The 54900-nt window shown below is 71.0% G+C and carries 57 protein-coding genes and 2 pseudogenes (1 of these 59 only partly in view); 29 read left to right on the forward strand and 30 right to left on the reverse strand.

All coding sequences use genetic code 11. The features are described 5' to 3' along the window. Nucleotides 1–74 carry the 3' portion of a phosphoglyceromutase gene (locus tag ABZ565_RS22930; RefSeq protein WP_361029841.1) on the forward strand. 688 nt of this gene lie to the left of the window's left edge, so only the last 74 of its 762 coding nucleotides appear in the window; its start codon lies beyond the left edge, outside the window; its stop codon occupies nucleotides 72–74. Nucleotides 75–152: 78 nt separating this feature from the next. Here the strand turns inward: ABZ565_RS22930 and ABZ565_RS22935 are convergent. Next, nucleotides 153–1011: pseudogene (locus tag ABZ565_RS22935) on the reverse strand (site-specific integrase); the annotation flags it as partial. A gap of 7 nt (nucleotides 1012–1018) precedes the next feature. Here ABZ565_RS22935 and ABZ565_RS22940 point away from each other — a divergent pair. After that, nucleotides 1019–1495, forward strand: a pseudogene (locus ABZ565_RS22940) (SAM-dependent methyltransferase); the annotation flags it as partial. Between the two features lie 70 nt (nucleotides 1496–1565). On the opposite strand, the gene ABZ565_RS22945 reads toward ABZ565_RS22940, so the two are convergent. From ABZ565_RS22945 to ABZ565_RS22955, 3 genes are all read right to left on the reverse strand, one after another. After that, a complete protein-coding gene (locus tag ABZ565_RS22945) occupies nucleotides 1566–3362 on the reverse strand; it encodes a pentapeptide repeat-containing protein (RefSeq protein ID WP_361029844.1) in 1797 nt (598 codons plus the stop codon). Nucleotides 3363–3501: 139 nt separating this feature from the next. After that, nucleotides 3502–4313, reverse strand: a protein-coding gene (locus tag ABZ565_RS22950) for an IS5 family transposase (protein ID WP_361029847.1) whose coding sequence is annotated in 2 segments (ribosomal slippage) — nucleotides 3502–3987 and nucleotides 3990–4313 — 810 coding nt in all. Because the reading frame shifts where the segments join, the coding sequence is not laid out codon by codon here. Nucleotides 4314–4461: 148 nt separating this feature from the next. Next, nucleotides 4462–5268, reverse strand: a complete 807-nt coding sequence (locus ABZ565_RS22955) for a hypothetical protein (RefSeq protein ID WP_361029850.1) — start codon at nucleotides 5266–5268, stop codon at nucleotides 4462–4464. 1037 nt (nucleotides 5269–6305) lie between these two features. On the opposite strand from ABZ565_RS22955, the gene ABZ565_RS22960 reads away from it, so the two are divergent. Both ABZ565_RS22960 and ABZ565_RS22965 read left to right on the forward strand, forming a co-directional pair. After that, nucleotides 6306–6554 (forward strand): hypothetical protein, encoded by a 249-nt coding sequence (locus ABZ565_RS22960; protein WP_073964763.1) that lies wholly within the window; start codon nucleotides 6306–6308, stop codon nucleotides 6552–6554. Further along, on the forward strand, nucleotides 6551–6793 hold the full coding sequence (locus ABZ565_RS22965) for a hypothetical protein (protein ID WP_361029854.1): 243 nt from the start codon (nucleotides 6551–6553) through the stop codon (nucleotides 6791–6793). Before ABZ565_RS22960 ends, ABZ565_RS22965 begins: the two co-directional genes overlap by 4 nt. Before the next feature lie 7 nt (nucleotides 6794–6800). On the opposite strand, the gene ABZ565_RS22970 is transcribed toward ABZ565_RS22965, so the two are convergent. After that, nucleotides 6801–7601, reverse strand: coding sequence for a hypothetical protein (locus tag ABZ565_RS22970; protein WP_361029857.1), 801 nt, complete (start codon nucleotides 7599–7601; stop codon nucleotides 6801–6803). Nucleotides 7602–7797: 196 nt separating this feature from the next. Between ABZ565_RS22970 and ABZ565_RS22975 the strand changes: the two genes are divergently transcribed. After that, nucleotides 7798–8805 (forward strand): aminoglycoside phosphotransferase family protein, encoded by a 1008-nt coding sequence (locus tag ABZ565_RS22975; protein ID WP_361029860.1) that lies wholly within the window; start codon nucleotides 7798–7800, stop codon nucleotides 8803–8805. 7 nt (nucleotides 8806–8812) lie between these two features. Here the strand turns inward: ABZ565_RS22975 and ABZ565_RS22980 are convergent, their stop codons facing one another. Next, nucleotides 8813–9337: a YbjN domain-containing protein gene (locus ABZ565_RS22980; RefSeq protein WP_361029863.1), complete on the reverse strand. Its 525-nt coding sequence runs from the start codon at nucleotides 9335–9337 to the stop codon at nucleotides 8813–8815. A gap of 89 nt (nucleotides 9338–9426) precedes the next feature. Further along, a complete protein-coding gene (mshA, locus tag ABZ565_RS22985) occupies nucleotides 9427–10791 on the reverse strand; it encodes a D-inositol-3-phosphate glycosyltransferase (protein WP_361029866.1) in 1365 nt (454 codons plus the stop codon). 205 nt (nucleotides 10792–10996) lie between these two features. On the opposite strand from mshA, the gene ABZ565_RS22990 reads away from it, so the two are divergent. The 3 genes from ABZ565_RS22990 (at nucleotide 10997) to ABZ565_RS23000 (ending at nucleotide 15123) form a co-directional block, all read left to right on the forward strand. Continuing rightward, the gene (locus ABZ565_RS22990; protein ID WP_361029869.1) at nucleotides 10997–11776 is read left to right on the forward strand and encodes a class I SAM-dependent methyltransferase; all 780 of its coding nucleotides are present in this window, start codon (nucleotides 10997–10999) and stop codon (nucleotides 11774–11776) included. A gap of 286 nt (nucleotides 11777–12062) precedes the next feature. After that, nucleotides 12063–13115: an NlpC/P60 family protein gene (locus tag ABZ565_RS22995; RefSeq protein WP_361029872.1), complete on the forward strand. Its 1053-nt coding sequence runs from the start codon at nucleotides 12063–12065 to the stop codon at nucleotides 13113–13115. A 670-nt stretch (nucleotides 13116–13785) separates the two neighbouring features. Next, nucleotides 13786–15123, forward strand: a complete 1338-nt coding sequence (locus tag ABZ565_RS23000; RefSeq protein WP_361029875.1) for a SpoIIE family protein phosphatase — start codon at nucleotides 13786–13788, stop codon at nucleotides 15121–15123. Here the strand turns inward: ABZ565_RS23000 and ABZ565_RS23005 are convergent. From ABZ565_RS23005 to ABZ565_RS23015, 3 genes are all read right to left on the reverse strand, one after another. Next, nucleotides 15105–15440: a DUF2516 family protein gene (locus tag ABZ565_RS23005; RefSeq protein ID WP_361029878.1), complete on the reverse strand. Its 336-nt coding sequence runs from the start codon at nucleotides 15438–15440 to the stop codon at nucleotides 15105–15107. The two genes, ABZ565_RS23000 and ABZ565_RS23005, sit on opposite strands and share 19 nt — an antisense overlap. Before the next feature lie 115 nt (nucleotides 15441–15555). Beyond that, nucleotides 15556–16221 carry a hypothetical protein gene (locus ABZ565_RS23010; protein WP_361029880.1) on the reverse strand — a complete coding sequence of 222 codons (666 nt, stop codon included), beginning with the start codon at nucleotides 16219–16221 and terminating at the stop codon, nucleotides 15556–15558. A gap of 50 nt (nucleotides 16222–16271) precedes the next feature. Then, nucleotides 16272–16679, reverse strand: coding sequence for a helix-turn-helix domain-containing protein (locus ABZ565_RS23015; protein WP_361029883.1), 408 nt, complete (start codon nucleotides 16677–16679; stop codon nucleotides 16272–16274). Nucleotides 16680–17062: 383 nt separating this feature from the next. Between ABZ565_RS23015 and ABZ565_RS23020 the strand changes: the two genes are divergently transcribed. Together ABZ565_RS23020 and ABZ565_RS23025 are read left to right on the forward strand one after the other, a co-directional pair. Continuing rightward, the gene (locus tag ABZ565_RS23020) at nucleotides 17063–17764 is read left to right on the forward strand and encodes an N-acyl homoserine lactonase family protein (protein WP_361029886.1); all 702 of its coding nucleotides are present in this window, start codon (nucleotides 17063–17065) and stop codon (nucleotides 17762–17764) included. 20 nt (nucleotides 17765–17784) lie between these two features. Beyond that, a complete protein-coding gene (locus tag ABZ565_RS23025; protein WP_361029889.1) occupies nucleotides 17785–18666 on the forward strand; it encodes an aminoglycoside phosphotransferase family protein in 882 nt (293 codons plus the stop codon). Here ABZ565_RS23025 and ABZ565_RS23030 read toward each other — a convergent pair. After that, entirely contained in the window at nucleotides 18650–19498 is an 849-nt protein-coding gene (locus ABZ565_RS23030) for an alpha/beta hydrolase (RefSeq protein ID WP_361029892.1), read from the reverse strand. The two genes, ABZ565_RS23025 and ABZ565_RS23030, sit on opposite strands and share 17 nt — an antisense overlap. A gap of 68 nt (nucleotides 19499–19566) precedes the next feature. Between ABZ565_RS23030 and ABZ565_RS23035 the strand changes: the two genes are divergently transcribed. Together ABZ565_RS23035 and ABZ565_RS23040 are read left to right on the forward strand one after the other, a co-directional pair. Further along, a complete protein-coding gene (locus ABZ565_RS23035; RefSeq protein ID WP_361029895.1) occupies nucleotides 19567–20172 on the forward strand; it encodes a sigma-70 family RNA polymerase sigma factor in 606 nt (201 codons plus the stop codon). A gap of 40 nt (nucleotides 20173–20212) precedes the next feature. Beyond that, on the forward strand, nucleotides 20213–20533 hold the full coding sequence (locus ABZ565_RS23040; protein ID WP_361029898.1) for a hypothetical protein: 321 nt from the start codon (nucleotides 20213–20215) through the stop codon (nucleotides 20531–20533). A gap of 53 nt (nucleotides 20534–20586) precedes the next feature. On the opposite strand, the gene ABZ565_RS23045 is transcribed toward ABZ565_RS23040, so the two are convergent. The 3 genes from ABZ565_RS23045 to ABZ565_RS23055 form a co-directional block, all read right to left on the reverse strand. Continuing rightward, complete coding sequence (locus ABZ565_RS23045) at nucleotides 20587–21840, reverse strand: GNAT family N-acetyltransferase (protein WP_361029901.1); 1254 nt, start codon at nucleotides 21838–21840, stop codon at nucleotides 20587–20589. Nucleotides 21841–21913: 73 nt separating this feature from the next. Further along, nucleotides 21914–22900 carry an asparaginase gene (locus ABZ565_RS23050; RefSeq protein WP_361029903.1) on the reverse strand — a complete coding sequence of 329 codons (987 nt, stop codon included), beginning with the start codon at nucleotides 22898–22900 and terminating at the stop codon, nucleotides 21914–21916. 46 nt (nucleotides 22901–22946) lie between these two features. Then, nucleotides 22947–23579 carry an ABC transporter substrate-binding protein gene (locus ABZ565_RS23055; protein ID WP_361029906.1) on the reverse strand — a complete coding sequence of 211 codons (633 nt, stop codon included), beginning with the start codon at nucleotides 23577–23579 and terminating at the stop codon, nucleotides 22947–22949. 118 nt (nucleotides 23580–23697) lie between these two features. Between ABZ565_RS23055 and dtd the strand changes: the two genes are divergently transcribed. Beyond that, nucleotides 23698–24147: a D-aminoacyl-tRNA deacylase gene (gene dtd, locus ABZ565_RS23060; RefSeq protein ID WP_361029909.1), complete on the forward strand. Its 450-nt coding sequence runs from the start codon at nucleotides 23698–23700 to the stop codon at nucleotides 24145–24147. A 19-nt stretch (nucleotides 24148–24166) separates the two neighbouring features. Here dtd and ABZ565_RS23065 read toward each other — a convergent pair whose 3' ends face one another. From ABZ565_RS23065 to ABZ565_RS23090, 6 genes are all read right to left on the reverse strand, one after another. Next, entirely contained in the window at nucleotides 24167–25132 is a 966-nt protein-coding gene (locus tag ABZ565_RS23065) for a folate-binding protein (protein ID WP_361029912.1), read from the reverse strand. Between the two features lie 45 nt (nucleotides 25133–25177). Then, on the reverse strand, nucleotides 25178–25648 hold the full coding sequence (locus ABZ565_RS23070) for a transcriptional repressor (RefSeq protein ID WP_361029915.1): 471 nt from the start codon (nucleotides 25646–25648) through the stop codon (nucleotides 25178–25180). 48 nt (nucleotides 25649–25696) lie between these two features. Beyond that, nucleotides 25697–26269: an FABP family protein gene (locus ABZ565_RS23075; protein ID WP_361029918.1), complete on the reverse strand. Its 573-nt coding sequence runs from the start codon at nucleotides 26267–26269 to the stop codon at nucleotides 25697–25699. 267 nt (nucleotides 26270–26536) lie between these two features. Beyond that, a complete protein-coding gene (locus ABZ565_RS23080) occupies nucleotides 26537–27418 on the reverse strand; it encodes a hypothetical protein (RefSeq protein ID WP_361029921.1) in 882 nt (293 codons plus the stop codon). Beyond that, nucleotides 27415–28200: a hypothetical protein gene (locus ABZ565_RS23085; protein WP_361029924.1), complete on the reverse strand. Its 786-nt coding sequence runs from the start codon at nucleotides 28198–28200 to the stop codon at nucleotides 27415–27417. The genes ABZ565_RS23080 and ABZ565_RS23085 overlap by 4 nt, the downstream gene beginning before the upstream one ends. Further along, nucleotides 28197–29039, reverse strand: a complete 843-nt coding sequence (locus tag ABZ565_RS23090) for a hypothetical protein (RefSeq protein WP_361029927.1) — start codon at nucleotides 29037–29039, stop codon at nucleotides 28197–28199. Before ABZ565_RS23090 ends, ABZ565_RS23085 begins: the two co-directional genes overlap by 4 nt. A 106-nt stretch (nucleotides 29040–29145) precedes the next feature. Between ABZ565_RS23090 and ABZ565_RS23095 the strand changes: the two genes are divergently transcribed. Further along, complete coding sequence (locus tag ABZ565_RS23095) at nucleotides 29146–29508, forward strand: DsrE family protein (RefSeq protein WP_361029930.1); 363 nt, start codon at nucleotides 29146–29148, stop codon at nucleotides 29506–29508. A 30-nt stretch (nucleotides 29509–29538) separates the two neighbouring features. Here the strand turns inward: ABZ565_RS23095 and ABZ565_RS23100 are convergent, their stop codons facing one another. The 8 genes from ABZ565_RS23100 to ABZ565_RS23135 all read right to left on the reverse strand — a co-directional run bounded on the left by ABZ565_RS23100 (nucleotide 29539) and on the right by ABZ565_RS23135 (nucleotide 35034). After that, on the reverse strand, nucleotides 29539–29862 hold the full coding sequence (locus tag ABZ565_RS23100) for a DUF3099 domain-containing protein (protein ID WP_361029932.1): 324 nt from the start codon (nucleotides 29860–29862) through the stop codon (nucleotides 29539–29541). Between the two features lie 158 nt (nucleotides 29863–30020). Then, nucleotides 30021–30308, reverse strand: a complete 288-nt coding sequence (locus ABZ565_RS23105; protein ID WP_018101653.1) for a DUF1416 domain-containing protein — start codon at nucleotides 30306–30308, stop codon at nucleotides 30021–30023. Between the two features lie 47 nt (nucleotides 30309–30355). Then, nucleotides 30356–31201, reverse strand: a complete 846-nt coding sequence (locus ABZ565_RS23110; protein ID WP_361029935.1) for a sulfurtransferase — start codon at nucleotides 31199–31201, stop codon at nucleotides 30356–30358. A gap of 160 nt (nucleotides 31202–31361) precedes the next feature. Next, nucleotides 31362–31469: a putative leader peptide gene (locus tag ABZ565_RS23115; RefSeq protein WP_361029938.1), complete on the reverse strand. Its 108-nt coding sequence runs from the start codon at nucleotides 31467–31469 to the stop codon at nucleotides 31362–31364. A gap of 207 nt (nucleotides 31470–31676) precedes the next feature. Continuing rightward, nucleotides 31677–32372: a DUF2993 domain-containing protein gene (locus tag ABZ565_RS23120; protein WP_361029942.1), complete on the reverse strand. Its 696-nt coding sequence runs from the start codon at nucleotides 32370–32372 to the stop codon at nucleotides 31677–31679. A 121-nt stretch (nucleotides 32373–32493) separates the two neighbouring features. Next, on the reverse strand, nucleotides 32494–33810 hold the full coding sequence (locus ABZ565_RS23125; protein ID WP_361029945.1) for a hypothetical protein: 1317 nt from the start codon (nucleotides 33808–33810) through the stop codon (nucleotides 32494–32496). 10 nt (nucleotides 33811–33820) lie between these two features. Next, complete coding sequence (locus ABZ565_RS23130; protein WP_143621062.1) at nucleotides 33821–34075, reverse strand: MoaD/ThiS family protein; 255 nt, start codon at nucleotides 34073–34075, stop codon at nucleotides 33821–33823. 65 nt (nucleotides 34076–34140) lie between these two features. Then, on the reverse strand, nucleotides 34141–35034 hold the full coding sequence (locus ABZ565_RS23135) for an alpha/beta fold hydrolase (RefSeq protein ID WP_361029948.1): 894 nt from the start codon (nucleotides 35032–35034) through the stop codon (nucleotides 34141–34143). 240 nt (nucleotides 35035–35274) lie between these two features. Here ABZ565_RS23135 and ABZ565_RS23140 point away from each other — a divergent pair, with 240 nt between their 5' ends. The 7 genes from ABZ565_RS23140 to ABZ565_RS23170 all read left to right on the forward strand — a co-directional run bounded on the left by ABZ565_RS23140 (nucleotide 35275) and on the right by ABZ565_RS23170 (nucleotide 42917). Continuing rightward, complete coding sequence (locus tag ABZ565_RS23140) at nucleotides 35275–36060, forward strand: response regulator transcription factor (RefSeq protein ID WP_361029951.1); 786 nt, start codon at nucleotides 35275–35277, stop codon at nucleotides 36058–36060. Between the two features lie 24 nt (nucleotides 36061–36084). Further along, the gene (locus ABZ565_RS23145) at nucleotides 36085–37131 is read left to right on the forward strand and encodes a LacI family DNA-binding transcriptional regulator (protein ID WP_361029954.1); all 1047 of its coding nucleotides are present in this window, start codon (nucleotides 36085–36087) and stop codon (nucleotides 37129–37131) included. An 87-nt stretch (nucleotides 37132–37218) separates the two neighbouring features. Continuing rightward, nucleotides 37219–38286, forward strand: a complete 1068-nt coding sequence (locus tag ABZ565_RS23150) for a trypsin-like peptidase domain-containing protein (protein ID WP_361029957.1) — start codon at nucleotides 37219–37221, stop codon at nucleotides 38284–38286. 70 nt (nucleotides 38287–38356) lie between these two features. Further along, entirely contained in the window at nucleotides 38357–39088 is a 732-nt protein-coding gene (locus tag ABZ565_RS23155; RefSeq protein WP_361029960.1) for a response regulator transcription factor, read from the forward strand. Beyond that, nucleotides 39085–40518 carry a HAMP domain-containing sensor histidine kinase gene (locus tag ABZ565_RS23160; protein WP_361029963.1) on the forward strand — a complete coding sequence of 478 codons (1434 nt, stop codon included), beginning with the start codon at nucleotides 39085–39087 and terminating at the stop codon, nucleotides 40516–40518. Before ABZ565_RS23155 ends, ABZ565_RS23160 begins: the two co-directional genes overlap by 4 nt. A 198-nt stretch (nucleotides 40519–40716) precedes the next feature. Then, entirely contained in the window at nucleotides 40717–41652 is a 936-nt protein-coding gene (locus ABZ565_RS23165; RefSeq protein ID WP_361029966.1) for a 5-dehydro-4-deoxyglucarate dehydratase, read from the forward strand. Further along, nucleotides 41649–42917: a glucarate dehydratase family protein gene (locus ABZ565_RS23170; RefSeq protein WP_361029971.1), complete on the forward strand. Its 1269-nt coding sequence runs from the start codon at nucleotides 41649–41651 to the stop codon at nucleotides 42915–42917. The genes ABZ565_RS23165 and ABZ565_RS23170 overlap by 4 nt, the downstream gene beginning before the upstream one ends. Nucleotides 42918–43020: 103 nt before the next feature. Here the strand turns inward: ABZ565_RS23170 and ABZ565_RS23175 are convergent, their stop codons facing one another. Further along, the gene (locus ABZ565_RS23175; protein ID WP_361029973.1) at nucleotides 43021–43833 is read right to left on the reverse strand and encodes an IclR family transcriptional regulator; all 813 of its coding nucleotides are present in this window, start codon (nucleotides 43831–43833) and stop codon (nucleotides 43021–43023) included. Nucleotides 43834–44013: 180 nt separating this feature from the next. Here ABZ565_RS23175 and ABZ565_RS23180 point away from each other — a divergent pair, with 180 nt between their 5' ends. Then, complete coding sequence (locus tag ABZ565_RS23180; protein ID WP_361029976.1) at nucleotides 44014–45567, forward strand: sodium:solute symporter family protein; 1554 nt, start codon at nucleotides 44014–44016, stop codon at nucleotides 45565–45567. A gap of 92 nt (nucleotides 45568–45659) precedes the next feature. On the opposite strand, the gene ABZ565_RS23185 is transcribed toward ABZ565_RS23180, so the two are convergent. Then, nucleotides 45660–47531: a 5'-nucleotidase C-terminal domain-containing protein gene (locus tag ABZ565_RS23185; protein WP_361029979.1), complete on the reverse strand. Its 1872-nt coding sequence runs from the start codon at nucleotides 47529–47531 to the stop codon at nucleotides 45660–45662. Nucleotides 47532–47662: 131 nt separating this feature from the next. Here ABZ565_RS23185 and mshD point away from each other — a divergent pair, with 131 nt between their 5' ends. From mshD to ABZ565_RS23220, 7 genes are all read left to right on the forward strand, one after another. Then, entirely contained in the window at nucleotides 47663–48601 is a 939-nt protein-coding gene (mshD, locus tag ABZ565_RS23190) for a mycothiol synthase (RefSeq protein WP_361029982.1), read from the forward strand. Nucleotides 48602–48690: 89 nt separating this feature from the next. Beyond that, a complete protein-coding gene (locus ABZ565_RS23195; RefSeq protein ID WP_361029985.1) occupies nucleotides 48691–49101 on the forward strand; it encodes a GntR family transcriptional regulator in 411 nt (136 codons plus the stop codon). Then, nucleotides 49098–49988 carry an ABC transporter ATP-binding protein gene (locus tag ABZ565_RS23200; protein WP_361029988.1) on the forward strand — a complete coding sequence of 297 codons (891 nt, stop codon included), beginning with the start codon at nucleotides 49098–49100 and terminating at the stop codon, nucleotides 49986–49988. The genes ABZ565_RS23195 and ABZ565_RS23200 overlap by 4 nt, the downstream gene beginning before the upstream one ends. Further along, on the forward strand, nucleotides 49985–50938 hold the full coding sequence (locus ABZ565_RS23205) for an ABC transporter permease (RefSeq protein WP_361029991.1): 954 nt from the start codon (nucleotides 49985–49987) through the stop codon (nucleotides 50936–50938). Before ABZ565_RS23200 ends, ABZ565_RS23205 begins: the two co-directional genes overlap by 4 nt. Before the next feature lie 251 nt (nucleotides 50939–51189). Beyond that, the gene (locus tag ABZ565_RS23210; protein WP_361029994.1) at nucleotides 51190–53442 is read left to right on the forward strand and encodes an RNA degradosome polyphosphate kinase; all 2253 of its coding nucleotides are present in this window, start codon (nucleotides 51190–51192) and stop codon (nucleotides 53440–53442) included. Then, complete coding sequence (locus tag ABZ565_RS23215; RefSeq protein ID WP_361029997.1) at nucleotides 53429–54445, forward strand: CHAD domain-containing protein; 1017 nt, start codon at nucleotides 53429–53431, stop codon at nucleotides 54443–54445. Before ABZ565_RS23210 ends, ABZ565_RS23215 begins: the two co-directional genes overlap by 14 nt. After that, the gene (locus ABZ565_RS23220) at nucleotides 54442–54855 is read left to right on the forward strand and encodes an NUDIX hydrolase (RefSeq protein WP_361030000.1); all 414 of its coding nucleotides are present in this window, start codon (nucleotides 54442–54444) and stop codon (nucleotides 54853–54855) included. Before ABZ565_RS23215 ends, ABZ565_RS23220 begins: the two co-directional genes overlap by 4 nt. Nucleotides 54856–54900 lie beyond the last annotated feature (45 nt).

Genomic DNA, 54900 nt, shown 5'->3' on the forward strand with positions numbered 1-54900 from the left:
GCGGCACCTACCTCGACCCGGACGCCGCGAAGGCAGCCATCGAGGCCGTGAAGAACCAGGGCAAGAAGAAGTAGCTTTCGCGATCACGCCCCCGACCTGCGCATACGGCGCGGGGCGGGGGCGTTTTCACGGCCTGGGCCCTCGTTGGGCCCTCAGGCCCTCGGGTCCTGCGGCCGGAGCGCTTGCCCGAGAGCCTTGCGGGCCCGGTCGCGGCTGCTCGGCATGAGGTGCGCGTACACCTTGAGCGTCAGCCCGGGGGCGGAGTGCCCGAGGTACTCAGCGAGGGCCTCGATGCTCTCCCCCGCGTCCAGCAGGACGGACGCGTAGAAGTGGCGCAAAGCGTGCATGCCGTGCTCGCGGGCGGCGACGTGCTCGCGTTTTGGCGTTGGGGATGACGCCCACCTTCGCAGGCGCGGGCTTCCAGTGGTCCTCATTCAGCGACGTACGCCAGATGTGCCCACCGTTGGGGCCCGTGAAGATGAGCCGCCGGGTCACCGCCTGGCCATTCGCTCGCATCCACGGGAGTTTGATCTCCACTGGCGGGAACCGCTTCATGTGCTCCTGTAGCGCCTCTGCCACTGGATCGGGCAGGGGTATGTCACGGAGCTTGCCACCCTTGGGGGGCGCGAACACGGCCTTGCTCAGGCTCAGCTTGAGTTGTTGCACCACGTGCAGAGTGCCGCTGTCGAAGTCGATGTCATCGACGGACAGACCAAAGATTTCGCCTTGCCGCAGACCACATCCGGCGCCCACGTCGAGCATGGGCCGGAAGCGCTCGCCCAGGGCGGCGCGCACGGCGAAGACTCGCTCAGGCTCCCAGGGGACGACGCGCCGCGCACCCACGGCCGGCGGGGCCACCGTGCACGAGTTGCAGGGGTTCCGGCGCAGACACCCGTCCTCCACGGCAGCCGAGAGCGCAGCGCGGACGTTGGAGAAGATGACACGTGCGTACGCGCCGGACATGCCCGACGCTTCGAGCTGCGTCACGAACTCCCGGATGTGGCCCGGCTTAGTGCACTTGCTTGGGCCGCTCTACCACCTCCCCGACTCGGACGACCGGCGTAAGGCGCTGGCGGAAGCACGCCGTGTAGTGAAGCCGGGCGGGTTGATCGCTGCTGCCGCGATCAACCGCTACGCGTCGCTCTTCGAGCACGTCACGTACGCACACCTGCACACCGAACGGATTCACGACTCCGTCTCCAAGATTCTTGAGACGGCCGTCTACGACGGTGCACGAGGGTTCACCCTGTCCTACTTCCACCGCGCCGAAGAGCTTGTGGCGGAGCTGACCGCCTCCGGCCTGACAGACGTTCAGATCTTCGGCATCGAGGGGCCCGCGTGGTCCCTCGTGAAAGCGGTCGAGCAACAGCCGGGCGAGGGGCCCACGGACGATCTGATCGCGTCTGGGTTGACGGCGGCCCGGCTGGCGGAGCCCCACCAGGAGCTCCTCGCTGCCAGTTCCCACCTGCTGGCTGTCGGAAGAGCTCCACGCTGAAGTCGGCTGGCAACGACTTCGTCATACAGTCTGGCGTCGATCCGAACAGCTGATGGGCGCCACTGGGAGGTTAGCGTTTAACGCGCCCTCTTACGGCGAGTACTGATAGGCCAAGCAGCACGGGTTCGGAAAGGCGCGAAAACATTTCAATATAGATTCCTTGCGGTGTCAAATCCTGACCCGAGGAGCGAAAAATGACAGAGTTCAGAGTTACCTGCAAGGCCTTCTCGAAGCGTTCGGTAGTAACTCTTTCGGAATAAGGGACCTTGAGTGCCGCCGGATCTGGCTTTTCTGAGGTGAGAGTCAGTCGACTTCCCGCAATACGGCCAGTTGACGCCAGATCCTTGGTATCGTTGGGAATCCCCCACAAGACGAGGCTTACCATGGTCGCGATCACGGCAAGCAAAAGCCACCCCAGAGCTCTTGAGGCCCGTAGCCCATAGCCGGAAGTGATCCAGTATATCCACAGCAAGGTTCGCTCGCCGTGCGGGCGGCTTTTGTCATGTCGACGCATTTCCATTTCGCCGTAATAGAAATCTGCAGCGTCGGGCTCGTTCTTTCCGTCTTCGAGGGACTTGCGCAACTGCCTGTAAGTGGCACTTAGGACAGAAGGAGTAGAGGGCTGCACACTTAGCCCCGGTGTAGTCCAGCCGCGCCATGCAGAAATCCCGCTCGCGTGATTCCTAGCTCGCCAAAAATGCTCCTCGGCGATGGTGCGGCGTGGAGTCCAGCGTGTCGGGCGCAGGCCCTGGCGCCGAACTCCGTGAGGGGTTCTTGAGTATGTGCATTCCCCCTCCATGCGAATTTGGTCTAGGTGAAATGCCCCGCTGAATATGCATGAGGATAGGTCGAGATCGGTCAGCACCAAGTGTGCAGCATCAACGCCGCGCACGGACGTCAAGCGGACACTTGGTGTCAGACTCGGATGGAATGCCTCGCGCATAACGTTCCCGCTATCCTTCTGGAAGCGATCCGCCTTCATCGTTACGGCTACGGGGTATTCGAAGAATGCTTCACTCAAGTCTACTTTTGCATACCTCAGCCGCACAGTCGCTTTCGACTTCCACCTAGTCCTGCGGAATGTCACCTCAGTGGATGCTACTTCTATCTCAATCGGCGCCTCGAAGGTGGCCAAAGAGAAATCGACGGGCCCTGAAGCTATCAGCGGGCCCAATTTTGGCGTACTATGGAAGGCGGCATTAGAGAAGTCTACGACATCTTTAGCCGTGCAACCTGTGAACTCAAGCGGCCCAAGGAAGGTGGCGTTTGCGAAATACCCATCTTCCTGGAATGAGAGGTCGAAGAAGTATGTATGGCCGCGAAAAATTGCGTTTCCGAATCCCGCCGTTGATTTAAATTCCAAGTTTCCGAAATAGGATTCGCTCATGAACTCGGCGCGACCGAAAAAGGACCCGTTCAGAAAGGTTGCAGCCTCGAACGAAATGTATTTTTGGAATTTCGTATCGTTGAATTTTGCGGAGCCCAGGAAACGGGTCAGGTAGAAGGTGGCTTCACCATCAAACTGACTTTGGCTAAAGTTTGCGTCGCCCTCGATCGTCGTTTCGGTGAAGTCTACTTCGCCGAATCTCTTGCGCCTCAGTGTTGGATCGTAGAATTCAGACAGAACCTCATCAAGTAAGCTCTCCGACAGGTCGGTAGCACGGAGGTCGAGGTCATCGCCCGGGGATAGCGTCGATAGGTATGTATTTTTTTCGTCAGTGTCGAGGTGAGACAAGCAGCGGCCGTAGGAGGCAACAACTACGCCGCGACAACCAACAGGGTCGGAACTATTCGCACCCGACGCACAGTGGTGCCAGTCTGGTGGCTCGACCTGCGGTGGTGTATGAGGGGTCATCACATCGATCACTGACGCCGGGCAAGCAGCGATGGTTGCACACCGGGATGGGTTTCATGACATCAGTCTCTGACATCAACAGTGGCGTACAGCCGCGGACGGCGGCGGATTCTCAAATCGACCCAGCAGGTCGCAGACCGGCTTACAACGGCTAACACAATGAGTTGGTCTGTCGGCGGGTGATCAGGCAGCAAGCGAGCTTGAGGAAGGCTTCGTGGATGTCGGCTCGGCGTTCCCAGCGGATGCGGAGGCGTTTGAAGCCGTGGAGCCAGGCAAAGGTGCGCTCCACGACCCAGCGGTAGGCGCCCAGTCCGGTGCCGTGGAGGGTGCCGCGTCGGGCGATGGCCGGCACGATCCGGCGCTGGCGGACCTGGTCGCGGTAGATGTCGTGGTCGTACCCGCGGTCGGCGAAGAGGGAGTCGGGCTTGCGTCGTGGGTGACCGACCCCGCCTCTGACCGGCGGGATGGCGTCGATCAGAGGTAGCAGCTGGGTGACGTCGTTGCGGTTGCCGCCGGTGAGGATCACGGCGAGCGGGGTGCCGTGTCCGTCCGTGAGCAGGTGGTGTTTCGATGCGAATCGGGCACGGTCGACCGGACTCGGTCCGGTGTGGTCCCCCCTTTTACGGCCCGCACGTGACTGGAGTCGACAAGGGCCCGCGACCAGTCGAGACGGGCGGCCGCGTTCAGCTCGGCCAGCAGCACTTCATGCAGGCGCTGCCAGACGCCGGCCTCGTTCCAGTCCCGTAGCCGTCGCCAGCACGTCATGCCCAAACCGAAGCCCAACTCCTGCGGCAGGAACTCCCATTGAATGCCCGTGTGGAGCACGAAGAGGATGCCGCACAGCACCTTCCGGTCGGGCAGCGGCTTCCGGCCCGGGTGCCGGAACCGACGCTCTTTGCGCGGCAGGAGCGGCTCGATCCGCTCCCACAAGTCATCCGACACGATCCACGGCGAAGTCCCCATGTAACGCCAACGCCCAACTCCTGAGGCGGGCACGGGCACCAAGGCCCAGCCACCTCATTGTGTTAGCCGTTGTTAGCCGTTGTTAGTGGCCTTAAAAACGTTGCTGGGCCACGAGAAAGGGCCCGAGCGCATCCAGAGATACAGACGTCTATACATCACAGATGAGCGAAATTCGCCCCGACTTAACCGCCTTCTGGAAATTCCGCACACGATGCTCCTTACCTCGCTCCTGACGGCGCCGCAATAGAGCATCCCACTCCTTTGACCTGTCCATCTCAATTCTCACCTGGGCCGCCCTCAGGTTTGCCCAATGCTTATCAAAGTCGCGCTCAAACGCATATCGGGTCGCCATGAGATCAAAAATTAGCCGCGCAAGGTGGTCCAGCAAGTTCTTTTGCAGTTGAATATGCCACAAGGTCATTGCCTTTATTATCTTTGTGCGGTCATGGTTCGCGGCGCTTCGCTCCTCATTGAATGCCACGATCCATTGCCCGTGGGCTAGCGAGTTCCTCACCGTAACGAGGGGCTTGACCCAATCATCCAGAACGGAATTCATGCCCTGAAAATATGCAGCAGCTGTATACGAGAGTCCCGCCGGAACCTTAGCTCTCTCGGTTCCATATCGGGCCGCAAAGGCTTCAATTAGGACTTGCTTCCATCTGTCAAGAATGCTCGACTCGCGCATCACCCGACGTTCCGCATCTTCCGAGAAGTACGTTGAGGAAATGATGACCATCAGGCGATCCTCAAGCGTTGCACCAAGAAGGAGGGCGCAAGTTCTCGTAAGCGCGGCCACCTCATGCTCTGCGCCGCGGCGAATTGAATCTTTACATGAACGACTGACCACATTAAAGGAAGTTTCAAGCGCTTCCAGATTTTTGGTATGCGCCCGGTTTCGCTTTAACCGCTCCAACGTTATCCCGTCCAAATTTCCGGGGTCAGCGGAATGTGCCATCCGTGACACACTCTGCTGACCCCGGAATCGAACCGAGGAATTCCCACTTGGTGAGCGTGTTCCTGCACAAACTAGCCGACCGCTATTTCATGCACCATTACACCAATCAGCCCGAAGCCGAAGACTTCGGAGGGCCGGAAAGCTCCGGCTTCAGGTCGGATCTTACCCCACAGATAGCCATGCCGGACATGGCGCCCGTGTACGGCCCGGCACCTTAACCCGGCCACCAAAGGACACCGATTCGCCGCAGGTCAGCGTATACAGGCCGACTGGATCACCTAAAGACCCGAGCTGAGGGCTTAGGCACTGCCATCCCGTGCCAACCGTCGTCAAGTGCTCTGATCGACGGCATCAATAGCATGTTTGGGGCCGTGGGGGTGCAGCGATGCACACGCGCGCCCGGTCAGTCGTCGCATCCGCCGTTGTGACTGACTGTCGTCGGCTGAGGTTCGTGCCACAACCGTTGAGCAGTGAGTGTCTAGCTGCGTGACAACGCCGACTAACAGCGGCGGACGAGCACGGGCATCTGCGGACCATCCGTGCAGGTAGAAGACACAGCGGCCCAAGGTCAGGTATCCGCACAAGTTGCTTCCGGACGAAGACGTATATGTGGGGCCAGGTCCGCATCCTTGCCTGCCGAGGGCGCCTGGACGCAGTCTGAATTGAGGCTTGGGGGGCCTGCCGGCCGAACGGGTCCCGTCGGTGGATCGGCGGCGGCTGCTCCTCTTCGCGACTTGGCAGCCGGGGCCACACCGCCGGGCCCTCTCTGGGCCCTCCGAGGGTGACAAGCAACGCCCAACGACGACCAACGACGACAGCCCGACCGCAGGTCAGATACGGCGAGCACCTTAATGAACAGGGCAGGAAAACGGGCCCGCCAGACCCAGGGCAAGAAGTAGCACCAGCCCCGCGGAGGCCCCCGACCCGGCACCACCGGGCGGGGGCCTTCGCGCGCTCCGCAACCCGTAACCGGAAGTGACGCGCGTCACCCCGGCCCGTACGCTGTGCCCCATGCGGGGAAGAGCGGGAGGGCGGTTATGGGTGAGCCTTTGAAGACCTTTGTCGGGGGTGCCGAGGTCGAGGTGCCCAACAGCATTCCGGCGATCCGGGACGCGTTGCCGGAGGGGCGGCGGGCGGAGTTCGAGCGGGCCATCAATGAGGCCGGGGTGCATGAGATCCAGGCCGTGATGCGCCACTGGATGCTGGAGGCCGTGCCCGATCCGGAGGCCGAGCGGATTCTGGACCGGCTGGCGCGGGACGAGGCCGAGAGGCGGAGCGTCGCTTGAGCTTCCGGATCTCCTACGCGCCGCCCGCCGACGACACCCTTGCCAAGATGGGGGACGGTGAAACCTTCCGGGACGAGATGGCGGCGACCCTGGGGCGTGAGCCGTACGGACACGGGTCGACCGCCGTCAAGGGGGAGCACGATCGCCGGGAGGCGACGGTCGCCGGGGCGATCGTGCTCTATTACGTCTCCGGGTCGGTCCTGACCGTCACCGTCGTACGGCTCGTTCCGCTTCCTTGACGGAACGTCAGGCGAGCTTCTTCGCCTGGGCGTCGATCACCGCGGTCGGCAGGCCGAAGTCCTCGCCGGAGCCCGCGGCCGCGAGGTTCATCGAGCTGAGCGTGGCGAGCGTCGCGCCCTGACGCAGCGCGGTGAGCTTGAACGAGTTCTTCTCGCCGTCCGACTCCACCGTGACCGTCCAGGCCGCCGCCTCCTCGCCGCCCGTGACCTGCTCCACCGCGATCTTGGCGACCTTCTGCTTGTCCCCGCCGACGGTGAACGTGAAGCCGCCCGCGCAGTCCGTCGCAGCGGTGCGCAGCGCGGCGAGCGTCTCCTCGGCGCCCTTGCCGTCGTACGACGCGAGCGTGGTCATCGTGGTCGTGATGTCGAAGGCGGCCTTGAACGCCTCCTCCGGGTCGGCGATGTCCTTGTCCGCGTCCTTCTTCGGCACGCTGGCCACCTTGCGCTGCGTGGAGGCGACGGGCGAACCGGCCTTGGCCCCCATCAGCGCGTCACCGAAGACGTCGCAGGACTTCTTGTCCGCCGTCACGTCCTTGGCGTCGATCAGGTCGGCCGGACCGGCCTTGGTGATCTTGTGGTCCTTGACGTCACCCTGTGCCAGCGAGACCTGCTCCAGCTCGGCGGCGGACAGCGCCTTCGCGGGCGCCTCCGCGCCCTTGCCGGCACCCTTCTCCGACGGCTGGGCCGAGGAGCCGGCCGCCTTGCCGCCGTCCTTGTCGTCACTGTCCGAACCGCAGGCGGCGGTGAACAGGGCCAGGGACATCACGGTGGCGGCAACGGCGGTACGGCGTATGACAGTGGGTCGCATGGCCCGTCCTTCTGCTCAAAGTGTTTCGCCCGCACGCGAGCAGCCCCGCCGGGTTCGGCGCGGCTGAAATGGGGGTACGTGGGGGTGAGCCAACTCTATGAGCCCGCTGTGGTTTGGCAATCCTTTACCGTGGGCATCGCGGCTGATCGTGACGACGTCGTGATCACTTCGCGCACACCGTTCAGGGGAGCCCGCCGTGCCGATCGATTCCGTTCTCTCCGACGTCCTCGGCGCGTTGGACATACCACCCGGCCTCGTCGACTCCTGCGAACCGCTCACCGGGGGCACGTACAACGCCGTCAGCCGCGTCCGGCTGACGGACGGGCGGGACTGGGTGGTGAAGGTGCCGCCGCCGGCCGCCGGGGACTGCCTGTCGTACGAACACGACCTGCTGGCCAACGAGGTGACGTTCTACCAGGTCGCCGACGATGAGCCCGCCGTGCCCCTCGTCGTACGCGCCGAACTCGATCCGGCCGCCCCCGCCGGCCCGTACGTGGTCATGTCCGACCGTCCCGGACGGCCCTGGCACGAGCTGACCGGCGCCATGGCCGACGGTGAGGAGGCGCGGCTGCGCACCGAGCTCGGGCGGATCGTCGGCCGGCTGCACGGCGCGCCCGCGCCGGGCGGCTTCGGCTACCCCTCGCAGGCGCTCGGCCCGCTCGCGCCCACCTGGCGACAGGCGTTCACGACGATGACGGACGCGGTCCTGGCCGACGCGCGGACGTACGCGGCACGACTCCCCCGTACGGCCGCGGAGATCGGCGACACGCTCGCCGCCGCCTCGTACGTGCTGGACGAAGTGACCCGGCCGGCCCTGGTCCACTTCGACCTGTGGCAGGGGAACATCCTGGTCACGGGCGATCCGGGCGCGCGGCGGGTGGGCGGGGTCATCGACGGGGAGCGGATGTTCTGGGGCGACCCGGTCGCCGACTTCGTGTCGCTCGCTCTGCTGGGTGACATCGCGGACGACAAGGATTTCCTCGCCGGTTACGGGGAAGAGGCGCCGGGCGGGCCCGTGGAGTTCACCGGTTCGCTGCGGCTGCGGCTCGCGCTCTACCGGGCGTACCTGTATCTGATCATGCTGGTGGAGACCGTGCCGCGCGGCACGTCCGGGGAACAGCTGGAGTGGACCTGGAACGAGGTCGCACCCCGGCTGGAGGCCACGCTCAAGGAGATCGACTCGGCGACGCGCGTTCCCGGGTGACGCGGGATCAGTCCGCGGGACCCCGGGTGAGGTGCGCGAAGGCGTCGAGATTACGGGTGGACTCGCCGCGCGAGACCCGCCAGGCGTACTCCTTGCGGATCGCCGTCGCGAAACCGATCTCCAGCAGGGAGTTGAAGGCGCCGTCCGCCGCCTCCAGCACGGAGCCGAGCAGCCGGTCCACCTCGTCGGGCGTCACCACGGACAGCGGCAGCTTGCCGGTGAGGTAGATGTCCCCGAGCTGATCGATCGCGTAACTCACGCCGAACAGCCGCAGGTTCCGTTCCAGCAGCCAGCGGTGCACCGCCGCGTCGTTCTCGTCGGGGTGGCGGATGACGAAGGCGTTGAGGGAGAGGCTGTGCGCACCGACGATCAGTGAGCACGTCGTGGCCAGCTTGCGGGTGCCGGGGAGCTGGACGACGTAGCTGCCCGGTGCGGGGCTCTCCCAGTCGAGCCCGGCGTCGGCGAAGCTCGCTTCGAGGACCTGGGCGGCCCGGGTGGCCTCGTTCTTCGCCGGTACGGGTGCGTCAGCCATGTTTCGAGCGTACGTCAGGTGGCAAAGGCGCGCGGTCGGGGCGGGTGCCGAGGGCGTTTGCGCGATGGTGCCCGGCGGGTACGGCCCGGTCACGCGTGGCGGGTGCGGGCCCGCCTGCGGTGTTCCTGGATCGCCGCCGTGTACACCTCGGCGGTGGCGGCCGCCGCCGTGTCCCAGCCGAACCGCTGGGCGTGCTCCGCCGCCGCGCCGCCCATGCGGGCGACCAGCTCCGGCGCCTGCGCGAACCGCTCCAGTGCCTGGGCGTACGCCGCCGGATCGTGCCCGGGTATCAGGAAGCCGCTGACCCCGTCGCGTACGGCCACCGGGAGACCGCCCACGGCCGCCGCGACGACCGGTGTCCCGGCCGCCTGGGCCTCGACCGCGACGAGCCCGAAGGACTCGCTGTACGAGGGCATGACCAGCACGGACGCGGCCCGGAACCAGTCGGCGAGCTGGTCCTGTCCGACCGGCGGATGGAACCGTACGACGTCCGCGATGCCCAGCCTGGCCGCGAGCTTCTGCAGGCCCTCCGGCTTGGCGAGGCCGCTGCCGCTGGGGCCGCCGACGACGGGCACCATGATCCGGGACCGCAGCGAGGGATCCCGGTCGAGCAGCACGGCGACCGCCCGAAGCAGCACGTCGGGCGCCTTCAGCGGCTGTATGCGGCCCGCGAAGAGGGGGATCAGGGCGTCCTGCGGGAGCCCCAGACGGGCGCGGGCGGCGGCCCGGCCGTCGCCGGGGCGGAAGCGGTCGAGGTTGACGCCGGGGTGGACGACGGCCACGGCCTGCGGGTCGGCGTCGTAGAACCGGAGGAGTTCCCCGGCCTCCTCGGCGGTGTTGGCGATCAGCCGGTCGGCGGCGTCCACGATCTGCGTCTCGCCGATGACGCGGGCGGCGGGCTCGGGGGTGTCGCCCTCGGCGAGCGCGGCGTTCTTCACCTTGGCCATGGTGTGCATGGCGTGCACGAGGGGAACGCCCCAGCGCTGCGCGGCCAGCCAGCCGACGTGTCCGGAGAGCCAGTAGTGGGAATGGACGAGGTCGTAGTAGCCGGGGCGCTGACCGGCCCACGCCTGCATCACACCGTGCGTGAAGGCGCAGAGCTGCGCGGGCAGCTCTTCCTTGGCCAGGCCCTCGTACGGCCCCGCGTCGATATGCCGCACGAGGACACCGGGCGCCAGGTCCACGGCGGAGGGCAGCCCTCCGGAGGTGGAGCGAGTGAAGATCTCGACCTCGATATTGATCGCGGCGAGCCGCTTGGCCAGCTCCACGATGTACACGTTCATCCCGCCGGCGTCGCCCGTCCCCGGCTGGTGCAGCGGGGAGGTGTGCACGGAGAGCATCGCGATACGGCGGGGCCTGCGGTGACCGGGGGTGAAGGAGCCGGTGAGACCTGCGGGGAACCTGCGACGCGGTGCGCCACGGCTGCTGCCGAGCCGAGAGACGTACTGGGTCACGTCGTCCGTCCTCCTCGCTGGGCCCGGTGCCCGCACGGTTCACGGCATGGCACCGAAGGGGCGCACGGTCCCTTCGAAGGTGGGGAACAGCGGAATCCCTCCTTTCATTTCCGCTTTGCCAAATCATTACGGTGCGAATACGGGGGGCGCCCCGGTGGTCTCCCGGCAGGCGCCCGCGTCCGCGCGGATCGTTACGCTCTGTGTCATGCGCCCGATCGGCACCGCGACCCGCGGGACCACCCATCCGAACCGGCTGCGCCGCATGGACCGCTGGATCGCCGCCACGCACGGCCCCGCCCTGCGCCGCGCCGGCACCCCCGTCGCCGTCGACCTCGGTTACGGGGCCTCACCCTGGACCGCCGTCGAGCTGCTGGAACGTCTGCGCACCGCCGAACCGCGCACCGCGGTGGTCGGCATCGAGATCTCCCCGGAGCGGGTCGCCGCCGCGCAGCCCTACGCCCGTGAGGGCCTCACCTTCCGGCACGGCGGCTTCGAGATCCCGTTGCCGGAGCGGCCCGTGCTGATCCGGGCGGCCAATGTGCTGCGCCAGTACGACGAGGGCGAGGTGGCCGCCGTCTGGCAGCGGCTGTGCGAGCGGCTGGCCCCGGGCGGGCTGCTGGTGGAGGGCACCTGCGACGAGATCGGGCGCCGGCACGTGTGGGTGGCGCTGGGGCCGGAGGGGCCGCGCACGGTGACCTTCGCGACCCGGCTCGGCTCGCTGGACCGGCCGTCCGATCTCGCCGAACGGCTGCCGAAGGCGCTGATCCACCGCAATGTCCCGGGTGAGCGGGTGCACGCGTTCCTGCGCGACTTCGACCGGGCGTGGGCGGCCGCGGCGCCCTACGCCTCGCTGGGGGCCCGGCAGCGCTGGATCACGGCGGTGCGGGCGCTCTCGGGTGACTGGCCGCTGACGGACGGGGTGCGCCGGTGGCGCCAGGGGGAGGTCACGGTGGCGTGGGAGGCGCTGGAGCCCCGGGGGTGGTGAGGGGTCGCACCTCGGTGGCGCGGGCGCGCGCCATGGTTGCGCTGGGATTCACCCCTGCGGTGGGAACGGCGGGCGGGCATCGTTCGTCGGAGTGAGTGGGACATGGGGGGCGCGGGGTGGCGGGGAGTGACGGAAGAGCGAAGTGCCGCCCGACGGCCGGAGTCTGTCTGCCTCTGTTGCTTTTCAGTACGGCATGGCACGATCTGGTCGTCGCCACATGTTACTGACGGTTAATCAGTTAGTTGGGACTGCTCGAACAGTTGGGAACTGCTCGGAGGGGGAGCTCGTGTACCGACGCCACTGTGCCGCCGCCGCGATGACTCTGGTCTGCGCGCTGGCGGTCCTCGCCTCGCCGGTCCAGGCATTCGCCGCACCGACACCGCCAGGCCCCGCCGGTCCCGGCGGGAAGAGCCTGGAAGAGGTGCGCGCGGAGATCGATGAGCTGTACCTCAAGGCGGGCGCCGCCACGGACGCGTACAACCTCGCCGAGGAGAAGGCGAAGAAGCAGTCGGGCGAGCTGGTCGAACTGGCGCAGACGATAGTCGAGGGCCAGGCGAAGATCGCCGCCCTCAAGAACCGGGCCGGCGCCCAGGCCCGCGAGGAGTACCGCAACGCCGGGCTCCCGCCGGGCGCGCGGCTCATGCTCAGCGGCGACCCCCAGCTCTTCCTCGACGGCATCAGCCGTACGCGCCAGGGTCAGCAGGCCTCCAAGGGGCTCCTGGAGCAACTGAGCAGGACCCAGCAGGACTTGGAGACGTACACCAAGGACGCCAGCACCAACTGGACCAAGCTGGAAGCCGACCGGGTCAAGCAGGCCAAGGCCAAGAAGAAGATCAACGCGCAGATAGCGGCGGCGAAGAAGCTGGAGTCGCAGCTGGAGAAGGAGGAGCGGGCCCGGCTCCTCGAACTGGAGCGGGAGGCGGCGCGCCAGGCCCAGAGCGCGTGGCTCGACTCCGGCGCGCTGAAGGAGATCAACCGGGACGCGAGCCCGCTCGGCAAGAAAGCGGTGGCCTTCGCGACCGCGCAGATCGGCAAGCCGTACGTGTGGGGCGCGGAGGGCCCCAAGTCGTACGACTGCTCCGGGCTGACGTCCCAGGCGTGGGCGGCGGCGGGCCGCCCGATCCCGCGCACCTCGCAGGAGCAGTGGCGGTTGCTGCCGCACATCCCGATCAAGGACATGCGCCCCGGCGACCTGATCATCTACCACGCCGACGCCACCCACGTCGGCATGTACGTGGGCAACGGCCAGATCATTCACGCCCCCCGCCCCGGCCGCGACGTCACCCTGGCGGGCGCGGGCTCCATGCAGATACTCGGCGTGGTCCGCCCCGACGCGTAGTCCTCGGGCGGACGGCGGGGCGGAACGCGCCTGCGGGGCCCGGTCCGTGGTCCTCGGGCGGACGGCAGGGAGGGACGCGCCTGCGGGGCCCGGGCGGACGGTGAGCGAACCCCCGTGCGGGTGCTGTGGTCCGTCGTCGGGCTGTACGCGGTTGCCACGGCAAGGCGCCTGGGCGGGCGAGCGGAGCGCTCACGAACGAGCGCGCGACCGGGCGCGGCGGAGCCGCCATCGGGTCTCGGCGGGCCGCGCGCCGCGCCGATGCCGGACCGGCCCCTCGGCGGTCACCCGCGCTCCGGCGCAGCCGGCATCCGCACGCCGCGCCGAGGCCGGGCCGGCGGCGTCACCTCGCCCCGGCGGGCGTGCCCCGGTGGGCAGGGTCCGGACCGGCGCCTCGGCCGGCACCCGCGCGTCGACCCAGCCGGCAACCGTGAGGCGGGCCACTGCGCGTGGCCCGGACGGCGTGACCTTTGTCATGTCGGCATCGGCCGCCCCGGCGCGGCCCACCGTGCCTGATCCGTGGTGGGACGCGGCTTATGGCGGTGCGTATGCCGGGCACGGTGGGCGGGTCGGCATTCCGTTCCCCTGGTCCGTACCGCTATGGTCCCCGTCTGGCGGGTCGTCGATCGTCGCTCCGCCGCGCCCTCGGGGGGAGGGAAGGAAACCCGAACCGATGCCCGTACCCGTACCGCAGCCGTGTTCCGCGCCCGCTGCGGAGAACAGCTCAGGCGCCGGCCTCACCCTCCTCGTGATCGAGGACGACCCGGCAGGCACCTTCACCGCCCCGGAGCTCTCCGCCGCGGCCGGTGCCCGGGTCCGTATCCGTGCCGCCCGGAACCTCACCGAGGCGGGCCGGCTCCTCACCGACGACGTGGACTGCATCCTGCTGGACCTGGCCCTGCCGGCCGGTGCCGAGGCGCGGGGCGACGGGGAGGGCGAGGAGGACGGGCTCGCCACGCTCAAGCACGTCCTGCGGATCGCGCCCCGGCACGCCGTGCTCGCCCTCACCGCGGAGGACGACGCCGAGCTTGCCGCCGAGGCGGTCCGGGTGGGCGCACAGGACTATCTCTTCCGGGGCGAGCTGGACAGCAGGCTGCTGAGCCGGGCCGTCCGGTACGCCGTCGAGCGCAAACGGGCCGACGTCGCACAGCACCAGCTCACCGAGTCCCGGCTGCGCGCGCAGGAGAACGCCCGGCTGGAACGCGGGCTGCTCCCCACCCCGCTCCTCGACGGCTCCGACCTGCGCTTCGCGGCGCGCTACCGGCCTGGCCGCAGCCGCGCGCTGCTCGGCGGGGACTTCTACGACACGGTCCGCACCCCGGACGGCACGGTGCACGCGATGATCGGCGACGTCTGCGGCCACGGCCCGGACGAGGCGGCGCTCGGCGTGGAACTGCGCATAGCATGGCGCGCGTTGACGCTGGCGGGGCTGTGCGGCGACGAGTTGCTGTCCACCCTCCAGGAGGTCCTGGAGCACGAGCGGGAGAGCGAGGAGATCTTCGCGACGCTCTGCACGGTGGACATCGCTCCGGACGGCCGCCGCGCGGGCCTGTGCCTGGCCGGGCACCCCGCGCCGCTGATCGCCCGCCATGGACGGGCGGCGCAGCTGCTCCCGTACGAGGAGGGCGGACCGGCCCTGGGCCTGCTGCCGCGTGCGCGGTGGCCGCGCCGCCAGGTGGAGCTGGGCGGCTCGTGGAGCCTGATGATGTACACGGACGGCCTGATCGAGGGCCGCGTCGGTGACGGCACGCAGCGCCTCGGCCAGGACGGCATGGTGGCGATGGTCAACCGGCAGCTCGCCGAGGGCCTGACCGGCGAGGAGCTGCTGGAAGCGGCGGTCACCCAGGCGCGGGAGCTGAACGGCGGCGAGCTGACGGACGACGTCGCGGTCCTGCTGCTCGACCGCGACGAGGACACCGCCCGGCGCCGAATCCCGGACGGCGCACGGAGCGTGAACATCCCGCGCCCGCGCCCGGCCTCACCGGTGAGGGCTCAGCGCCCGCCGTTGTAGGGGCCGTACGGGCCGTCGCTGCTGGAGCCGCCGCGTCGGCGGCCACCGCCGCCGACGGCCTTGAGCGCGGGCCGTACATCCACGAAGAAGACGATGGTGGCGATCAGCCCGGCGAGCTGGAGGAAGAGCCACGGAACCCACAGGTTCACCGCCACCGCGACGCCGAGGATGATCAGCCAGAAGGACTTCTTCTGCTTGTCCGCAGCACGGTAGGCGTCCTCGCGGACCATCAGAGCCATGACCAGAGCGACCACGGCGAGAACGAGCATGGCCGTGTAGAGCAGCCCGAGGAACGAGGTGAAGCCTTCGAGCAACATGATGTGCACCGCCTAGTCAGTGGAGAGCGCCTCGCGGTCAAGGTACCGGGACAACGACCGGGCCACCGGGAATGTGCCCGCCCGCCGCCCCGGCACACCTGCCGGGGCACCGGTGCTACTTGCCGGAGGGCGGAGTGGCCTTCTTCGCTGCGGGCTTCCGTGCCGGCGCCTTCTTGGCGGCGGCCGGCTTGGCGGCGGTGGGCTTCGGCTTCTCGGTGGCGGCCGGCTTGGCCGTGGTGGCGGGCTTGACGGCGGCCGGCTTCGCGGCGGGAGCGGCCTTCGTGGTGGGGGCCGGCTTCGGCGCGGCGGCCGGCTCGGACTCCTTGCGCGGCTCCACGACGACCGCGATCTCCACGATCTCGTCGGCGGTCTCGCCCCGCCACGTCCGCACGGTGCGCTCGCCGCGCTCGGCGACCTTCTCGTACGTCTCCCGGGCCCGTACGGCGTACTCGGCGGCCACGCCCACCCCGCGCAGCGCCAGGTCCTGGGCGTTCTCGCCGAGCTTCTTCAGGTCGGTGTCGCCGAAGGCGCCGATCACCTCGGTGACCTTGGCCTGCAGGACGGCCTGCGCCTCCCGGGCCTGCTCGGTGACCTTCTCCTGCACGGCCTTGGGGTCGGTGTTCCGTACGGCCTCGATCCGCTCCGGGGCCTCGGCCCGCAGCTGTTCGAGCAGCGCGGGAACCTTGCGGGCCTGGCGGACGGCGAGGTCGGCGGTGCCGGCGGCGAAGTAGAGGGGGGTCGGGTCGGTGAGGGTCTTGCGCAGGTCATCGGTGATGGCCATGACTGTGGTCCTCCCGGATCATCAGACTGTGTGTGAGGGTGATGGGGCTCTCAAGCTGTATCGGCAGCACTGCCGTCGGCATTGAAGGGAGCGCCTGCCCCGGGCTCGTCGTCCACACCGTTCTCCTTGCGGAAGGAGGCGTAGATCTGGAGCAGCACGCTCTTCTGGCGCTCGTTGATCGACGGATCGGCGAGGATCACCGCCCGCGTCTCCAGCTCGTCCTGCTGCCGCTCGTCCAGAATCCCGGCCCGTACGTACAGGGTCTCGGCGGAGATGCGCAGCGCCTTGGCGACCTGCTGCAACACCTCGGCGCTCGGCTTGCGCAGCCCGCGCTCGATCTGGCTGAGGTAGGGGTTGGACACCCCGGCGGCGTCGGCGAGCTGCCGCAGGGAGAGCTGCGCACTGCGGCGCTGCTCCCGCAGGTACTCGCCGAGGTTGCCGACGTTGAGTGAGGCCATGTGTCGATGCTGCCTCCGTTTGCTAACTTTTGCAAGCAGCCGCTTGCAAAAGTGTTCAACAGCACCGCTTCCAGCAGGTGGATGCAGTCGCTGCGGCCGGAGGTCGTCCGGAGCTGCCGGTTCACTGCCGCCGAGAGGCTTTCGTCCGCTCCGTGCGGCTGCTCGGCACCCGCCGTGATCGCCCCTGCCAGGGCCAGGGCGTTGGTCGCTTGTTCCCGGTCGTCACCGCTGGCTACGCCGGCCGGCCAGGGCAGCGCCGCGAAGCCGGTCGGTATACGGCGCCCTGGTGGTACAGCGCCCACCACAGGTCGCTCCGGGGCGAGTTGCGGCCAATCCGTCATGCGGGGGTCCGACCGGGCGGGTCGGACTGCCAGGATGGGCGGATGGGAAGCATGTCGGTACGTCGGCTCGACCTCGGATACTTCGTCCGTCCCGCCTCGGAGACGGGTGGGCCGGAACCTCGCGTCGAGCCCGTCCTCGCCTATCTGGTCCGGCACGACAACGGGCTGCTTCTCTTCGATACCGGTATCGGTGACGCGGGTCCGGAGACCGAGGCGCACTACCGGCCCCGGCGGCGCGCGTTGCAGGAGGCACTGTCGGGGGCCGGCGTCGGCCTGGACGATGTCTCCGTGGTCGTCAACTGCCATCTGCACTTCGACCACTGCGGCGGAAATCCCCTCCTGGGCGGCCGTCCCATTCTGGTGCAGGACGTCGAACTGGCCGCCGCCCGCGCGGGCGACTACACCGTCGGCGCGCTGATCGACTTCCCCGGCGCGGCTTACGAAAAAGTCACCGGCGAAGTCGAAGTCTGGCCGGGAGTCCGGATCGTTCCGACGCCCGGGCACACCGACGGGCACCAGTCGCTGGTGCTCCGGCAGAGCGACGGCACGGTGGTCCTCGCCGGTCAGGCGCACGACCTCGCCTCCCACTTCGCGTCCGGGCAGCTGGCGCGCCACGCGGCCGTGGAAGGTGTGGAGCCGCCGCTTCCCCCGTATCGGCCCTGGCTGGACCGGCTGGCCGATTTCGATCCGCGTCGCGTGCTCTTCGCGCACGACTGCTCGGTCTGGGAGCCGGCGCGGTCCTGAGCGAACCGGAGACCTGATACATGTCCGAACGAGACGACACCCGCGCCGCCCGGGCCGTCCTGGACGAGGTCAACCTCGCTCACGGCACGCGGTTCCGGCTGCTGCGGCGGTTCGATGACGGGGTCCAGTCGGGTGCCTGGCTCCTGGACGGTGAGGACGGCCGGCGGGCGGTCCTCAAGTGGAGCCCGTCCCGCTCCTGGGCCGGGCAGATCGAGCGCGCGGCCGGTGCGGTGGCGAAGGTCCGGGACGCCGGGTACCCGACGCCGGAATGGCTTGCCGTCGGTACGGGTACGGGCGGGTTCGGGTACCAGGTACAGGCGTCCGTGCCGGGGCGCAGCCCCGACCGGGTCGGCGCCGAGGAAGCCCGGCTGCTCGTCGGGCTCCTGGAGACGCACACCGGCCTCGACCCCGACCCGCGGCGGGACTGGTCGCGGTTCGTGGCGGAGCAGATGTCCGGCCACCCGGACGGCCTCCGCCGGCAGGCGGCCGCGACCGGGACGGCCGGGCGGGAGCTCGTGGGCGTCTGCGCACAACTGCTCGCCGCGTACGGACCCGTGGCGCTGCCCACCGGGGACCTGGTGCACGGCGACTTCCGCCCCGGCAACATCCTCCTGGACGCCGGCCGGGTCAGCGGCGTGGTCGACATCGAGGCGCTCGGCAGCGGGACCCGGGCCTTCGACTACGCGACCCTGCTGAGCGCCGAGGACCTCACCCCGGAGGCCGTACGGACGCTCAGCGACGCCGGGACGCGGGTCGCCGGGCCCGGGGTGCCGGCGTACTGCTTCGTCCAGGTCGCCCTGGACCTCACCGTCTTCGTCCACCGGCACCGGCTCGAACGCGGCATCCGGAACCTGAGCACCCTGGCGGAGCGGGCGGCGCTCCTCCTCAGCCGCGCACCCTGAGGAACCCCGCCACCACCGCCCCGAACGCCTCCGCGTCGTCCGCCCACGGGTAGTGCCCCGCCCCCGGCTGCACGACGAGCGCGGCGTCCCGGAACAGCTCGCCGAACGCGGTCACCGCACTCGGCGGGCTGTTCAGGTCGTACGCGCCGGCCAGCAGCAGGACGGGCGCGGCGAGGGAGGCGAGGGCCTCACGGGTGGCCGGCGGATCGAACGCGCCCTCGGCGCCGAAGAGGGCCACGGACTCCGGGTTGCCGGGGCGGCCGAGCACCTGCAAGCGGCGGGCCGCGTCGTCCCAGCGGCCGTGGAAGAACGGTTCGGCGGCCGCCCAGTCGGTGCCGTTCCCGCGTGTGATCGCCTCCAGCGCGGGGAAGGCCGCCGGGAACCACGGTTCGCCGTTCCTCAGCCGCGCGAGCGCCCGCCGCTCGTCCCCGGTGATGTCGATGCCGACGGCCCGCGTGCTGGGGGTGATCAGGACGAGCCGGCCGATCCGGTCCGGGTGGCGGGCCGCGTACTGGACGACGATGTTCGCCCCGGCCGAGTGGCCGAGCAGGTCGAGGCGGGCGAGCCCGAAGTGGCGGCGCAGCGCCTCCACGTCCTCGGCCAGGCGGTCGCAGCGGTACGTGGATACGTCCCGCGGGATCGCCGAGCCGCCGTTGCCCCGCAGGTCGGGGACGATCAGGCGGCGGTGGACCGACAGTCCGCCGAGGTCGCCCAGGTAACGGGAGTCGGCCGGGCCGCCCGGCACGCAGACGACCGGGTCGCCGGGAGCGTCCCCGTACACGCGATAGGCGAGCAGGGTGCCGTCGGGCGCGGTGAAGGTGTGCGTAGCCATGGGGGCATGATGACAGTCATAACCAGGTTGTACAACCAGGTTATGACCGCCCGCGATATAACTGGGTTGTGGCAGGCGACCAGAGGCAGAAACACGGCAGCACCCCCGCACTCACCGAGGCGCAGGCCGCCCGCATGCTCGCCGGGATGAACGAGGTCATCCGCGCGGGCGAGGAGATGCGCCGGCTGCGCACCGAGATGATCAAGGTGCTCGCCGACCTCGGCTGGACCCAGGAGCGCATCGCCCGCCTCACCGACATGAGCCAGCCCGCCGTCTCCAAGCAGGTGCTCAGACACCGCGAAGCCGGACCGCCCCGGCCCGTCGGTCTCGCGCTCGGCCAGGACGACCCGCCGTGGCTGGAGGGGCGGCTGTGGGGCGTGGCCGAGGACATCGCGGAGACGTACGGCAGCGATGCCCGGTGCCGCCCCGCCGTCGACGCCCTCGCGCGCGGCCGCCGGCGCCTCACGCCCGAGAACGTCGACGCGCTGCGCCGGCTCGTGGAGGAGGACCTGCGGCGGTACGGGGACGAGCTCGCCGCGCACCGGGCCGCGTACGACGAGATCAGCCGCGCGCTCGACGTGCCCGCACGGGCCGCCGGCACCCCGCCGGGCTCCGCGTCCGTACGCCGTACGCTCGCCCACCGCCTGCAACTCGACCGGCTGCGGGGCGAATAGGCCGGGACGAGGACGCGCGCCGCGCCGTAGGCTCGTCGGCATGGCCCCGTTCCTGCCGCTCCTCGTCTCCGTCGGCGCCCTCGCGGCGGTCATGGGCTCGCTCAGTTGGCCGGCCGTACGCGTCAGGGGGCGCGGGCTCGCCGGATCGGCGATGCGGGGCGCGCTGGCGTCCTACGACGAGGCGTTCCGGGTGACCGCCCATGAGTCGTACTACGAGATCCGGGCGCAGGCGAACCGCCGGGCACCGATGGCCTCGCCCGACGACGCGTGGCGCCCCGTGCCCGCCCTGCGGCCGGCGCCCCGTGCCCGAGGGCCCCGAAGCCCCGGGAAGGCGTTCCTCCGCTGGTGGCACCGGGGCTGACGCGCCCTACCCCGCCGGCCCCGACCGCAACCGCGCGGCCGTAGCCCGCCCCCTCAGAACACGTCCGGGCACCACGCCCGCCGCGCCGCCCGGAACACCGCGTCCGCCGTCGCCGCCGCGCCCGGGGTCAGCTCCTCCACCCGGCCCAGCGCCTCAAGCCGCAGGACCGATTCGTCACCGAGCCAGAGCGTCCCCAGCTCCCGGACGTCCATCGCCAGGTCCGCCGAACGCGTCGTCGGCGCGCAGGTGGCGCCGTCCGGTGTGGCGTCCAGGTGGAAGCGGCCGGCCGCGTAGCCCGCCGCATCCCGGATCTCCAGGACCAGCGCCCCGGGCACCGCGTACGTGCGGGCCTCAAGGGCGCGTACGACGTCCAGGACGCGCACCCACAGGAAGTCCGCCTGGGTCACCACGCGGGCGGCGCGCGGGTCCGGCAGCAGCAGCGGGAGCAGGTCGTCGGCCGGGCGGATGCCGGTACGGATGGTGGAGATCCAGTCCACCGAGCACAGGAAGTGCCACAGCGCCCGCTCCGCCGCCGGGGTCACCGCGATCATGTCGCGCACCTTCGCCCCGTTCAGCGGCTGCTTCGCGTCGCCCCAGTTGTCGTCGGCGCGGTAGATCAGCATGCCGTCGACCGTGCCGTCCGCGCCCCGGTACACGGCGTAGAAAGGTTCGGTCCAGTCGTCGTGCGGGAAGAGCTGCTGTCCCGTGACCAGATTCCACCAGCGGGCGCCACGGCTCACCGCACCGTGCTGCCGGGCCCGGAGCCGGTCGTGCAGCGCGGGGCCCAGCTTCCGGGCCTCCGCGCCGTCCACCAGGTCGATCCGGCCGCCGTCCTCGGGTGACGGCACCGGGCGGTGCGGGTCGAGGCCCGTGCGGTGGACGTCGATCTCCCACACGGTGGTCCCGGCCGCCGGACCAAAGCCGTACCTACCGTAGATCGGGTACTCGGCGGCGATCAGCGTCGCCGCCACGTCCCCGCGCGCCTTCGCCTCCGCCAGGTCGTCGGCCATCAGCCGCGTGAGGAGGCCGCGCCGCCGGTGGGTCGGCGAGACGGTGACGTTGGTGACCGCGTCGGTCGGCACGGCGGCGCCGCCGACCACCGTCAGCTCCTGCGCGAACGAGCGGAACGTCGCCACGCACCGCCCCGCGTCGAACGCCCCCCGGGTGCGCGAGAGGTCCATGTACGCCAGGCGCCCCGACACCTCCTCGTCCGTCGGCGTGGGCGGCCTCAGGAAGCCGGTGTTCAGGGCGCGGAGCCAGTCGGAGAACTCGGACGGGGTGACGGGGCGTATGTCGAGGGCGCTCATGCGCCCACGCTAGGCAGCGCGCTACGGGATGTCGCCCGGTTTTGGCGCCCCCGCGCGCGGGAAGCGCCAGGGGTCAGAACGCCGCCCGGATCTCCCCCACCTCCGCCCCGCCGCCCAGCAGCGGCGCCCGGCCGATCCGGCCGACCACCGGCGCGTCGATCCCCAGCAGCCCCAGCGCGCGGGCCAGGACCGGGCCCAGTGCCCGGGTCGAGCCGTCGTCGATCTTGAAGGCCAGCGCCCTGCCGTCCGCCAGGGCCACCGCCTGCACGGCCTCCGCGCCCATCTTCGACAGGGTGCCGGGCACCTCGCGCATCAACCAGGTGTCGGGGCGCCGGGTACCCGCCACGTACTCCGGGTGCGCCCGCATCGCGTCCGCCACCCGGCGCTCCGCCGTACCCGGCTCCGCCAGGACGAAACCGCGGAACGCGCGCGCCAGGCCCACCAGCGAGATCGCCATCAGCGGCGCCCCGCAGCCGTCCGTGCCGACGGCGGTGACCTCTTCGCCCGCGGCCTCCTCCACGACCTGGTGCACCAGCCGCTGGAGGGGGTGCGCGGGGTCCAGGTAGCCGGCCATGTCCCAGCCGTTGTGCGCGCAGGCGGCAAGCATCGCCGCGTGCTTGCCGGAGCAGTTCATCGTGAGGCGCTCACGGACGTGGCCGGCGGCGAGGTACGTCTCGGCCTCCACCGCGTCCAGCGGCAGATCGGGCGGGGTCTGGAGGTCCTCGGGCGACAGTCCGTGCTCGGTGAGCATCTTGCGTACGAGATCGAGGTGGAAGCCCTCGCCGGAATGGCTCGCGGCGGCCAGCGCCAGCCGCTCCCCCGACAGGTCGAGCCCGGCCCGCAGCACCGCCGCCGCCTGCATCGGCTTGTTCGAGGAGCGCGGGAAGACCGGTGCCCCCGGGTCGCCCAGGGACAGCTCCACGCTGCCGTCGGCGGCCAGCACGACCAGTGAGCCCCGGTGGTGGCCCTCGGTGAAGCCGGACCGTACGACCTCCGCCAGTACGGGCAGGCCGGGGGCCGGATCGGATGGGGCGGGGGTGCGGGCTGCGCTGGAGGTCATGGTGGCCTTCCGGGGACGGGCGGGACCCGCCCCCGGAGGGATCGCCTCAGGCGAGCAGGTCGTCTACTTGTGCTTCCCCGTCACGGTACCTGCGGGCGATCTCCGCGCCGCAACCGTCCGCCGTGCGCTGGAGCCGGTGCCGGCGGCGGGAGACCTGCTGTTCGTAGCGGACCAGCCGCCCCATCGCGGTGTGCAGCTCTTCGTCCGTCCGGGCGTCCAGGTCGGACAGCTCGACCTCGGCCAGCGTCTCGGCGGCGAGCTTGCGGTACTCGTCGCTGCGCGGCGTGGAGAGCGTGACGTGCCGGGCGGACGAGCGCTGCGGGGACGGGGCGTCGGCGAGGATCTCCGACAGCCGGTCCACCACCGGCGATTCCGGGCCCCGGCGCCGGGCCAGCTCGGCCTTCAGGATGTCGATCCGGCCCTGCACGAGCCGCCGCACATAGCTGAGGTCGGCCTCGTCGCGCTGGGCGTCGCGGCGTAGCGCGCGCAGCTCCGGCAGGCGCAGGGCGGTCAGTTCGGCCGCCCGGGCCGTGCCGTCGCCGGTGTCGTCGCCCTGCCCGGTCCGCTGTACGGGTGGGCGCATGGTGCTGATGCTCGTACCGTTGCCCGTGCTGCTGCTGACACCGGGGCGCGCGACCGGCACTGCGCCCGGGGACTGCCCGGTTCCATGGGTGCTCATGCTTGTGTCCATCCCCTCGACCCGGTGCGTCGGCGCACCGCCTCCCGAGCATCGTGCCACCCCGAGGGGCCTTCCGAGGTTGCTCTGTACCCGTTCGGCCCAAGATAGGTTGGTCTGTATGCGTGCAGTGGTACAGAGGGTGGATGGTGCGAGCGTCACGGTGGCGGACGTCGCGGACGGCGACGGCGGTTCCCGCGTCGTCGGGGAGATAACCGGCGAAGGTCTGTGTGTGCTGGTGGGGGTGACCCACGAGGACACCCCGGAGAAGGCGGCGCAGCTCGCCCGCAAGCTCTGGTCGGTCCGCATCCTGGAGGGCGAGAAGTCCTGCTCCGACGTGAATGCGCCGCTTCTGGTGATTTCGCAGTTCACTCTCTACGGGGACGCCCGGAAGGGCCGCCGCCCCACCTGGAACGCCGCCGCGCCCGGCGAGGTCGCCGAGCCCCTGGTGGACGAGGTGGTGGCGCGGTTGCGGGCGCTCGGAGCGACGGTGGAGACGGGCCGGTTCGGGGCGGACATGCGCGTCTCGCTCACCAACCACGGCCCGTTCACCGTCATCATCGAGGTCTGAGCCCTCTGCTCGGGGGCCCTTACGGCTCGACCACCGTCTCCTGCGCCGCCGCCGTGTCCCCGGCCAGCAGCTGCGCGTCGACCGCCACGTTCCGCTTCACCAGGGCCAGGGCGATCGGGCCCAGCTCGTGGTGGCGGGCGGACGTGGTGACGAAGCCCAGCTGGCGGCCCTCCGGCCCGTCCGACGCGAGCCGGAGCGGGGTGCCGGGGCCCGGCAGGTGGACCTCGCTGCCGTCCAGGTGCAGGAAGACCAGGCGGCGCGGCGGCTTGCCCAGGTTGTGCACCCGGGCGACGGTCTCCTGACCCCGGTAGCAGCCCTTCTGGAGGTGGACGGCGACGCCGATCAGGCCCAGTTCGTGCGGGATGGTGCGGTGGTCGGTCTCGAAGCCGAGCCGCGGCCGGTGCGCCTCCACGCGCAGCGCCTCGTACGCGAGCACCCCGGCGAGCGGGCCGTGCTCCGCCGCGTACGTCTCCAGCTCGGCGCGCGGCAGGAACAGGTCGCGGCCGTGCGGTGTCTCGCGTACGACTGCCCCGTCCGGGACCTCGGCGATCGAGCCGGCCGGGAGGTACACGACCGCGAAGTCGTCCGTGCGGTCGACGACGTCCACCCGGTAGAAGAACTTCATCGACTCCAGGTACGCGATGAGGTCGCCCTGCGTACCCGGCTCGACGTGCATCCACACCGTCTCGCCGTCGTCCACGAGATACAGGGCGTGTTCGATGTGGCCGTTCGCGCTGAGGATGAGCGCTTCGGTGGCCTGGCCCGGGGCCAGCTCGGTGACGTGCTGCGTGATCAGGAGGTGCAGCCAGGCCAGCCGGTCGCTGCCGGTGACGGTGACGACGCCGCGGTGCGAGAGGTCGACCAGGCCCGAACCGTCGGCGAGGGCGCGCTGCTCGCGGAACAGGTCACCGTAGTGCGCGGCGACGCCTTCGTCGCGGCCCTCGGCGGGGACGGCGCCGGGCAGGGACAGCAGGGGGCTCTTCATGCGACCAGCGTACGACTGGTTTTCGGACCCCGGCCGCCCGGCGCCTCAGGCCCCGGGCGCCGGTGCCGGACCTGCGGCCTCCGGGCCGTCCTTCGCCGCTTTCGCCGCGCAGTCGGCGCAGCGGCCGAAGATCGCGAAGTGCTTCATGTCCGTCTCGAACCCGAAGGCGCCGCGCAGCTTCTCGGTGAACTCCGCGACGACGCTCACATCGGCCTCGATCATGTCCGCGCAGTCCCGGCACACCAGGTGGATGTGGTGGTGGCGGTCGGCCAGGTGGTACGTCGGGGCGCCGTGCCCCAGATGGGCGTGGCTGACCAGCTCCAGCTCCTCCAGGAGCTCCAGCGTCCGGTAGACCGTAGAGATGTTCACGCCCGAGGCGGTCCGGCGCACCTCGGAGAGGATGTCGTCGGGCGTCGCGTGTTCGAGCGCGTCGACGGCCTCCAGGACCAGCTGGCGCTGCGGGGTCAGCCGGTAACCGCGCTTGCGGAGATCGGTCTTCCAGTCGGTGCTCACCACAGCCCCCAGTGTAGGTCCGGGCGGACGGCTACTCGGCGGAAACGGCGGCTACTTGAAGAAGGCGATCCCGTCGTCCGGCAGGTCACCGAGGCTCTTGGCCATCGCCTCGACCTCCTCGGGCGTGACGGTCTTCTTCAGGTGCGCCGACATGTACGGCCGCAGCTCGACCTCGGGCGTCGCCTTCTCGCCGACCCACATCAGGTCGCTGTTCACATAGCCGTAGAGCCGCTTGCCACCGCTGTACGGGCCGGAGGCCGCGGTGCGGGCCACCGCGTCGGTGACCAGGTCGATCTGCGGCTTCTTGTCGGCCAGCTCGCCGTACCAGATCTCGATGACGCCCTGGTCGCGGGCCATGACGACCTCGACCTTGCGGTCCTTGTCGATGCGCCAGTACCCGGTCTCGGTCTCCAGCGGGCGGGCCTTGTTGCCGTCGGCGTCGAGGACCCAGGAGTGCGAGGTGTACTCCAGGAAGTCACGGCCGTCGTGGCGGAAGGTGACCTCCTGCCCGAAGTTGCACTTCTCGGCGCCCGGGAAGTCGGAGACTCCCGCGCCCACCCAGTTGCCCAGGAGGAAGGCCAGCGGGACGAGGTCCGGGTGGAGGTCGGACGGGATCTCGATCATGAGCGGCTCAGTCGATCTGTGAGACGGGAGGCGGGAAGGCCGGGAACGGGGAGGTGGTCAGCGCTGACCCTGGTACAGCTTCTTCACGGTCACAGCGGCGAAGGCGAGCACGCCGACGCAGACCAGGACCAGCAGGGCGGAGAAGAATGCCTCAAGCACGGGGGCTCCTCGAACGAGCGGTTTGGCGGCAGTACAGAGCAGTACAGGACCGGGCCCCAGCCTAATGGGTGGGGCCCGGCCCTGCCGTTCCGGGGCGTCCGGGGCGGGTCAGCCCAGGAGCTGGTTCTGGAGGATCAGCGTCTGACGGAAGGGGATCACGGGAGCGTTCTTCTTGCCCGGCTGCTTCTGGACCAGAAGGGCGACGGTGTCCCCTGCGCGGATGTACGCCTGGTGGATCCGCCCTTCTCCGGACCTCGACTCCCCGTACGCGTAGGTCCTCGTCCCGGGGACCTTCCCGCCGTCCTCCCAGGACTGGTCCAGCTGGAGATCCTCCGGCCAGCGGAGCCCTGGGCCGGGTGAACTGCTGATGTAGGTGTCGTCGAAGAACGCCTGGGCGTACGCCGCCGAGTTGAACTGGAGCAGATAGATACGGGACTCCGTGCCGTCCGCGACGGTCCAGCCACGCGCCGCGATATGGCGCAGGGCCGAGTCCTTCAGCATCTGGGTGAGGTCGGCGCGCTCGTGCTCCCGGTACTCGGAGGCGAACTGCGCGGTGCTCACCCAGCCCCCCTTCAGCTTCTTGTCCGCAGTCGCCCCGGCCGGGGCGGGTAGCAGCAGGTCGCGCACGTCGGCGTAGTGGACCTCGGCCGTGTTGCCCTTGCTGAACGGGCGGGGCGCGTCCGCCGGCAGTGCGGGCAGGCTCAGCGCCGGGTAGTCCCAGCGGCCGTCGCTCTCGGTGGCCAGCCCCGGCACATCGGTGCGCTCCATCGAGGTGATGCCGTACGCCGTTCCCGCACCGACGACGCCGCACACCAGCACGGCCGTGGTCCACCGCGCCACGGCCCGCAGCAGCCGGCGCGGCGGCCTGCGCGACGGGGCGGCGGGCGGCACCGGCGGCATGGGCGGCATGGGCGGCATCACCGGGGCCGGGGACGGGGCCGCCGCCTCGGGCTCCGGTTCGGTCGCGGGTACGGCTGTCTGCTCGCTCATACGTACTCCCCCGGGGACGTGATGTGGTTCAGCTGGTCCTTCACCAGTTCGGCGATGGCCGACGTGTCGGCGGGCGCGGGGGCCCAGGCGGAGAAGGTGAACATCAGCTCGTCCTCGTATGCCACGCAGTACACGCCGTCCAGCCGCTGCTCCTCGTCCTTGGGGGTCCGGAAGCACCTGGCCTTGTTCCGGTGGCCGCTGATCTTCGGTCCGTCCCTGAAGACGCCCATGTCCTCGAAGAGCCCGGCCTGCAAGGCGTAGAGGTCGCGGATCCCCTTCTTGTCCTTCATGCGCACCAGCTGCGTGTCGATCACAAGGTCGTTCCGGTTCGACGCGTACGAGCGGACGGCGACGCCCTGGATCTTCAGCTTGTCGATCCGCCGCTCCAGTTCGCGCCGCTCCTTGCCCGCGAGCCCGCGGCCCATGTCCTTCATCTCGGCGGTGGCGGCCCGACCGCTGAGCTCGCCGTCGTTGCCGTGTTCATCGACGTCCGGGCCGAGCCGGTACCCCGCGGGGACCGGCAGGAGCAGCTTGCTGAGCGCGGTGGAGGCGCGGCCCCGGGACACGTCACCGGCCGGGTCCTTGCCAGGCTTGTGCGCGGGCTTCTGCCAGACGGCGGCCTCGGACGTCCGGTCGGCGCCGTCGACGGTCACCTTGGTGTACGCGGCCGCCCCGCCGACGGCCGCGAGCAGCAGCACCGCGACGGCCACCCGGGCCGCCACGCGCTTCCGGCCGGAAGCGGGAGCGGCCTCGGGAGCGGGTGTGGTGGGGTCGTCGTTCACAGGAGCTCCAGCTGCTTCTCGGCCAGCGTCCGGATGTCCTTCTTGCTGATCGGCGCGGTGTCGAAGATGTTGATCTCGGCCATGACGTCTCCGCGCTGGAAGACGGCCCTGGCCCGGTAGAGCGGCAGGTAGCCGGGCATGCGATCGGGCTCGTACAGGTAGTAGCGGCCGTTGCCGCTGCCCTTGAGGGGATCGCCCGGGTTGCCGGCGGCCTTGGGCATGTAGAACAGCTGCCCCCTCGCGTGGTCGACGGCTCCCGTCTCCACGCCCGAGCGGAACTGGACGAGCCACACGTTGGCCTCGCGGTGCTCCCCCTTCGTCCAGGAGGCCGACGCGATGCGGCGGATGTCCGACTCCAGGAGGTCGCCCAGCATGTAGTCCGCGCTGTCGAAGTCGAGCGCGTACTCCTCCAGCCTCATCCACCCGTCACGGCCCAGCAGCGCGTTCTTGCTGTCGCTCCAGCCCTTCGGCCGGGGCACGATCAGCTTGCGCAGGTCGCCGTCGGTGCGGACCTGGCGGTCCTGCGAGGCCGGCAGCGGGGCGGGCGCCTTGCCGGCGGGCAGGGCCTTCGCCGGGTACGCCAGCTCCGGCTGCGAGAGCGCGGCCAGGGGCGTCGGGGCCCGGTCGGCCTGGACTCCGTAACCGGTCGCGATGCCGCCGGCGATGCCGAGGACGGCCGCGGCGGCGATGATCAGGGCCGTCCGCCCGCGCGGGCGGCGCCGCACGGCGACGGCGGGCTCCGCCGCGGCTTCCGGACGCTCCCCCGCCTCGGCCACCCCGGCCGCGTCGTCGACGGGCGGCTCGGGCTGCCCATCGGAAATGCTGTCTTTCGGATGCAAAATGGGTCCCCCCACGAGACCTTGAAGCACGGATTCCGTATCCGCGCACACAACTGACCCACAGGTTCGCGGTGGGGTTGTGCGGCCGAGGATTACAGTTCCGTATATGCCGAAGAAGCTCGTGATCAAGGTGACCGCAGGTGCCGACTCCGCCGAGCGCTGCTCGCAGGCGTTCACGGTGGCGGCGGTGGCCGTCGCCAGCGGGGTGGAGGTTTCGCTCTGGCTGACCGGGGAATCGGCGTGGTTCGCCCTGCCGGGCCGCGCCGCCGAGTTCGAACTGCCGCACGCCGCACCGCTGCCGGACCTGATCGAGTCGATCCAGGCGGGCGGCCGGATCACGCTGTGCACGCAGTGCGCGGCCCGCCGCGACATCACCGAGGAGGACGTCCTGGAGGGCGTGCGGATCGCCGGGGCGCAGGTCTTCGTCAGCGAGGTCATGGCCGACGGGGTACAGGCGCTCGTCTACTGAGCAGAGAAGCCGGTTCGGCGGAGAGCCCTCTCAGCCGCGCCGCTTCCTGCCGTCCAGCTCGTCCCACCACGCGTCCGACTCCGGATCGCCGGTGGCGCCGCCGCCGTCCTTGCGCGGCCGGGCGTCACCGGGCGGGGGCTGCTGCCGCTGCCCGCCGGGCTCGTCCCACCAGCGGTCCTCCGGCCCCCTGCGATTGCCGACCATCGCCGCGACGGGCGGGATCACCATCGCGACCACACACATCGCGATGGCGGCGGGCATCGACCAGAGCCTCACGAAGGCCCAGGCCGAGACGAAGAGGACGAGGCATACGCCCATCAGTGCGAAGTAGGCGCGCCGGCGTCGGCGGTACATGAGTCCAGCGTAGGCCCGATCGGCCCGCTCGGCCGGTCCGGAGGAAACCCGCACTTCGGGCGGGCAGCACGAAGGGCCGTACCCGTGCCAGGCAAGCGTCCAAACCCCCTGGGGTACGGCCCTTCGGCCGGTCATCGGCTGCGCCGACGGTCGTCGTCCTAGACGGCGATGGCCACCTCGGCCAGGCCACCGGTCTGCGCGACGACCGTGCGGTCGGCGGTGCCGCCGGGGACGAGGGCGCGGACGGTCCAGGTGCCCTCGGCCGCGTAGAAGCGGAACTGGCCGGTCGCCGAGGTCGGGACCTCGGCGGTGAACTCGCCGGTCGAGTCCAGCAGGCGGACGTAGCCGGTGACGGGCTCGCCGTCGCGGGTCACGCTGCCCTGGATGGTGGTCTCACCGGGCTTGATGGTCGACGCGTCGGGGCCGCCGGCCTTTGCTCCACACATGGTTCAGTCCTTCTGGTCGGGGAACGTGCTGGTCCAGGTCGTACGGGTTACTTGTTGGCGCCGAGCTCGATCGGCACGCCGACGAGGGAGCCGTACTCGGTCCACGAACCGTCGTAGTTCTTGACGTTCTCCTGGCCGAGCAGCTGGTGCAGCACGAACCAGGTGAGCGCGGAGCGCTCGCCGATCCGGCAGTAGGCGATGGTGTCCTTCGACAGGTCGACCTGCTCGGCCTCGTAGAGGGCGCGCAGCTCGTCGTCCGACTTGAAGGTGCCGTCGTCGTTGGCGTTCTTCGACCACGGGATGTTGCGGGCGCTCGGCACGTGGCCGGGGCGCTGCGACTGCTCCTGCGGGAGGTGGGCCGGGGCGAGCAGCTTGCCGCTGAACTCGTCGGGCGACCGCACGTCGACCAGGTTCTGGGTGCCGATCGCCTTCACGACGTCGTCGCGGTAGGCGCGGATCGACTCGTCCTGCGGCTGGGCCTTGTACTGCGTGGCCGGGCGGGACGGGACCTGGTCGCCGTCCACGAGGTCGCGGGAGTCGAGCTCCCACTTCTTGCGGCCGCCGTCGAGCAGGCGGACGTCCTGGTGGCCGTAGAGCTTGAAGTACCAGAACGCGTAGGACGCGAACCAGTTGTTGTTGCCGCCGTAGAGGACGACCGTGGTGTCGTTGGCGATGCCCTTCGCGGACAGCAGCGCCTCGAACCCTGCCTGGTCGATGAAGTCGCGGCGGACCGGGTCCTGCAGGTCCTTCGTCCAGTCGATCCGGATCGCGTTCTTGATGTGGTTCTTCTCGTACGCGGAGGTGTCCTCGTCGACCTCGACGATGGCGACCTTCGGGTCGTCGATGTGGGCCTCGACCCAGTCGGCGTCTACCAGGACGTCACTGCGGCTCATTGTGTTTCTCCTCCGGGGCAGTCTGCGGCGAGATGGTGCACGGGGCGTGCGTGATGCGGATGTGCGGGGCGCGGGCCGGGCCCGTGTCCACGGGCGGCATGCGCGATGGCCCCGACGTGCGGTCGAAGGGCCTGGGAATGCGGGAATCCGGGCGTCCCGCTCAGACAGTGCGACAGAGCATGGCGGCGACGCGGCACAGGTCCACTGCCCGCCGCTTCGTGAGATCCGCCTGGCCACCCTGAAAGAGGCCGCCCATAGAGCACTGCATGGGACCGATCGTAGGGACGTACGGGCGGACATGTCACCGCCGTGTCGCATCCTGAGACAGGATCGTCCGCAATACGGAACGCTCACCCTCGCAGCACGAGTGCGGCACCCTTGCGCGCGGCGCCGGATCGGTCGGCCATCTGCGGACCGGACCCGTCCGTCTCACTATGTGACCGGCTTCCCCCTCCCTGCCCGCCCACCGGCCCGGTCATCCCGCCAAGCGCACATCCGTGCCGGTCACCGATATCTCCAGGCCGTCGGCGGTCGGCTGGATCTTCTCCAGCTTCAGGCCGTTCGGCAGCCCGCCGACCTCGCGCTCGAAGTCGGTCTTCTCGCGGATCAGCTTCTCCAGGCCGGGGATGCCCTCGCCCGGCACCTTGTCCGCGTGGACGCGGACGGTGTGGCCGTCGACCAGGGTGACGGTGGACAGGACGCTGCGCGAGATCGGGCGCCCCAGGAGGGGGACGGTGACCGTCCCGGTGACCTTCACCTTGCTCTTGCCGCCGTACTCGACCTTGACGCCGTCGCTGGCGGCCTCGGTCAGGTCCTCGTACGAGATGACGGCCGTCCCGGTGGCGTGGGCGGCGGTGGCGCCGGAGAAGCCGTCGGTCAGCCGCACGTCGTGCAGTTCGGCGTTCATGGTGGAGATCCGCAGCGCGCGCCCCGCGGCATGGGTCTCGATGCCGGTGATCTTCACGTCGACCTCGTCCAGCTCCGAGCCGGCGACCTGGGTGAGGAACGGGAAGCCCTTGATGGAGATGTCGGTGGAGCCGATCTGCGCGCCCGGGACCTTCACCCGGTCCTCGGCCTGCGACTCGGCGACGTACACCGCCACCCGGTCCACGGCCACGAACAACGCCGCCAGGATCACCAGGGCGATGGCCCATATTCGCAGTGCACGCATGCCTGTCCTTCCCCCACCCTGCCGTCCGTACGGCGTGATCGACGTGCGAAAGCCCCCCAACGGTTCCCCGTGGAGGGCTTCGCCATGCGGGTGGAGCGGTACGGATCCGAGCGGTACGGGACTACGTCAGTACGCGGCCCAGCACATAGACGGCCGGTGCGGCCGCGGTCAGCGGCAGGGCCACACCCGCCGTCATGTGCACGAAGCGTGACGGGTAGTCATAGCTCGCGACCCGCAGCCCGACCAGCGCGCAGACCCCGGCGGCGAGGCCCAGCAGCGCGCCCTTCGCACCCAGGTCCGTGGCGGCCCCCGCCACCGCTCCCGCCCCCGCCGCGACGGCCAGCGCGGCCACGACGGAGACCGGCGCGGGCAGCGGCAGCGCCCGTACGAGCACGGCGGCGGCGACCGCGACCGCGCCCACCGTCACGGCGTCCGGGACGGCCGCGAGGTGGCCGGCCGCCAGCACCGCGAGCGCGGCCGACGCGACGGTGGCCATGAGGCCCTGCATCCGTTCGTCCGCGCCGGCCCGGCTGCGCAGCTGGAGGACGACCGTGAGCAGCACCCAGACGCCCAGCGTGCCGATGATCGCGGCCGGACCGTGCTCCCGGCCCGCCGCGAGGAGCGCCACATCGGCGACGAGGCCGCCGGCGAACGCCAGCGCGATGCCCTGCCGGGCCGGCCACATGCCGTTGAGCCGGAACCAGCCCGCCGCCGTGACCGCCTGGAGCAGCACCAGCGGGACGAGCAGGGCGTACGAGCCGACGGCCGCGCCGAGCGCCAGCAGCAGCCCGAGCACCGCGGTGATCGCGGCCGGCTGGATTCCCGGCGCGATGATCGGGGAACGCCCCTCGGCCCGGGCGCGCTGCGCGTCGGTGATCCGGGCGTTGCCGAGGGTGGTGGGCGCGCTGTACCCGTCAGCGGCGGGAGCGGCGGGAGCCGGGGCGGGCGCGGGCGGCGCGGGCTCGGCGTGGACTTCGGGCGGCAGCGGGTGGGAGCCGGTGGCGGGGACGGCGTGCTCCCCCTGCGGCGCGGGCCCGTCCGGACGCCGGACCGTCGGCTGGTACTGGGTGTCCCAGGTCTGCCCCTGCCAGGTCTGGGCGGCGCCCTGGTCCGGCTGCCCGGCCGAGGCGTCCGGGTACCCCTGACCGCCGTACGCGGGCTCGCCGTACGCCTGCTGCGGCTGCGGCGGCTGGGGGTGCGCCTGCTGCGGGTACGCCTGCTGCGGCGGGTAGCCGTACCCCGACGGGTCCTGCCCGTAACCCGACGGGTCCTGCCCGCAACCCGGCTGGTCCTGCCCGCAACCCGGCTGGTCCTGCCCGTAACCCGGCTGGTCCGCCCCGTACGGGTACTGCTGCGGGTCCTGCCCGTACCCGTACGGCGGCTGCTGTTCCGGGCCCTGGCCGCCCGGGTGGTACGGGTGCTGCTGATCGTTGCTCATGTGCTGGGGTTCACCCTCCTGCGAACGGCGGGAGCACCTCGACCGTGCCGCCCTCGGCAAGGCGTACGGTCTCATGGCTCCGGGTCCCGACGGGGTCGCCGTCGATGAGGAACGAGCACCTTCGCAGTACGCGGCTCAGCTCGCCGGGGTGCCGCTCGCGCACCGCGTCGAGCGCCTCCTTGAGGGTCGCGGCGGCGTACGGCTCCTCCGCGGTCCCGGCCGCGGCCTTGGCGGCTGCCCAGTAACGGATCGTTCCCGCAGGCATGGCGGCGCTCCTTTCGTTCCGTTCCTCCGGTGCCGGTTCGGTGGACACCGGCCCCCCATCATGGTTCACCGTCGCGCCACCCAGTCGGCGATGCGGGTGAGCAAGGTCTCGTCGGCCGCGTTCTCCGCGTGCCCCATGCCGCGCTCCAGCCACAGTTCGGCCGCGTCGCCCGCGGCGGCGGCGAGCATGCGGGGGTGGTCGAGCGGGAAGTACGGGTCCCGGTCGCCGTGCACGATCAGCAGGGGGGCCGGGGCGATCAGGGCGGCGGCCCCGACCGGGGAGAGCGGGACCGGGTCCCACGCCTCGCGGTGGATGCGGGTACGGAAGCCGTAGCGCCCGACGAGCCGTCCGGCGGGCCGGGTCACCATCCAGTGCAGGCGGCGCATCGGAGCCGTACCCCGGTAGTACCAGCGCGCGGGGGCGCTCACGGACACCACCGCGTCCGCATGTGCTCCCGTACGCGCCCCCGCGCGCCCCCCGTGCTCCGCAACGCCTCCGTCCGCGCCGGCGTCCGCTCCGTCCCCGCCGTCCGCCGCCGGGGGGGCGTACAGCGCCCCGTGCCGCAGCACCACCGAGCCGCCCATCGAAAAGCCGACGGTCACCACGCGCCGGTGTCCGAGCGAGCGCGCCCAGGCGACCGCCGCCGCCAGGTCCAGCACCTCGCGGTCGCCGACCGTGGAGAACCCGCCGGACCTGCCGTGCCCCCGGAAGGAGAAGGTCACCACCGCCGCGTAACGGGCGAACGTGCGCACCGCCCGCCGCACCGCCGGGCGGTCCACCGAACCGGTGAATCCGTGCGCGACGACGATCGCGGTGTCCCCGTCGTCATCCCCCGTACACGGGTCGTACACCGCCTCGATCCAGGTCCCGTCATCCGCCCGCAACGCGGCCCGCAGCGGTACGCACGTGACCGGACGAACAGCGGAATCCGGAATTCTCCCCTCGGACACAGAACTCATGTGGGTTATTCTCCTGTGAAGAGGATCCGGGCAAAGCAGCCCCCGGGTCCTTTTGTGCTTCCCGGACGTTGTTACGGCGACGTTTCGACAAGCTCAGCGGGACCGTACGAAGCAGAGCCGCATACTCCCCCGGACCCCCGTCCGGGAGTGCCCCTCTCGCAGGGAACGAGGAGGACCGATCTTCATGGGCGAGCCGACCGTGCACCATCAACGACCGACGAACCGGGCAGGTGGGCGGCGATGAGTTCTCTGCTCCTCCTGACGAATGCCCTCCAGCCGTCGACGGAGGTGCTTCCCGCCCTCGGCCTCCTGCTGCACAGCGTGCGCGTCGCACCCGCCGAGGGCCCCGCACTCGTGGACACCCCGGGGGCCGACGTCATCCTCGTGGACGGGCGCCGCGACCTGCCCCAGGTCCGCTCGCTCTGCCAGCTGCTGCGGTCCACCGGGCCCGGCTGTCCGCTGATCCTCGTCGTCACGGAGGGCGGTCTCGCGGCCGTCACCGCCGACTGGGGCATCGACGACGTGCTGCTGGACACCGCGGGCCCCGCCGAGGTCGAGGCGCGGCTCCGGCTGGCGACCGGCCGGCAGCAGATCACCGCCGACGACTCCCCGATGGAGATCCGCAACGGTGATCTCTCGGTGGACGAGGCGACGTACAGCGCGAAGCTCAAGGGCCGGGTCCTCGACCTCACCTTCAAGGAATTCGAACTGCTGAAATATCTGGCGCAGCACCCGGGCCGGGTCTTCACCCGCGCCCAGCTGCTCCAGGAGGTCTGGGGTTACGACTACTTCGGCGGTACGCGCACGGTGGACGTGCACGTACGGCGGCTGCGCGCCAAGCTCGGCCCCGAGCACGAGTCGCTGATCGGGACCGTACGGAACGTGGGGTACCGCTTCGTCGCCCCCGAGAAGGTCGAGCGGGCGGCCGAGGAGGCCAAGGCGGCCAAGCGGGGCGTCACCCGATCGGAGCAGTCACCCGTTGCCGAGGTCACGGAAGAAGCCCCGGTCCGGCCTGCCAAGAGGTAGTTCCATCCGCGTAGACTGCCGCGCGTGGCCAAGGTGACGCGGGACGATGTGGCGAGACTGGCGGGGACGTCGACCGCAGTGGTCAGTTACGTCATCAACAACGGACCCCGGCCGGTCGCCCCGGCCACGCGCGAGCGGGTGCTCGCCGCCATCAAGGAGCTGGGTTACCGGCCCGACCGGGTGGCCCAGGCGATGGCTTCGCGGCGGACCGATCTCATAGGGATGATCGTGCCCGACGCCCGGCAGCCGTTCTTCGCGGAGATGGCGCACGCGGTCGAACAGGCCGCCGCCGAGCGCGGGAAAATGGTCCTCGTCGGCAACTCCGACTACCGCGACGAGCGCGAGGTCCACTATCTGCGGGCCTTCCTCGGCATGCGGGTCTCCGGTCTCATCCTGGTCAGCCAGGGCCCCAGCGAGCGCGCCGCGGCGGAGATAGAGGCGTGGGACGCCCGGGTGGTGCTGCTGCACGAGCGGCCCGAGGCCATCGACGACGTCGCGGTCGTCACGGACGACATCGGCGGCGCCCAGCTCGCCACCCGCCACCTCCTGGAACACGGCAACGCGTACGTGGCCTGCCTCGGCGGTACGGAGGAGACCCCGGCGGTCGGCGACCCGGTCGCCGACCACGTCGAGGGGTGGCGGCGCGCGATGCACGAGTCCGGCCGCTCGACGGAGGGCCGGCTCTTCCAGGCGCCGTACAACCGCTACGACGCCTATCAGGTGGCCCTGGAGCTGCTCTCGGGCCCGGACAGGCCGCCGGCCATCTTCTGCGCGACGGACGACCAGGCGATCGGCGTGCTGCGGGCCGCCCGCGAGCTGCGCATCGACGTCCCGGGCGAGCTGGCCGTCGCCGGGTTCGACGACGTCAAGGAAGCCGGTCTGACCGATCCGCCGCTCACCACGGTCTCCTCGGACCGCCCGGCCATGGCGCGGGCGGCGGTGGACCTGGTCCTCGACGACTCGCTGCGGGTGTCGGGGTCGCGGCGGGAGCGGCTGAAGCAGTTCCCCTCGGCGCTGGTGGTCCGCCGCTCCTGCGGCTGCGGCGAGCCCGCGGGGCGGACGCTCCCGTAGGGCCTTTATATCGGGCATACGCGGTTCTGCCGGGCTTCTCAGGGCTCCCTCACGCTCCTCTCATCTTCGCCGGACAGGCTCATCGACATGACAGAGAGCCAGCGCCCGAGCGGCGAGTACCCGATGTACCCCTCGTACGGCAACGGCGAAGCGGCCTACCCGCCACCGCCGTCATACCAGCCGGCCCCCCCGGCCTTCCCGGCCCCGACGGGCCCCGGGCCCGCCGCCGAGCCGCCCGCCGCCCGGCGCCGGCTCCGCAAGCCGGTCGCGCTCGTCGCCGCCGTGGCCATCGCGGCGGCGATCGTCGGCGGCGGCACGGCCACGGTGATCGGCAGGCTCGTCGACGACCCCGCCACCACCACGGCCGCCGGGGGCGGTGTCGTCCCGGGCACCACCGTCTCGCAGAGCGACAAGGGCACGGTGGCCGGTGTGGCCAAGGCGCTTTCGCCGGCCATCGTGGAGATCGGCGCGACCTCGACGGCCGGCCAGTCCACCGGTTCGGGCGTGGTCATCACCTCGGACGGCGAGATCGTCACCAACAACCACGTCATCGCGGACGCCTCGCAGATCAAGGTCACCCTCAGCACCGGCAAGACGTACACCGCCGACGTCGTCGGCACCGACCCGGACAAGGACCTCGCGCTGATCAAGCTCCAGGGCGCGAGCGGCCTGAAGACGGCCACGCTCGGCGACTCCTCCCAGGTCGCCGTCGGCGACGAGGTCGTCGCGATCGGCTCGCCCGAGGGCCTGACCGGCACGGTCACCAGCGGCATCGTCTCCGCCCTCGACCGCGACGTCACGGTCGCCAAGGAGGGCGACAACGGTCAGAGCCAGGGTCAGGGCCAGGAGCAGCAGGGCGGAGGGCGCCAGTGGCCCTTCGAGTTCGGCGGACAGCAGTTCAACGGCGACACCGGCGAGTCCACCACCACGTACAAGGCCATCCAGACCGACGCCTCGCTCAACCCCGGCAACTCCGGCGGTGCGCTGATCAACATGAGCGGCGAGATCATCGGCATCAACTCCGCGATGTACTCGGCGAGCTCGGCCGCCGGCCAGGGCAGTTCCGGCGCGGGCAGCGTGGGACTCGGCTTCGCGATCCCGGTGAACACCCTGAAGGCCGACCTCGACACCCTGCGGGCCGGGAACGGCTCCTGACCGTACGGGGCTGAGAAACTGGGGCCGCCCGCGCCCCGGCCCGTACGACCGAGAAGAGGACAAGACAGCGATGAGCCCCGCCGAAGACGATCCGCAGCGCATCCTGATCGTCGACGACGAGCCCGCCGTGCGCGAGGCCCTGCACCGCAGCCTCGCCTTCGAGGGATACGACACCGAGGTCGCCGTCGACGGCCTCGACGCCCTCGCCAAGGCGGAGTCGTACGCCCCCGACCTCATCGTCCTGGACATTCAGATGCCGCGCATGGACGGCCTGACCGCCGCACGCCGTATCCGCTCCACAGGCGCCACCACGCCCATCCTGATGCTCACGGCCCGGGACACCGTCGGCGACCGCGTCACCGGACTCGACGCGGGCGCCGACGACTACCTGGTCAAGCCGTTCGAGCTGGACGAGCTGTTCGCCCGCATCCGCGCCCTGCTGCGCCGCAGCTCGTACGCGACGTCCTCGGGCGGTCCCGTCCCCGACGACAACGTGCTCTCCTTCGCCGACCTGCGCATGGACCTGTCGACCCGCGAGGTCATGCGCGGCACCCGGCGCGTGGAGCTGACCCGTACCGAATTCACCCTCCTGGAGATGTTCCTCGCGCACCCGCGCCAGGTGCTGACCCGCGAGCAGATCCTGAAGGCGGTGTGGGGCTTCGACTTCGAGCCGAGCTCCAACTCCCTGGACGTCTACGTGATGTACCTCCGCCGCAAGACGGAGGCCGGCGGCGAACCGCGTCTCGTCCACACCGTGCGCGGTGTGGGGTACGCGCTCCGCTCGGGCGGGGGCGACGGATGACGGGCCCCCTGCGACGCGTCCGCGCGCTGCCGCTCCGTTCCCGGCTGGCCCTGCTGGTCGCGACGGCGGTCGCGGTGGCGGTGGCGGCGGTGGCGGTGGCCTGCTGGTTCGTGACGCGGGAGCAGTTGGAGGACCGGCAGGACGAGGCGTTGCGCGGGTCCACGGTCGCCCAGGACTACCTGGTCAACCTCTATCAGTACTGCAAGCGCACCACCGAGCTGCAGCCCGCGCCGTACACCGGCCTCACCGTCCAGCTCATCGACGGCCAGGGCAACGCCTGCGTCGCCCCCGGCTCGCCCAAGCTTCCGGTGACCGCCGACGACCTCGCCGTGGTCGGCGCCGACCGGCCGGGACCGCTGCACACGGAGACCGCGTCCGACGGTGCGAGGATGCGCGCCTTCACCTACCCGGTGACGGCTACCCGTGGGCCGGGACCGGACCAGCCCCGCGTCGATCTCGGGGTCACCATCGCCCGCCCCCTCAGCGAGATCGACAGCCCGCTCTCCACCCTCGCCTGGGTCCTCGCCCTCGTCGGCGGCATCGGCGTCATCGGCGCCGGCGCCGCCGGTCTCTGGGTCGCCCGCTCCGGGCTGCGCCCCGTGGACGAGCTCACCGAGGCCGTCGAGCACGTGGCCAGGACCGAGGACCTGACCGTCCGCATCCCGGTCGAGGGGGAGGACGAGATCGCACGGCTGTCCCGGTCGTTCAACTCGATGACCGCGTCCCTCGCCACCTCCCGCGACCGGCAGGCCCAGCTCATCGCGGACGCGGGCCACGAGCTGCGTACGCCGCTCACCTCGCTGCGCACCAACGTGGAGCTCCTGGCCCGCAGCGACGAGACCGGCCGGGCCATCCCGCCGGACGACCGCAGGGCCCTGATGTCCTCGGTCAAGGCGCAGATGACGGAGCTGGCCGCGCTCATCGGCGACCTCCAGGAGCTGGCCCGCCCGGACGCCGCCCAGCCGGGCCCGCTCCAGGTGGTGGCCCTGCACGACATCACACGCGCCGCCCTCCGGCGCGCCCGGCTGCGCGGTCCGGAGCTGACGATCACGGAGGACCTGGCCCCCTGGTACGTACGCACCGAACCGGCCGCCCTCGAACGGGCGATCGTCAACGTCCTGGACAACGCGGTGAAGTTCAGCCCGTCGCACGGCACGATCGACGTGGTGCTGCACCGGGGCCGGCTCACGGTCCGCGACCACGGCCCCGGCATCCCCGCCGACGAACTCCCGCACGTCTTCGAACGCTTCTGGCGCTCCCCGTCCGCCCGCCAGCTCCCGGGCTCGGGCCTCGGCCTGTCGATCGTGGCCCGTACGGTCCAGCAGTCGGGCGGCGACATCTCCCTCGCCCCGGCCCCGGGCGGTGGCACGGAGGCGGTCATCAACCTCCCGGGCGCGCCGCAGCCGCCGCCGGAGGCACCGCGGGAATAGCCGGGCGCAGCCCACGCGGGCGCCTGTCGGGTCGTGCCCCCCACGAACCGGCAGGCGCCCTTTGACGTCCGCCGCTTCTCGTACGAGGCCACGCTCGCAGGGTTGACCACCCCCGGGCACGCATTTACAGTCCCGAATGCGTTCTACACATGAGCACAACGTCTATATATGTAGACGGCTGATCGAGGGAGCCCCGAGTTGTCGACGTTCGACGGCGTGCTGTTCTTTCCGGTGACACCGTTCACCTCTTCCGGCGAGGTCGATCCGCGGGCGCTCGCGGAACACATCCGCACCGGTCTCGACGCGGGACCCGGCGGGGTCTTCGTCGCGTGCGGCACCGGCGAGTTCCACGCCCTGGAACCCCAGGAATACGCGCAGGTGGTACGCACTGCCGTGGAAACCGTCGACGGCCGGGTGCCGGTGTACGCGGGCACCGGCGGCGCCCTCCCGCTGGCCCGGCGGTTCGCCCGCGCCGCGAAGGAGGCCGGAGCGGACGGGCTGCTGCTGCTTCCGCCGTACCTGGTCCAGGGGCCGCCCGCCGGGCTCGTCGCGTACACCAGGGCGGTCGCGGAGGAGACGGACCTGCCGCTGATCGTCTACAACCGTGGAACCGCCCGCTTCGACACCGCGTCCGCCGTCGAAGTGGCCCTGCTGCCCCAGGTGGTGGGCTTCAAGGACGGCTACGGCGATCTGGAACAGCTCGCCCGCAGCGTCGTCGCGGTCCGCTCGGCCCTGCGGGAGGACGGCGGGAAGAAGCCCTTCCAGTTCTTCAACGGCATGCCGACGGCCGAGGCCACCGTGCCCGTGTACCGGGGCATCGGTGTCGAGCTCTACTCCTCCGCGGTGTTCTGCTTCGCGCCGGAGATCTCCCTCGCCTACTACCGGGCCGTGACCCAGGGCGACGACACGCTCGTCGAGCGGTTCCAGACGGTGTTCTTCCATCCGCTGATCGCCCTGCGCGACCGGGTTCCCGGCTACGCCGTCTCCCTCGTCAAGGCGGCCGTCCGGCAACGCGGACTCGATGTCGGCGGGGTCAGGCCGCCGCTCGCCGACCCGGCGCCCGAACACCTGGAAGAGCTGCGGCGCATCACCGAGGCCGGCCTCGCGCTGTGCGCGGAGGTGTCCGCCCGATGAGCGACCGCATCCTCATCACCTCGGTGACCGTGACCCCCGTCGCCTTCCACGACCAGGCACTGCTCAACGCCGTGGGCGTGCACGAGCCGTACGCGCTGCGCGCCGTCATCGAGATCGCCACCGACCAGGGGATCTCCGGGCTCGGCGAGACCTACGCGGACGAGGGGCATCTGCGGCGCCTCGCCGCCGCCGGGCAGGCCGTGACCGGAATGGACGTCCACGCGCTCAACGCGATGCACGCCGAGGTGGCCCGGGTGCTCGGCGGCGACACCGGCACCGACGGCCATGGCCTGACCGGCATGATCACCTCCAGTTCCACGGTGGACCGGGTGTTCTCGCCCCTGGAGGTCGCCTGCCTGGACATCCAGGGCAAGGCCGCCGGACGGCCGGTCTCCGACCTGCTCGGGGGCGCGGTGCGCGACTCCGTACCGTTCAGCGCCTACCTGTTCTACAAGTGGGGCGGGCACCCGGGCGCGGCACCGGACGACTACCCCGAGGCCCTCGACAGCGCGGGGATCGTCGCCCAGGCACAGCGCATGGTCGGCGAGTACGGGTTCTCGGCCATCAAGCTCAAGGGCGGGGTACTGCCCCCCGAGCAGGAGGTCGAGGCGGTCCTCGCCCTGCGCGAGGCGTTCCCGGACACCCCGCTGCGGCTCGACCCCAACGCCGCCTGGACCGTGGACACGTCGATCGAGGTCGCGCGCAGGCTCGACGGCGTACTGGAGTACCTGGAGGACCCCACACCCGGGCTCGACGGGATGGCCCGCGTCGCCCGCGAGGCGAGCATGCCGCTCGCGACGAACATGTGCGTCGTCGCGTTCGACCAGCTCGCTCCGTCGGTGGCCCGGGACTCGGTCCAGGTCGTGCTCTCCGACCACCACTACTGGGGCGGGCTGCACCGCTCGAAGCTGCTGTCGGGCATCTGCGACACCTTCGGCATGGGGCTGTCCATGCACTCCAACTCCCACCTGGGCATCAGCCTCGCCGCGATGACACACCTGGCCGCCGCCACCCCGAACCTCACCTACGCCTGCGACACGCACTGGCCCTGGAAGTCGGAGGAGGTCGTCCAGGACGGAGCGCTCGCGTTCTCCGACGGGGCGGTACGGGTGCCGGCCGGCCCGGGGCTGGGCGTCGAGCTGGACCGGGACGCGCTCGCCCGGCTGCACGAGCAGTACCTGCGGTGCGGTCTGCGCAACCGGGACGACACCGGCTACATGCGGCGCATCGACCCGGACTACCGGGCCGAGTCGCCCCGCTGGTGACCCCTGGGATCCGCACCGCTCGCGTCGTCGCCGCCAGGGAAGAGAACACCGAAGGAGATGCCGGGCCTCATCGGGATGAGAGCTGACGGGGCCCGGTGACCGGCTACCGGACCCCCTGCCGCCGCAGCACCCTGGCCAGTTCCACCGCGTGCCGCAGAACCGCGTCCCCGACCCGGGCCAGCTCCTCGTCGGTCGCCCGCTCCACCGGGATGGAGCAGCTGATGGCATCGGTGGCGGGGATGCGGTACGGGACGGAGGCCGCGACACAGCACAGCCCCGGAGTGTTCTGCTCGCGCTCGACCGCCCACCCGCGCTCGCGGGCCTCCTCCAGCTCGGCGGCCAGTGCGGCACCCCCGGTCACGGTGTTCTCGGTCAGCTGCTCCCGCTCGACGTCCGCCATGAGCGCCTCGACCTCGGGGGAGGTCAGCTCGGCCAGCAGCGCCTTGCCCAGCGCGGTCGCGTGAGCGGGGAGCTGGCGCCCCACCCGCGAGGTGAGCCGATGCGAGTCGGTCGCCTCGCGGGTGGCCAGATAGATGATGTGAGGGAGGTCGAGCCGGGCGTAGTGGGTCGTATAGCCCACCTCCGCGCGCAGCCGCTCGATCTGACGGGTCGCCGGGGGCAGCGCCGGATCCCGGTCCAGATAGGCGGTACCGCACAGCAGTGCGCGCGGGCCGATGCCGAAGGACAGATCGCCCTCGGGGCTCTCCACCCACTTGAGGGCACTGAGGGTGCGGAGCAGGGCGTAGAGGCTGGAGCGGGGGTAGCCCGTGGCCTCCTGCAACTTCCCCAGGCTGAGCCGGTCGCCCGAGGCTGCCAGCGCTTCCATGATCAGGACCGCGCGCTCGGCCGACTTGACCAGGCCGCGTCCGGATTCGTCGCTCTCGCTCGCGGGCGGGGTGGCCTTCTGCGCAACCAATGAAATCCCTCCCAAGTCATTGACCGCCATCATACGGCGGGCTAGCCTCCCGCCTGATCAAATTCCACGAATGAAATCACTGTCTACATATGCAGACAAGCGTTTCGTTGAACAACCCCTCCCTTCCGTTCACCGCCCCCTGACGGCCGACGAGAGCCGATCGGGCAACTAGGAGTTCACATGGCTGCGTTGGACTGGGTCGCACTCGGCGGCTACTTCGTCGTGATGCTGCTGATCGGCTTGTGGTCGCACAAACGCGTCAGCAACGTCAGCGACTACTTCACCGGCGGAGGCCGGATGCCCTGGTGGCTCTCCGGCATCTCGCACCACATGTCCGGCTACAGCGCCGCCGTGTTCGTCGCCTACGCCGCGGTGGCCTACAGCTACGGCATCACCGTCTACGTCTGGGCGTTCATCCCGCTGGCGGTGGGCACCGGCCTCGGCGCCGTCGTCTTCGCCCCCCGGTGGAACAGGCTCCGCAAGCGGTACGGGGTCGCCTCGCCCCTGGAGTACCTCGCCACCCGGTACAACGTGCCCACCCAGCAGGCCCTCGCCTGGAGCGGCACCCTGCTCAAGGTCTTCGACGTGGCGGCCAAGTGGGCCTCGGTGGCGATCCTGCTCAATGTGTTCACCGGCATGAACATGAACACCGGCATCGTGCTCACCGGCGTGGTCACCCTGCTGTACTGCACCGTGGGCGGCCTCTGGGCCGACGCCCTCACCGACTTCGGGCAGTTCGTCATCCAGGGCGTCGCCGCCATCGCCATGGTCGTGGTCGTCCTCGGCAAGCTGGGCGGGATCTCCGGCCTGGGCACGCTGTGGGACGACCTTCCCGCGCACCACACCGAGCCGCTGGTCGGCCCGTACACCGCGACCTTCCTCACCGCCTACATCATCATCAAGATCTTCGAGTACAACGGCGGCATGTGGAACCTGGCCCAGCGCTACATGGCCACGGAGAACGCCAGGGACGCCCGCCGTTCCGCCGGTCTCTCCGCGGTGCTCTACCTCATCTGGCCGGCCTTCCTGCTCTTCCCGTCCGTCGCCGCGCCCGTCCTGCTCCCGCACGTCGCGGACCCGCAGCAGGTCTACGCGCTCATGAGTGAGAAGTTCCTCCCCGCCGGCCTGGTGGGGCTCACGCTCGCCGGGATGTTCTCGCACACCATGGCCATGGCCTCCTCGGACGCCAACGCGATCTCCGCGGTCGTGACCCGCGACATGATGCCCGTCCTCTCCCGCAGGGCGCGCGGGATGAGCGAGCGGTCCGCGCTGCTGGCCGCCCGGATCGTCACGGTCGTCTTCATCACGCTCAGCATGCTCGTGGCCATCGAGGCCGACCACTTCGGCGGCGTCCTCGGCATCATCGTGGCCCTCGTCGCCGCGGTCATGGGACCGATCTCCATCCCGCTGCTGCTCGGACTGCTGCCCCCCTTCCGGAAGTTCGGGCCGCGCGCCGCGCTGATCTCCTGGGCCGGCGGGCTGATCGGCTACTGGATCGTCAAGTACGGCATCGACAGCAGCGACCAGACCACGGTCGTCCTCACGCCCCTGGTCACCTCCCTGGTTCTCTTCCTGGCCATCGGCCTCCTCAGCCCCGAGCCCAGTCCGGAGGCGGACGCGCTCGTCCTGGCGGTGTCCAGCGACGGCGGCGACGACGACCACGCCGGTGCGTCCGCGGGCGCCGTGCCCGCGCCCGCGCAGGAGCCGCGGCCCCTGTCCCGGGCCGAGGACTGAGCCTCCCGGCCGGTGAGGCCCCCGCCCCGTGACGACGAATGCGCGGGCCGGGGCCACCGGCCCCGCCCGCGCATCCCTGCCTGCGGTACGCCCTACTGCACGACCGTGATCCGGTCCGTCGCCGGCGGGGCCAGCGGGGACGAGGCCGTGGAGTGCGCGGCCAGGTAGGCGTTGAAGAGGTCCAGGTCGGAGGCGCCGACCAGCTTGTTGGTGCCCTGGCCCAGCGCGGCGAAGCCGTCGCCGCCGCCCGCCAGGAACTCGTTCATCGCGACGCGGTACGTCTTGGCCGGGTCGATCGGCTCGCCGTTCAGCTTGATCGTGTCCGTGACGACGCGGTCCGCGCCGGACTTCGTCATGTCCAGCGTGTAGGTGAGGCCCTTGGAGACCTGGAGGATCTTCGGGCTGGCCTGGTTCGAGCCGCTGACCTGCTGCTGGAGGGCGCTGACGAGCTGGGCGCCGGTCAGGTCCACGACGTTCATCATGTTGGTGAACGGCTGCACGGTGAACGACTCGCCGTAGGTGACGACACCGTCGCCCTCGCTGCCGGACGCCTTGTACACCAGGTCCGCGCGGATGCCGCCCGGGTTCATGAAGGCGACGACCGCCCCGCCCTTGTCCGCCGGGGCCAGGCCCTCCAGCTGCGCGTCGGCGATCAGGTCACCGAGGGGCTTCTCCAGGGCCGTGGAGCCGCGGCCGTTGATGTCGGCGGAGATGAAGCCCTGCGGCCGGTTCGAGATCGGGGCCGCGAGCGTGTTCCAGCGGGCGATCAGGTCCGTCATGTCCTTGGCGGGCGCCTGGTCACGGCTGACGAGGTGGTTCGCGGAGACCGGGTTGGACGGCTGGGTCCCGTGGTGCTTCGAGCCGTGCTTGCCGCTGCCCTTCACGGCCGTGCGCACGATGTCGCCGGTGCGGCGGTCGTACGTCAGCGTCGTGTCCGTGTACAGCCGGCCGAAGGAGGCCGCCGACGTGACCAGGCGCGGGTTGCCCGCGGGGTCCGGGATGGTGCAGACGTACGCCTGGTGGGTGTGGCCGGTGACGAGGGCGTCCACCTTCGGTGTGATGCCCTTGGCGATGTCCGTGATCGGCCCGGAGATGCCGTCACCGGCGCCCGGACTGTCGCAGTCGTAGTCGTACGCGGAGGAGGCGGGCAGGCCGCCCTCGTGGATGAGCGCGACGATCGACTTCACGCCCTGGCGGTCCAGCTCCTTGGCGTACTTGTTGATCGTCTCGACCTCGTCGTGGAATTTCAGGCCCTTGACGCCGTTGGCCGTCACGATGTTCGGCGTGCCCTCCAGGGTCACCCCGATGAAGCCGATCTTGACGCCGTTCTTCTTCCACACGGTGTACGGCTTGAGGATCGGCTTCCCGGTCTTCTCGTCCGTCACATTCGCTGCGAGGTACGGGAAGTCGGCACCCGGGAACTTCTTGCCCTTCTCGTAGCACCCCTCGACCGGGTGGCAGCCGCCGTTCTGGAGGCGCGCCAGCTCGGTCGCGCCCTCGTCGAACTCGTGGTTGCCCACGCTCGTCACGTCGAGGTCGATCTTGTTCAGCGCTTCGATGGTCGGCTCGTCGTGGAAGAGCCCCGACAGCAGCGGGCTCGCGCCGACCATGTCGCCACCGGCCGCGGTGATCGAGTACGGGTGGCCCTCGCGGGCGGTACGCAGCGAGGAGGCGAGGTACTCCACCCCGCCCGCCGGGATCGCCTTCGTCGTACCGTCGGCCTGCGTCTCGGTGACCGTACCGGCCGAGCCGGCCGGCGGCTCCAGGTTGCCGTGCAGGTCGTTGAAGGACAGCAGCTGCACGTCGACGGTCCGGGCCGGGGTGTGGTGCCCGTGGTGGTCGCCGTGGCCGCGGCCGTGCGCTCCGGCCGGCATGGCGGCGACGAGCGCGCCCATGGTGGCGAGACCGGCCGCGGCGGCGAGCACCCGCCGTGACGCCCGGTTCTTCTGCGGTGTCGCTGACATCGGTCCCCTTGTGAATTCAGCGGGTGAAGTACGAGCCGCAGCCTAGAGTCAACGCGCGTAGCGCGACAGGTGTACGGGGTTACGAAGTGGTTGCCAACCGGTGCGGGCCGGCGGCGCTTACGCTCGTACACATGACGACAGACGCACCCCTCCCCGCCCCCGGACGCGAGATCCAGACGCTCGACACCCTCTCCCCCGACCAGGCCGCGGCCGTGCTCGACCTGCTCGCCGAGGCCGCGCGGTCCGACGGCCGGCAGGCCGTGTCGGAGCAGGGCCGTCTGCAACTGCGCGGCGGGCAGCGGGAAGGCGTGCGGCACTTCCTGCTGTCCGCCGGGGGCGTGCTCGCCGGGTACGCGCAACTGGAGGACACCGACCCCGTGGAGGCCCCGGCCGCCGAGCTGGTCGTGCACCCCTCGCACCGGGGCCACGGACACGGCCGCGCGCTCGGGGCCGCCCTGCTCGCCGCGACCGGGAAGCGGCTGCGCGTCTGGGCGCACGGCGGGAAGGCCGCGGCGCGCCACCTCGCCCAAGTCCTCGGCCTCTCCCTGTTCCGGGAACTGCGCCAGCTGCGCCGCCCGTTGAACCCGCTGAACCTCGCCGAGCCGGCCCTCCCCCCGGGCGTCACCGTGCGCACCTTCGTCCCCGGCGAGGACGACGCCGCCTGGCTCGCGGTGAACCGCGCGGCCTTCGCCCACCACCCCGAGCAGGGCTCCCTCACTCAACGCGACCTGGACGACCGCAAGGCCGAGCCCTGGTTCGACCCGAAGGGCTTCTTCCTGGCCGAGCGGGAGGACGGCGCGGGCTCCACGGAGCTGATCGGCTTCCACTGGACGAAGGTGCACGCGGAGGAGCAGCTCGGCGAGGTGTACGTGGTCGGCATCCGGCCCGACGCGCAGGGCGGCGGCCTCGGCAAGGCGCTCACCGCGATCGGGCTGCGCCACCTGGCGGCGGAGGGACTGCCGACCGCGATGCTCTATGTCGACGCGGACAACCCGGCGGCGCTCGCGGTGTACGAGCGCATGGGCTTCGTGACGCACGAGGTCGACCTGATGTACCGCACGGAGTCCTGATTCCCCTCAACTCCACTCGGGGCGGCGTAGCTTGACGCCGCCCCGCTTTTAGGTCACCCTTCCACTACTCAATTAGTGAAAGGGTGAAGATGGCAGAGTCCGCGGCAGTCGAGTTCCGCATCGACCGGCGCAGCGGCGTCGCCACCTACCTCCAGATCGTCCAGCAGACCAAACAGGCCCTCCGCCTGGGCCTGCTGGAGCCGGGCGACCGGCTGCCCACCGCCCGGGAGGTGGTCGAGGCGACCGCGATCAACCCGAACACCGTGCTCAAGGCGTACCGCGAGCTGGAACGCGAAGGGCTCGTCGAGGCCCGGCGCGGCCTCGGCACCTTCGTCACCCGGTCACTCGGTGGCGCGGTGGCCGCCGACGACTCCCCGCTGCGCGCCGAACTCACCGCCTGGGCAGGCAGGGCGCGGGCGGCCGGCCTCGAACGCGACGACGTGAGCGCGCTCTTCACCGCCGTACTGGACAGCACATTCGAGGGGGACCAGGACCGATGACAGGTACCGCGCTGGAGGCCGACGGCCTCGGCATGAGATACCGGGGCCGCAGCGGCGGCTGGGCGCTGCGCGACTGCGCGTTCCGGCTGCCGGCCGGCGCCGTCTGCGCGCTCGTCGGGCCCAACGGCGCCGGCAAGTCCACCCTGCTCGCCCTGGCGGCGGGTTTCCTGCGCCCGGCCGAGGGAACGCTGCGGGTGCTGGGCTCGACACGCGGTGAGACGCGCACCCGGATGGCGTACGTGGCCCAGGACAAGCCGCTCTACCCGCAGTTGACGGTCTCCGAAACGCTGTGGGCGGGTGCGGAGCTGAACCCGGACGGCTGGGACCGGGAGGCGGCGGCGCGCATCGCCGAACCGCTGCCGTCGGACATGAAGGTCCGCGACCTGTCGGGCGGTCAGCGCACCCGGCTCGCCCTCGCCCTCGCGCTGGGCAAGCGGGCCGAACTGCTCCTGCTGGACGAGCCGATGGCCGACCTCGACCCCCTCGCCCGCCACCAGCTGATGGGCGCCCTGATGGCCGAGGCCGCCGAGCACCGGACCACCATCGTGATGTCCTCGCACATCCTCAGCGAACTGGAGGGCGCCTGCGACTACCTCCTCCTGGTCGACGGCGGCCGCGTCCGCCTCGGCGGCGAGACGGACGACCTCATCGCGGCGCACGCCCTGCTCACGGGCCCGGTCCGCGACCTGGCCCCGCACACGGTGATCGAATCCCGCACCACGGGCCGCGCCCTGACCGCCCTGGTCCGCCCGGAGGGCCCGGTCGACCCGGCCTGGGACCGCTCCGAACCCTCCCTGGAGGAGCTGTTGCTCGCCCACCTCCGCTCCCCCGAAGCCCCCGCGCTGCTCACCCCGAGCGCGACGATCCGCGAGGCGGTGGCGGCGTGAGCGCGCTGAGCCTGCGGGGTCCCGTCCGCGTCGTCGTACGGACGCAGCGCCGCTCACTGTGGGCGGGTGCCGCACTCGTGGCCCTGGGCATCGCCGTGGTGATCGGGCTCCGGATCTGGGTCGCCACCGCACACGAGAACTGCGCCGACGGGGACACCACCCGCTGCGGCGACCACCTCTACCTGGCCAGTTACGCCCGCACAACGGCCCAGACCTTCCTGGCGGACGGCGGTCGCGTCCTCCTGGGCCTGTCCCTGCTGACCGGAATCTTCGTCGCCGGGCCGCTCATAGCCCGCGAACTGGAGAGCGGCACGTTCCGCTTCGGCTGGACCCAGTCGATCACGCCCGCCCGCTGGCTGGCGGCACGGCTCGCCCCGCTCGCGCTCCTCGCGGCCGCCGGCACGACGGTGCTGGTGCTCGTCTACCGGTGGGGCCGGTCGGGCGTCCTCGGGCACTCGCCGTCCGACCTCGCCTGGTTCGGGGACACGACCTACCCGGGCCTCGGCCCGGTAGCGGTCGCCTACGCCCTGTTCGCGGTGGCTGTCGGCGCCCTGTGCGCCGTCCTCGTACGCCGCGCTCTTCCGGCCATGGCCCTCACTGCCGTCGTCGTCGGCACGGTCATGTACGGCTTCGGCAAGCGCCGCTACGAACTCTGGCCCACGGTCCGTGACCTCGACCTCGAGCTCGCCGAGCGGAAGGGGGGCTTCTGGGCCATCGATTCGGGCATGCTCACCTCTTCCGGCAAGGAGCTCCACTGGCAGGACTGCCTCTCGCGAGGCATGCCGGGCCGGGCCTGCATGACGGCCAAGGGCGGGGTCACCAACTTTTTCGACTACCACCCCGCTTCCCACTTCTGGCCACTCCAGCTCACCGAAACCGCCATCCTGCTCGCCCTCGCCGCAGTCGCCACCGCGCTCGCCTTCCGGGTGCTGCGCCGCTACCACGCCTGAGGCGTTCCGAAACCTGTCCGGGGCCCCGGCCCCGGACAGGACGCCACACACGGTCACCCACCGCTTCCCGCACGTCATGTCGTCGTAACCACGCATTCAGACGGCCTTGCGACCCTCGCAGGATGCAGCCAGCTGTGCCGACCCCCCGCAACGGCCGAGATCCAGGCGGAACGCGCCCCGACCGCGCCGCCTCCGCGATCTCGTCCACCTCCGACGCGCCTACAAAGCGCTCCGGGCGGAACAATGGATCCATGAGCCAGCAGCCCAGCTCCGAGGTCCCGGTCCAGCCCGCCGCCCAGCCGTCCGTCGGTGCCCTCGCCGCACACCGGCCGCACGCCGTCGCCCCCTCCGGGAGAGGCGCGGCCCTGTCCACCGCCGCCGATTTCGACCCCGACATCGACGCCGACGCCGACGCGTACGAGCCCGAGGTCGACGGGGACGAGCTGCCCCAGGGGCGCTTCCTGGACCGGGAGCGCAGCTGGCTCGCGTTCAACGAACGCGTCCTGGAACTGGCCGAGGACCCGACCACGCCCCTGCTTGAGCGGGCCAACTTCCTGGCGATCTTCGCGTCGAACCTGGACGAGTTCTTCATGGTCCGGGTCGCCGGCCTGAAGCGCCGCATCGCGACCGGGGTCGCCACCCGGTCCGCGTCCGGCCTCCAGCCCCGCGAGGTGCTGGACCTGATCTGGACCCGCTCGCGCGAACTCATGGCCCGGCACGCCGCCTGCTACCAGCAGGACATCGCCCCCGCCCTGTCCGACGAGGGCATCCAGCTGATCCGCTGGCCGGAGCTGACCGACAAGGAGCAGGCCCGCCTGTTCACCTTCTTCCGGCAGCGCGTCTTCCCCGTCCTCACCCCCCTCGCCGTGGACCCGGCCCACCCCTTCCCGTACATCTCCGGCCTCTCGCTGAACCTCGCCGTCGTCGTACGCAATCCGGTCAGCGGCCACCGCCACTTCGCCCGGGTCAAGGTGCCGCCGCTGCTGACCCGCTTCCTGGAGGCGTCGCCGCAGCGCTACGTCCCCATAGAGGACGTCATCGCGGCCCACCTGGAGGAGCTGTTCCCGGGGATGGAGGTGATGGCGCACCACATGTTCCGGGTCACCAGGAACGAGGACCTGGAGGTCGAGGAGGACGACACCGAGAACCTGCTCAAGGCCCTGGAGAAGGAGCTCATGCGGCGCCGCTTCGGCCCGCCGGTCCGCCTGGAGGTCGAGGAGTCCATCGACCCGTACGTGCTGGACCTGCTGGTCCGCGAGCTCAAGGTGTCCGACGCCGAGGTCTACCCGCTGCCCGGCCCCCTCGACCTCACCGGCCTCTTCGGCATAGCGTCGCTGGACCGCCCCGAGCTGAAGTACCCCAAGTTCATCGCCGGCACCCACCGCGACCTCGCCGAGGTGGAGTCCGCGTCCGCGCCGGACATCTTCGCGGCCGTACGCGAGCGCGACGTGCTGCTGCACCACCCGTACGACTCCTTCTCCACCTCCGTCCAGGCGTTCCTGGAGCAGGCGGCCGGCGACCCGGACGTCCTCGCGATCAAGCAGACGCTGTACCGGACCTCCGGCGACTCACCGATAGTGGACGCCCTCATCGACGCCGCCGAATCCGGCAAACAGGTCCTCGTCCTGGTCGAGATCAAGGCCCGCTTCGACGAGCAGGCCAACATCAAGTGGGCCCGCAAACTGGAAGAGGCGGGCTGCCACGTCGTCTACGGGCTCGTCGGCCTGAAGACCCACTGCAAGCTCTCCCTCGTCGTCCGCCAGGAGGGCGACACCCTGCGCCGCTACTCGCACGTCGGCACGGGCAACTACCACCCGAAGACGGCCCGGCTCTACGAGGACCTGGGGCTGCTCACCGCCGACCCGCAGGTCGGCGCCGACCTCTCCGACCTCTTCAACCGGCTCTCCGGCTACTCCCGCCGCGAGACCTACCGCCGCCTCCTCGTCGCCCCCAAGTCGCTGCGCGACGGCCTGGTCGCCCGCATCACGAAGGAGGTGACGCACCACCGCGCGGGCCGCCCCGCCTACGTACGGATCAAGGTCAACTCGATGGTGGACGAGGCGATCATCGACGCCTGCTACCGGGCCGCCCAGGCCGGCGTCCCCGTCGACATCTGGGTACGCGGCATCTGCGCGATCCGCCCCGGCGTCACCGGCCTCTCCGAGAACATCCGGGTCCGCTCGGTCCTCGGCCGCTTCCTCGAACACTCCCGGGTCTTCGCCTTCGGCAACGGCGGCGAACCCGAAGTCTGGTTCGGCAGCGCCGACATGATGCACCGCAACCTCGACCGCCGCATCGAGGCCCTGGTCCGGGTCACCGACCCCGCCCACCGCGCCGCGCTCAGCCGCCTCCTGGAGACCGGCATGGCCGACACCACCTCCTCCTGGCACCTGGGCCCCGACGGCAACTGGACCCGGCACTCCGTGGACACGGACGGCAAACCCCTGCGGCACGTACAGGAAATGCTCATTGACGCCCGGAGGCGCCGGCGTGCGACGCCCTGACCAGCAAACCCAGGCCCCCCCGGCCCACGCCCCGGAGATCACCGGCGTGAGCGCGGGGGCGGTCCTCGGCCCCTATCTGCGCACCCAGGCCGCGGACTTCCTGCGCAGTCTGCGCCTGCACCGCGAGAACACCGCCCCCACGGACGCCGGTCCGCGCGCCGCCGAACAGGCCGCCACCGCACTGCGCCGCTCCTCCCGCCGGATCGGCGCCACCCTGCGCACCTTCCGCACCGCGCTCGACCCGCTCTGGGCGGAGCAGCTGCGCACCGAACTGTCCTGGCTCTCCGGCACCCTCGCCCGCGAACACGCGTACGCGGACCGGCTGACCCGGCTCCTCGACGCACTGCACGGCCTCTCCGGCGACCCCGCCCTCCCGGCCGCCCGCACCCCCGGCGAATCCGCGGGCCAGGGCCGCCCCGTCCTCGGCGTCGGCGCCGCCCGGGCCGGCGCGCTCCTCGACCGGCAGCTCACCCTCGCCCGGACCCGCGCCCACTCCACCGCCCTCCAGGCCCTCGGCTCCTCCCGCTTCCACGCGGTGGCCGACGCGGTCGCCCTGCTCGCCTCCGAGGTCCCGCTCTCCCCCGCCGCGGCCGGCCCCGCCGGTGAGCTGCTGGCCGAACCCGCGGGCCGGGCGGAGCAGCGGCTGCTCGGGGCGGTCGCCGCGCTGCCCTCCGACGAGTCGGCGGAGCCGTACAACGAGGCGCACGACGCGCCCTGGCACCAGACCCGCCTGCTGCTCCGGCTGCACCGCTACGCCCACGAGGTCGTGCACGGCGCCCCCGACCCGGTCCTGGCCGCCCCCGGCCACGCCCTCGACCTGCACCGGGACGCGGCGGAGGCGGCCGGCGCGGCGGCCACGGCCGCCCGCACCCCCAGGATCGCCCCGGCCACCGCGTACGCCCTGGGGGTGCTCCACGCCGACCAGCGCCACGAGGTGGAGGCGGCGCGCGCGGTCTTCCGCGAGAGCTGGCCCTACGCGACGACGGGGGCGGCGCGGTCGTGAGCGGCACGGTGCGGGCGGCGGGCTGCGTCCTGTGGCGCCGGCCGCCCCCGCCCGCCGGGGGCCTGGAGCTGTGCCTCGTACACCGGCCGCGTTACGACGACTGGTCGTTCCCCAAGGGCAAGCTGAAGCGCGGCGAGTCCCCGCGGGAGGCGGCGGTCCGCGAGGTCCTGGAGGAGACGGGCCACCACTGTGTGCCGGGGGCCGTGCTGCCCATGGTCCGGTACGTCGCGCACGGCCGCCCGAAGGAGGTCACGTACTGGTCCGCCGAGGCCACGACGGGCTCCTTCACGCCGAACGACGAGGTGGACGCGGTGGTGTGGCTGCGGCCGGACACCGCCCGCGAGCGCCTGACGCAGCCCCGCGACCGCGAGGTGCTGGACGCGGCGCTGAAGACGCTGCCGGAGGCGTAGGGCCCGGAACCGGGCCGCCCGCCACGGTTCACTCTCCGTTCACTC

It is taken from the genome of Streptomyces sp. NPDC016469 (assembly GCF_040632905.1).
Lineage (GTDB): Bacteria > Actinomycetota > Actinomycetes > Streptomycetales > Streptomycetaceae > Streptomyces.

Bases quoted from the DNA above. Each gene is read 5' to 3' on its own strand.
- ABZ565_RS22955 (WP_361029850.1), bottom strand. From the start codon at position 5,268: ATGGCACATTCCGCTGACCCCGGAAATTTGGACGGGATAACGTTGGAG.
- ABZ565_RS22960 (WP_073964763.1), top strand. From the start codon at position 6,306: ATGGGTGAGCCTTTGAAGACCTTTGTCGGGGGTGCCGAGGTCGAGGTG.
- ABZ565_RS22970 (WP_361029857.1), bottom strand. From the start codon at position 7,601: ATGCGACCCACTGTCATACGCCGTACCGCCGTTGCCGCCACCGTGATG.
- ABZ565_RS22980 (WP_361029863.1), bottom strand. From the start codon at position 9,337: ATGGCTGACGCACCCGTACCGGCGAAGAACGAGGCCACCCGGGCCGCC.
- ABZ565_RS22990 (WP_361029869.1), top strand. From the start codon at position 10,997: ATGCGCCCGATCGGCACCGCGACCCGCGGGACCACCCATCCGAACCGG.
- ABZ565_RS23000 (WP_361029875.1), top strand. From the start codon at position 13,786: ATGCCCGTACCCGTACCGCAGCCGTGTTCCGCGCCCGCTGCGGAGAAC.
- ABZ565_RS23005 (WP_361029878.1), bottom strand. From the start codon at position 15,440: ATGTTGCTCGAAGGCTTCACCTCGTTCCTCGGGCTGCTCTACACGGCC.
- ABZ565_RS23010 (WP_361029880.1), bottom strand. From the start codon at position 16,221: ATGGCCATCACCGATGACCTGCGCAAGACCCTCACCGACCCGACCCCC.
- ABZ565_RS23015 (WP_361029883.1), bottom strand. From the start codon at position 16,679: ATGGCCTCACTCAACGTCGGCAACCTCGGCGAGTACCTGCGGGAGCAG.
- ABZ565_RS23020 (WP_361029886.1), top strand. From the start codon at position 17,063: ATGGGAAGCATGTCGGTACGTCGGCTCGACCTCGGATACTTCGTCCGT.
- ABZ565_RS23025 (WP_361029889.1), top strand. From the start codon at position 17,785: ATGTCCGAACGAGACGACACCCGCGCCGCCCGGGCCGTCCTGGACGAG.
- ABZ565_RS23030 (WP_361029892.1), bottom strand. From the start codon at position 19,498: ATGGCTACGCACACCTTCACCGCGCCCGACGGCACCCTGCTCGCCTAT.
- ABZ565_RS23040 (WP_361029898.1), top strand. From the start codon at position 20,213: ATGGCCCCGTTCCTGCCGCTCCTCGTCTCCGTCGGCGCCCTCGCGGCG.
- ABZ565_RS23045 (WP_361029901.1), bottom strand. From the start codon at position 21,840: ATGAGCGCCCTCGACATACGCCCCGTCACCCCGTCCGAGTTCTCCGAC.
- ABZ565_RS23050 (WP_361029903.1), bottom strand. From the start codon at position 22,900: ATGACCTCCAGCGCAGCCCGCACCCCCGCCCCATCCGATCCGGCCCCC.
- ABZ565_RS23055 (WP_361029906.1), bottom strand. From the start codon at position 23,579: ATGAGCACCCATGGAACCGGGCAGTCCCCGGGCGCAGTGCCGGTCGCG.
- dtd (WP_361029909.1), top strand. From the start codon at position 23,698: ATGCGTGCAGTGGTACAGAGGGTGGATGGTGCGAGCGTCACGGTGGCG.
- ABZ565_RS23065 (WP_361029912.1), bottom strand. From the start codon at position 25,132: ATGAAGAGCCCCCTGCTGTCCCTGCCCGGCGCCGTCCCCGCCGAGGGC.
- ABZ565_RS23075 (WP_361029918.1), bottom strand. From the start codon at position 26,269: ATGATCGAGATCCCGTCCGACCTCCACCCGGACCTCGTCCCGCTGGCC.
- ABZ565_RS23080 (WP_361029921.1), bottom strand. From the start codon at position 27,418: ATGAGCGAGCAGACAGCCGTACCCGCGACCGAACCGGAGCCCGAGGCG.
- ABZ565_RS23095 (WP_361029930.1), top strand. From the start codon at position 29,146: ATGCCGAAGAAGCTCGTGATCAAGGTGACCGCAGGTGCCGACTCCGCC.
- ABZ565_RS23100 (WP_361029932.1), bottom strand. From the start codon at position 29,862: ATGTACCGCCGACGCCGGCGCGCCTACTTCGCACTGATGGGCGTATGC.
- ABZ565_RS23105 (WP_018101653.1), bottom strand. From the start codon at position 30,308: ATGTGTGGAGCAAAGGCCGGCGGCCCCGACGCGTCGACCATCAAGCCC.
- ABZ565_RS23110 (WP_361029935.1), bottom strand. From the start codon at position 31,201: ATGAGCCGCAGTGACGTCCTGGTAGACGCCGACTGGGTCGAGGCCCAC.
- ABZ565_RS23115 (WP_361029938.1), bottom strand. From the start codon at position 31,469: ATGCAGTGCTCTATGGGCGGCCTCTTTCAGGGTGGCCAGGCGGATCTC.
- ABZ565_RS23120 (WP_361029942.1), bottom strand. From the start codon at position 32,372: ATGCGTGCACTGCGAATATGGGCCATCGCCCTGGTGATCCTGGCGGCG.
- ABZ565_RS23125 (WP_361029945.1), bottom strand. From the start codon at position 33,810: ATGAGCAACGATCAGCAGCACCCGTACCACCCGGGCGGCCAGGGCCCG.
- ABZ565_RS23130 (WP_143621062.1), bottom strand. From the start codon at position 34,075: ATGCCTGCGGGAACGATCCGTTACTGGGCAGCCGCCAAGGCCGCGGCC.
- ABZ565_RS23135 (WP_361029948.1), bottom strand. From the start codon at position 35,034: ATGAGTTCTGTGTCCGAGGGGAGAATTCCGGATTCCGCTGTTCGTCCG.
- ABZ565_RS23140 (WP_361029951.1), top strand. From the start codon at position 35,275: ATGAGTTCTCTGCTCCTCCTGACGAATGCCCTCCAGCCGTCGACGGAG.
- ABZ565_RS23150 (WP_361029957.1), top strand. From the start codon at position 37,219: ATGACAGAGAGCCAGCGCCCGAGCGGCGAGTACCCGATGTACCCCTCG.
- ABZ565_RS23155 (WP_361029960.1), top strand. From the start codon at position 38,357: ATGAGCCCCGCCGAAGACGATCCGCAGCGCATCCTGATCGTCGACGAC.
- ABZ565_RS23160 (WP_361029963.1), top strand. From the start codon at position 39,085: ATGACGGGCCCCCTGCGACGCGTCCGCGCGCTGCCGCTCCGTTCCCGG.
- ABZ565_RS23170 (WP_361029971.1), top strand. From the start codon at position 41,649: ATGAGCGACCGCATCCTCATCACCTCGGTGACCGTGACCCCCGTCGCC.
- ABZ565_RS23180 (WP_361029976.1), top strand. From the start codon at position 44,014: ATGGCTGCGTTGGACTGGGTCGCACTCGGCGGCTACTTCGTCGTGATG.
- ABZ565_RS23185 (WP_361029979.1), bottom strand. From the start codon at position 47,531: ATGTCAGCGACACCGCAGAAGAACCGGGCGTCACGGCGGGTGCTCGCC.
- mshD (WP_361029982.1), top strand. From the start codon at position 47,663: ATGACGACAGACGCACCCCTCCCCGCCCCCGGACGCGAGATCCAGACG.
- ABZ565_RS23195 (WP_361029985.1), top strand. From the start codon at position 48,691: ATGGCAGAGTCCGCGGCAGTCGAGTTCCGCATCGACCGGCGCAGCGGC.
- ABZ565_RS23200 (WP_361029988.1), top strand. From the start codon at position 49,098: ATGACAGGTACCGCGCTGGAGGCCGACGGCCTCGGCATGAGATACCGG.
- ABZ565_RS23210 (WP_361029994.1), top strand. From the start codon at position 51,190: ATGAGCCAGCAGCCCAGCTCCGAGGTCCCGGTCCAGCCCGCCGCCCAG.